Origin of the sequence: Billgrantia montanilacus (genome assembly GCF_003336675.1) — a bacterium.
GTDB lineage: Bacteria > Pseudomonadota > Gammaproteobacteria > Pseudomonadales > Halomonadaceae > Halomonas > Halomonas montanilacus.
Genome location: NZ_QPII01000006.1, coordinates 57,672 through 115,342, shown reverse-complemented (window position 1 = coordinate 115,342; position 57,671 = coordinate 57,672). Strand labels below are relative to the sequence as shown.

Sequence of the window (57,671 nt, the reverse complement as noted above, 5' to 3'; positions counted from 1 at the left end):
ATCCTGCGCCGGCAGGCGAATACCCCGCGACGTACCACGGATGACCCGGATGACACCCTTGCGCTCCAGGGCCCGCAGGTGCTCCTCGGCTGCATTGGGAGAGCGAAAGCCCAGGGCACGTGCGATCTCGGCACGGGTCGGCGGGTAGCCGAACTCATTCATCGTCTTGACGATGAAGTCGAAGACGTTTTGCTGGCGCGAGGTGAGGGGGCGTGTCATGCGACCTCCGGGTAGCGGTGCCTTGAGTATTGTTCAAGTATACAGCATGGAAGTCTATCCAGTAAAAAGGCAATCGATTCCCTGGTACTCACCGCGTTTCAAACAGCCAATAGTCATCCGATTTGAGCGAGGCATTGAAATCACGTAGACTTTTGTAATGTTTTAAACACTCGTTTCCAGCGGGACCAGCAAAATGGCTCAAACCGATACCGTCACACGCATTCTCGATACTGCCGAAGTGTTGTTCGCCGAACGTGGTTTTGCGGAAACCTCCCTGCGGACCATAACCAGCAAGGCGCGGGTCAATCTGGCTGCGGTGAACTATCACTTTGGCTCCAAGAAATCGCTGATCCAGGCGGTATTTGCCCGCTATCTGGATCCGTTCACCGTGCGCTTCCATCATGCCCTCGACGAGTTGGAAGCACAGTATGCCGGTGGCGTCATTCCGCTGGAAGTGCTGCTGGAAACCATGGCCCGCACCGTGCTGGATGTGCCCGCCGAGCGTCACAGCCTCAAGGTGTTCATGAAGCTGCTGGGGCTCGCCTACAGCCAGGCCCAGGGACATCTACGTCGTTACATCCAGGACGAGTACGGCAGCGTATTCTCCCGCTTCACCGATCTGGTTCGACTGGCAACGCCCGATTTGCCCGACTCCGAGCGTTTCTGGCGGCTACACTTTGTGCTGGGCACCGTCATCTTCACCTTGTCCGGGCTGGATGCGTTGCGTGACATCGCCGAAAAGGATTATCAGGAGCATGTCTCCGTGCGTGATCTGATCCGCCGTTTGCGGCCGGTCGTGGTGGCCGCCATGAACGCGCCGCTTCCACCGCCCCCCATGCCGAAGGCCGAGGCGAGCTGATATGCGCACCCCGCGTCTGACCGAACTGCCGCCGCCAACGGGCAACTGGTTGGAAGTCGACGTTGCGCGTCAATGCCTGGTCCAATGGCAGGGCGCAAGGCTCCAGGCCGAATGGTCCGTATCCACCGCCCTGGCAGGCACCGGCCAGCAGGAGGGTAGCGGCTGCACGCCGCTGGGCTGGCACTACGTGAGAGCTGCCATCGGTGACGGGCTGCCGCCGGGTACGGTGTTTCGGGGTCGTCGCCCTACCGGCGAACGGTATTCTCCGGAACTGGCCGAGGCGCATCCCCAGCGCGACTGGATACTCACCCGTATCGTTTGGCTCTGCGGGCTGGAGCGAGGGGTCAACCGCGGCGGAGAGGTCGACAGCCAGCGGCGCTATATCTACCTGCACGGCACGCCCCCCGACCAGCCCATGGGGGAGCCGCGTTCCCACGGCTGCATTCGTCTGAGCGCCGCATCATTGCTCCAGGTGTTCTCCGTGGCCACTCCCGGCACCCCCGTGTGGCTGCACGACTGAGAGGTGGGGCGGCAGGGCCTTGCGGATGGCTGTTCCCTAGGCCAACTTTGATCTAGAATCAGCCTCCTTCTAGCCCCAAGGAATCCGATCATGACGCAGACCCTCGGCCCGGTGATGCTGGATCTGGAAGGCACGCGGCTGACCGACGACGAGCGCAGGCTACTGCTCCGTCCCGAGGTCGGCGGGGTGATTCTCTTCTCCCGCAATATCGAGGATGCACGTCAGGTTCGCTCACTCTGTGATGCCATACGTCGCCTGCGGCCCGAGCTACTCTTGACGGTCGACCAGGAGGGCGGACGGGTGCAGCGACTGCGCCAGGGCGTGACCCGCATACCCTCCATGGGTCGCATCGGCCGCGACTATGCTGTTGCTCCGGAAGTTACCCTGCGGCTCTGCCTGGACGCCGGCTGGTTGATGGGTATGGAAATGGCCGCCTGTGGATTCGATTTCAGCTTCGCGCCGGTGCTCGATGTCGATAGCGGCATTTCTAGCGTGATCGGCGATCGCAGCTTTTCCCGCGACCCCGTCGAAGTTTCCGCCATGGGCGAGGCCTTCGTGGCCGGGTTGCATGAGGCCGGCATGGCCGCAGTGGGCAAGCACTTTCCAGGCCATGGTGGTGTCGCCGCCGATTCGCACCTGGAGCTGCCCGTCGATGATCGGCCCCTCGATGCCCTGCGAGGCCATGATCTGGTACCCTTCGCCGATCTGGCCGGCCGACTCGATGGCGTTATGCCCGCCCATGTCATCTATAGCGCCTTCGATGCCCGGCCCGCCGGCTTCTCCAACAGCTGGCTGGGTCTTCTGCGTGAATCGCTCGGCTTCAAGGGAACGATATTTTCCGACGATCTCGGCATGGCCGGCGCTGGATTCGCCGGCGGCCCGCGTGAGCGTGCTCAGGCTGCGCTGAACGCAGGCTGCGACATGGTGCTGGTGTGCAATGACCGCGCTGCCGCTCTCGAGGTGCTGGATGCCTGCCAGGGCCGTTCGTTCCGCCCGGCGAAGCGGCTACGCTATGGTCGGGCCCGTCCCGAGCCTGAAGCCCTGGAAGCACTGGGCCGCTGGCGCCGCGTTCACGCTCGCCTCGAGGCCATGGCCCAGAACTGAACGATCCCACCTCCCGTCCCGATTACCCTTCAGCGACATGAGCTCTCAATGCCCAAACTAGATCCCGATTTTCACCAGTCCCTGACCACCATGCGCGATGTCATGGAAAGTGCCGACTGCCTGATCACGCAAGAGGAAGTCGAAGTCGCTCTCGATCGCATGGCGGAGCAGATCACCGCTGATCTGGGCGACAAGCTTCCCGTCTTCTACTGCGTGATGAATGGCGGGCTGATCACCACCGGCCATCTTCTGACTCGCCTGGGTTTTCCGCTGGAAGTCGACTACCTGCATGCGACTCGCTATCGCGGCGGTATCCGCGGTGGCGATCTTTTCTGGCGTGTCTCGCCGGAAGTGCCCATGGCCGACCGTCACGTCGTGATCGTCGACGACATCCTCGACGAAGGCACCACGCTTGCGGCTATCCTCGACTACTGCCACAAGGCCGGTGCCAAGAGCATCTCGACGGCGGTTCTGGTCGATAAGCGCCACGACCGCAAGGCTGTTCCCGACCTGCGCGCCGACTACTGCGGCCTGGAAGTCGTCGACCGCTACGTCTTCGGCTTCGGCATGGATTACAAGGGATACTGGCGCAACGCACCGGGAATCTTCGCACCCAAGGGGTTGTAGAGGAGGGCGCCTCGGCGGAGGTTGCCGAGGTTGGCTATTACCGCGACCATCTGCAACACCGCCGGGAGTCCTTCGGCCTCCAGTCGCGATCTGAAGATGCTCCTACAGCTGCTTATCTCTCCTATGGTGGAGAGGATCGCTGTAGGAGCGCCGCTTCGCGTCGCGACTGGCGCCGTCAGGCGCCTCGGCGGAGGCTGCCGACGCTGGCAATAACCGCGACCATGGCAACACCGCCGGGAGTCCTTCGGCCGCCAGTCGCGATCTGAAGATGCTCCTACAGCGGTTATCCGATCACGCCAGGCCCAGCTCGTGGGTGGCTTCCTCGCGCATCTTGAACTTCTGGATCTTGCCGGTGACGGTCATCGGGAATTCATCGACGAATTTCACGTAGCGCGGCACCTTGTAGTGGGCGATCTTGCCCTTGCAGAACTCCTTCAGTTCATCGCCGGTCAACTGCTGGCCTTCGCCAAGCTTGACCCAGGCCATTACCTCTTCGCCGTACTTCTCGTCGGGTACGCCAATCACCTGGACGTCGGAGATGGCCGGGTGGGTATAGAGGAAGTCCTCGATCTCGCGGGGATAGATGTTTTCGCCGCCGCGGATGATCATGTCCTTGATGCGCCCGACGATGGCCACATAGCCCTCTTCGTCCATGGTGGCCAGGTCGCCGGTGTGCATCCAGCCGGCCGCGTCGATGGATTTGTCGGTGGCTTCCTCGTTCTCCCAGTAGCCCAGCATCACGCTGTAGCCGCGGGTGCAGAGCTCGCCGGTCTCGCCACGGGGGACCACCGCGCCAGTCTCGGGGCTGACCAGCTTGACCTCCAGGTGCGGATGGATCGTGCCCACTGTAGTCACGCGCTTATCCAGCGGCGCATCGGTCTGGGTCTGGAAGCTGACCGGGCTGGTCTCGGTCATGCCGTAGCAGATGGTAACGTCTTCCATGTTCATCTTGTCGATGACCTGGCGCATCACTTCGATAGGGCAGATGGAGCCGGCCATGATGCCGGTGCGCAGGGTCGAGAGATCGTACTGTGCGAAGTTCGGGTGCTCCAGTTCGGCGATGAACATGGTGGGCACGCCGTACAGCGCCGTGGCCTTCTCCTCGGAAACTGCCTTCAGCGTCGCCTCGGGCTCGAAGCCGTCCCCCGGGTAGATCATGGTGGCGCCATGGGTCATGCAACCCAGGTTGCCCATTACCATGCCGAAGCAGTGGTAGAGCGGCACCGGGATCACCAGGCGGTCCTTCTCGGTGAAGCCCATGGTGCGGGCGACGAAGAAGCCGTTGTTGAGAATGTTGTGGTGGGAGAGGGTGGCTCCCTTGGGGGCCCCGGTGGTGCCGGAGGTGTACTGGATATTGATCGGGTCGTCGAATTGGAGACTGCCTTGGACGTCTGCCAGGTGCTCGGCTGAAACTTGATCGGCATGGCTCAGCAGGCCCTGCCAGGTAAGCATGCCGGGCAGGGCCAGGTCCGCATCGAGGCAGACGACCCGCTTGAGCTCCGGAAGGCTGGCGCAGCTGAAGGTGTCAGGTGCAGCGTCTCGTATCTCAGGTGCCAGCTCAGCCAGCGTTGCCACGTAGTCGGAAGACTTGAATTTCCCCTGCAGGACCAGCGTCGAGGCGCCCGATTGCTTGAGGGCATATTCCAGCTCGTGGGTACGATAGCTGGGGTTGATGTTGACGAGTACCGCGCCGATCTTGGCGGTAGCAAACTGAGTGATGGTCCACTCGGCGCAGTTGGGTGACCAGATGCCCACACGGTCGCCTTTCTCCACGCCCAGCGCCAGCAGTGCGCGGGCCGCCTCATCCACCGCCCCCTGCAGCTCCGCCCAGGTATAGCGCAGGCCCTGGTGCAGGCTGAGCAGGGCATCGCCGCCGGGAAACCGAGCGACTGTCTCGTCGAAACAGTCGCCGATGGTCTGCCCCTTGAGGGGGGTATCGCTGATGCCGCTGACGTAGCTGTTCTGAACGCGATTCTGTGTGTGCTGGCGTGTCATGGTGTTACCCGTCTTGTTGTTGCAAAAGTTGTTGCAAGAGTTGTGGCAAGAATAGATCTGAAAGCTGGTACACAGGCTGGTGGCGGGATGGCTCTGCCTGGCCACTATCCGCTGGGCGAGAAACCGGCGCGACGAATCACTCCTGGTCCAGGCGTTCGAGTACGTCGCGGGCTCGCATCTCCACGTCGTCGAGCTCTCTCTGCATCAGGCGGATATCCTCGAGTTGGCGTTCCATGTTGGTCCGCTTGTCGGCCAGAATTTCCAGGAGGCGCTTGAGCTGGCGCGCGTTTCCATCCGGCATGGCGTCATACATTTCGATGACCTCGCGAATCTCGGCCAGCGAGAAGCCGAGCCGCTTGCCGCGAAGGGTCAGTTTGAGGCGTACCCGGTCCTTTTCATGATAGATGCGAGTCTGGCCCCGGCGCTCAGGCGCCAACAGGCCTTCCTGCTCATAGAAACGGATGGTGCGCGGAGTCACCTCGAACATCCGGGCCAATTCACCGATGGAGTAGGTGCGGCGCTGCTGTGGCAGACTGCCGTTGACTGCGGTTGTGGCTTCCGGTTCGGTTATGCTCATTGCTACCTTTCCTGTGTTTGGTGGGCCGTCTAGCGGTTTCCCTCCACGTATTCGCAACACTAGACGACGTTGACGTTAACGTAAAGTGCTTGTAGACCAAGGGATGTGTGCGATAAAACCTAGCAAGTGCTAGGTTGGTTGCCATTCGGCTGCTGGATAAGGTCTCGCATGGCCTATGGCAATCCGGCAACCGGTCAGCTACCACTACTGGATCGAACATCTCGGTCGAACCATTCAGTCGATACATGAGGATACCCCGATGGACTTCTCCCTGACCGATGACCAGAAGGCGCTCGTTCAGGCGGCCGCCGACTTCAGCAGAGCCGAGTTGGCCGACCACGCCGCTGAGTGGGACGCCACCTCGCATTTCCCGGTCGAGGTGATTCGCCGCGCCGGCGAGGCTGGGTTCCTCGGCATCTACATCCCCGAAGAGCGAGGTGGGCTGGGTCTGTCTCGCCTGGATGCCTCGCTGATCTTCGAGCAGCTCTCCCAAGGCTGCATCTCGACTACCGCCTATCTTACCATTCACAACATGGTGGCCTGGATGGTGGCCAGTTGGGGCAGCGAGGCATTGCGCAAAACGTGGGTAGAGCGGCTGGTGAGCGGCGAGTGCCTGGGCTGCTACTGCCTCACCGAGCCCGGCTCCGGCTCCGATGCAGCCAGTCTCCGCACCAAGGCCGTACGGGACGGTGATGACTACGTCATCAGCGGTTCCAAGATGTTCATCTCGGGGGCCGGGGCCAACGATGTCCTCATCGTCATGGCGCGCACCGGCGGTCCCGACAGCGGGGCGAGCGGGGTTTCCGCGATCCTGGTGCCGGCCGATGCGGCAGGCATCGAATACGGCAAGAATGAAGAGAAGATGGGGTGGAAAAGCCAGCCGACACGGCTGGTCAGTTTCGATGGCGTTCGTGTGCCGGTCGGCAATCGCCTGGGTGATGAAGGCGAGGGCTTCAAGCTGGCCATGAAGGGGCTTGACGGAGGAAGGCTCAATATTGCCAGCTGTTCGCTGGGTGCCGCACAGCATGCGCTGACCCTGTCGCGCAATTACATGGCCGATCGCAAGCAGTTCGGTCGCGAGCTGTCGAGTTTCCAGGCGCTACAGTTCAAGCTTGCCGACATGGCTACCGAATTGATGGCGGCCAGGCTGATGGTTCGCCAGGCGGCATGGCGGCTCGACAACAACGACCCCGACGCCACCGCCCATTGCGCCATGGCCAAGCGGTTTGCCACCGACATGGGCTTCAATGTCTGCAACGATGCCCTCCAGCTCCACGGCGGTTACGGTTATCTCAGGGAGTTCCCGCTGGAGCGCATGGTACGCGATACCCGTGTGCACCAGATTCTCGAGGGCACCAACGAGATCATGCGTGTCATCGTGGCCCGCCGACTGCTGGCGGATGGTGTGATAGAGGCCTTGCAGTAACACCACCCATTTCAACCAGGAGAACAGTTGCATGACGGAACTTGCGGTCATCTTTGACGAACGTCCCACCCGGGATGGTGGGCGGATCGGCGTGGCCACGCTCAATGCGCCGAAATCGCTCAATGCCCTGACGCTGACAATGGCGCAGCAGCTCATGGCCAAGCTCGACGCCTGGGCGGTGGATCGCAGCATCGTGGCAGTATGGCTCGAAGGGGCGGGGGAGAAAGCCTTCTGTGCCGGCGGCGATGTGGTGGCACTGTATCGCTCCATGACCGAAGAGGGCGAGAACCGTGGGTCAGGCCGCGACAGCGTCTTCGCCGAAACCTACTTCACCACGGAATATCGGCTCGACTACCGGATCCACACCTATCCCAAGCCGATCCTGCTCTGGGGCGACGGCATCATCATGGGCGGCGGCCTGGGCCTGATGGCGGGCGCCTCGCACAGGATCGTGACCGAAACCACGCGCATCGCCATGCCGGAGATCACCATCGGTCTCTATCCCGATATCGGCGCCAGCTGGTTCCTCAATCGAATGCCCCCTGGTGTCGGCGCCTACCTGGGCATCACTGGCGCCCAGTTGAACGCCCGGGACGCGCTGGACCTGGGCATGGCGGACCACATCGTTCCCCGCGAGCGGCGGGAAACCCTGCTCGAAGCCCTGGGCGAAGCCGACTACGGCGAGCGCACTCCGCGGGACCTGCGTTCAGGTGTGCAAGCGGTGGTCGATGAGATGGAGGATCGCTCCCAGGCGCCCCAGCCTCAGGTAGGGCCGCAGCTCGACCACATCCAGAGCGTGGTCGGGCAGGTCGATGCCCCCACTGCGGTGAAGCGAATTCTTCGCGATGGCCGAGACGATGCCTGGCTTGCGGCCAACCGCGCGCGGCTCGAGGCCGGCAGCCCGCTGAGCGCGCATCTGGTCTGGCTGATGCTGGATCGCCATCGTCATACCAGCCTGGCCGACGCCTTCCGCGATGAGCTGAACCTGTCGGTGCAGTGCTGTCGGCGGGGGGATGTCGCCGAGGGCGTGCGCGCGCTGCTGGTCGACAAGGACAAGAACCCCCAGTGGCAGCACGTCGATGTCGACAGCGTGCCGCAGAACGACCTGGATGCCCTGATGGTGCCCCTCTGGAGCAGCGAGGACCATCCGTTGCGTGACCTTGGAACCGGCGAGCGCGTAAATTGAACGCTCGGTCTACCGGCTGGAACCAACAATCAACAATGACTCTCAGGAGCGACTTGCATGAAAATCGCCTTTATCGGACTGGGTAACATGGGTGCGCCGATGGCCGCCAACCTGGTCAAGGCCGGCCACGAGGTCAGCGTCTTCGACCTGGTGGATGCAGCCATGAAGAGCCTGGAAAAGGCCGGTGCCTACGCCTGCGCCAGCGCCCAGAGCGCTACCAGTGGTGCGGAGGTCGTCATTTCGATGCTGCCCGCTGGCCAGCATGTAAGACGACTCTATCTCGGCCGTGACACGGCGCCGGGCTTGTTCGATGCCATGGAAGGTAAGCCGCTGATCATCGACGCCTCGACCATCTCGCCGGAGGACGCCCGCTTCGTCGGCGCCGCTGCTGCCGAGCGTGGCCTGACCTATCTCGATGCCCCCGTCTCGGGCGGTGTGGGCGGTGCCCAGGCCGGTACCCTGACCTTCATCGTCGGCGGCACCGAAGCGGGGTTCGAGCAGGCAAGGCCGGTGCTGGAAGGCATGGGCAAGAACATCTTCCACGCAGGCGAAGTCGGCTCGGGTCAGGTAGCGAAGATCTGCAACAACATGCTGCTGGGAATACTGATGAGCGGCACCGCCGAAGCCCTGGCGCTGGGCGTGAAGAACGGCCTCGACCCGGCTGTGCTCTCGGAGATCATGAAGCAGAGCAGCGGCGGCAACTGGGCGCTGAACGTCTACAACCCCTGGCCCGGTGTGATGCAGGGCTCGGCGGCGTCCCGTGACTACCAGGGCGGCTTCCTGACCGACCTGATGGCCAAGGACCTCGGCCTCGCCTGGGAACTGGCCTTGGAGAGCAAGGCAACGGTGCCGATGGGCTCCCAGGCACGCAATCTCTTTGCCCTTCACGCGTCCCAGGGTAACGGTGGCAAGGACTTCTCCAGCATCCAGAAACTCTTCCGCGCCGGCGAGGAGGAGTGAAAGGGGCAACCCCGCCGGTGATGGCAGCAACGTTGGCAACCTCGCCGGGAGGCTTTCGCCTCCAGTCGCCGATGCGTCGGACCGGATCTAACGATGCTCAAACAGCGGTGCGGGTCGCGTTGGTGGAGAGAATCGCTGTTGGAGCGCTGGTTCCCATCGCGACTGGCGCCGATAGGCGCCTTGGCGGAGGCCGCCACCGTTGGTGGTGGTCGCCAACACCGGCAACCCCGCCGGGAGGCCTTCGGCCTCCAGTCGTGAGTTGAAGCTTCCTCCAACAGGGTGATAACTGCCGACCTTGTTGGAGCGCCGCTTTGCGTCGCGACTGGCGCCGCCAGGCGCCTTGGCGGAGGCTCCCTTTGGCACGTCGTCAGGAAGCGGGCACAATCGTGTGCCTGTTTCATGTATTCGAGGCTTCATGACGCTTTCATCGCCATCCACTGATCGGCCATCCCGCCGTCCCGTTCGCCGCGAACTTCTCGAAGGGCCTATTGCGGCGACCCTGCTGCGCAAGAGCCTGCCAGTTGTCGGCGGCATGATCGCCATGCTCAGCTTCAACCTGGTGGACTCCTGGTTCATCGCCCGGCTGGGCACCGAGCCGCTGGCGGCGGTCTCCTTCACCTTTCCGGTTGTCTTCGCGGTGATCAGCCTGGCGATCGGGCTGGGGATAGGCACCTCGGCTGTCGTTGCCAGAAGGCTGGGGCAGGGGGATCTCGCCACGGTGCGCCGGCGTGCCACCGATGCGGCGCTGCTCGCGCTTATCGTTGGCCTTGTCCTGACCGCGCTGGGCTTGGCGACAATCGACCCGCTGTTCCGGCTGCTGGGTGCCGATGAGGCACTCATGCCCCATGTGCGCGACTACATGGGCATCTGGTACCTGGGAGCCGCGGCAGTGATCGTGCCCCGAGTGCTCAACAGCGTGCTGAGAGCACAGGGCAATACCCTGATCCCCGGGCTGATGATGGGGCTGGCGGCCCTGCTCAATGGGCTGCTCGACTGGCTGTTGATCTTCGGCGTGGGCCCTTTTCCCGAACTGGGCGTACAGGGGGCGGCTCTTGCCACCGTGCTCAGCTGGGGGTTGATGACCGCGGCACTCTTCTTTCAGCGCGAACTGCGAGATTGTCTCGACTTCCGGCAGCTGCCCCTGGCGGACATGCTGGCTTCCTGGCATGAGCTGTCGCGGATAGCCGTTCCTGCTGCCATCACCAGCGTTTTTACGCCACTGGCGCTCGCCCTGGTGACGCGTATCGTCGCCGACCACGGTCACCATGCGGTGGCGGGCTTTGGGGTCGGTACGCGTATCGATGCCTTCGTTCAGATCGCCGTTCTGGCACTCTCCATGACGCTGCCGCCACTGGTCAGCCAGAACATCGGCGCCGCGCAGCACGACCGCGTAAGACGCGCCATCTTCGGTTGCTTCGGTTTCGTGATCGCCTGGCAGTTTGCGATCTGGGTGCTGTTGCAACTGCTGGCGCCCTGGCTGGTAGGCAGCTATGCCGATAGCCAGGCGATGGCCGAGGTCCTCCGGGCCTTCCTGTGGTGGGTGCCGTTGGGGCTGGGAGCCCAGGGTGTGGTCATCCTCGCCGTCTCATCACTCAACGCCCTGCATGAGCCCGGCCGTGCCATGCGGCTGTCGATCATTCGACTCTTCGTGTTGACCGTGCCGCTGGCCTGGCTCGGTGGTGTCTTGGCGGGGCCCACCGGCATCTTCATCGGCATGTTCACTGCCAACGTACTGGTCGGCCTGGTGGCCTGGCGACTCATTCACCGTCGTCTTCAAGAGCGCGCGCCGCAGATGCCGGCTCCAGGCTAGTCGAGGCCGTAGTCACGCAGGGGGCAATACAGAAAAATAGCGACGCAGGGGTTGGCAGGGAGGTCTGCATGGTCTACATTCTATGAAAATGTAGATATTTATCACGGAGAGCCTCCAATGAGCCAGATCACCCCCGTTACCTGGGAAGACCCGTTCCGCCTGATCGATCAGTTGGACGAAGACGAGCGCATGGTGCTGCAAACTGCCCATGACTACTGTCAGGACAAGCTGATGCCGCGGGTGCTGGAGGCTAACCGCCACGAGCACTTCCACCGCGAGATCATGAACGAGATGGGGGAGCTGGGCCTGCTCGGCGCCACCATCGACGGCTATGGCTGCGCTGGCATGAACTACGTCAGCTACGGCCTCATCGCCCGGGAGGTGGAGCGCGTCGATTCCGGCTACCGCAGTGCCATGAGCGTGCAGTCCAGCCTGGTGATGTATCCGATCCACGCCTTCGGCACCGATGCCCAGCGTGACAAGTACCTGCCCAAGCTGGCCACCGGCGAGTGGGTGGGCTGCTTCGGTCTCACCGAACCCGACCACGGCTCTGACCCGGGCAGCATGTCCACCCGCGCCGTGCGCACCGATGGTGGCTGGCGTCTCAACGGTACCAAGACCTGGATCACCAACTCGCCCATCGCCGACGTGTTCGTGGTATGGGCCAGGGACGAGGAGGGCGTGGTCCGCGGCTTCATCCTGGAGAAGGGCATGCCTGGGCTCTCCGCGCCCAAGATCGAGGGCAAGTTCAGCCTGCGCGCCTCCATCACCGGCCAGATCGCCATCCAGGATGTCGAGGTCTCCGACGACCAGCGCCTGCCCGGTGTCACCGGGCTGAAGGGGCCGTTCTCTTGCCTCAACCGAGCCCGCTTCGGCATCGCCTGGGGCAGCATGGGGGCCGCCGAGGCGTGCTGGCATGCCGCCCGAGAATACACCCTGGATCGCAAGCAGTTTGGTCGCCCGCTGGCCGCCAACCAGCTGATCCAGAAGAAGCTGGCCGACATGCAGACCGAGATCGCCCTGGGCCTGCAGGCCGCGCTGCGTGTAGGTCGCATGATCGATGACGGCCAGCTGGTGCCGGAAGCGATCTCGCTGATCAAGCGCAACAACTGCGGCAAGGCGCTGGATATCGCCAGGGTCGCCCGCGACATGCACGGCGGCAACGGCATCTCCGACGAATACCACGTCATTCGCCACATGATGAACCTCGAGGCGGTCAATACCTACGAGGGCACCCATGACGTTCATGCCTTGATCCTGGGGCGGGCTCAGACGGGCCTCCAGGCCTTCGCTAATTAATACGCGAGGAGCAAGCATGAGCGGACCGCTTGACGGTATCGTGGTGCTGGATATGTCGCGCGTGCTGGCTGGCCCCTGGGCCGGCCAGCTGCTCGCCGACCTTGGCGCACGCGTGATCAAGATCGAACATCCCGAGCGCGGCGACGACACTCGCGGCTGGGGCCCGCCCTGGCTCGGTGAAGACCTGGAGGCGGGCGGCGACGAACCCGAGCGGGTGGCCGCCTATTTCCTCTGCGCCAATCGCGGCAAGCAGTCGCTGGCGGTGGATATTGCCACCGAGAATGGCCAGGCGCTGATTCGCCAGCTGGCGACGGGCGCCGATATCGTGCTGGAGAACTTCAAGGTGGGTGGGCTGGCCAAGTATGGTCTCGACTACGCCAGCCTGCATGAGTTGAATCCCAGGCTGATCGGCTGTTCCATCACCGGTTTCGGCCAGGATGGACCCTATGCCCACCGCGCCGGCTACGATTTCATGATCCAGGCCATGGGCGGGCTGATGAGCATCGGCGGCGAGCCGGACGGCATGCCCATGAAGACCGGAGTGGCGATCACCGACGTCACGACCGGGCTCTATGCCACCATCGGCGTGCTGGCAGCGCTGCATGAGCGGGAGCGTACCGGGCTGGGTCGGCATGTGGACGTGGCTCTGCTCGACGTACAGGTGGCTGCACTGGCCAACCAGTCACTCAATGCGCTGGTCAGCGGCCAGTCGCCCCAGCGCCATGGCAATGCCCACCCCAACATCGTTCCCTACCAGGCCTTCGCCTGCGCCGATGGCTACCTGGTGCTCACCGTGGGCAACGACAGCCAGTTTGCCAGGCTGGCGGAACTGTTCGGTCATCCGGAGTGGGCGGTGGATCCCGCCTATGCCACCAACGAGGCCCGGGTGGGGAACCGCGACCAACTGGTGCCATTGATCCAGGCGATCTTCCGCACCCGGACCCGTGACGACTGGCTGGCCGAACTGGAAGCCCGCGGCATTCCCGCCGGGCCCATCAACACCATCAGCGAAGTCTTCGACGACCCGCAGGTTCGTCATCGGGGAATGCAACGCACCCTGAAGCGTGGCGAGCTCGACGTGCCTCAGGTGAGCAACCCGCTGCGCTTCGACGGCCAGCACGCCACCAGCGACGTGGCGCCACCCCGGCTCGGCCAGGACAGCGACACGATACTCACCGAGATGGGACTCTCGCCCGACGATATCGCTAGGCTGAAGCGGGAAGGTGTGGTGCGTTGAGGGATTGGGCAACACCGCCGGGGAGTCCTTCGGCCTCCAGTCGTGAGCTGAAGCTTCCTCCTACAACGGGGTGGTCCCGTTGGTGGAGAGAATCATTGTTGGAGCGCTGGTTTCCATCGCGACTGGCGCCGGCAGGCGCCTCGGCGGAGGCTGCCGTTGTTGTCAGTGTTCGTCAGCATTGGCAACACCGCCGGGAGTCCTTCGGCCTCCAGTCGCCGATGCGTCGGACCGGATCTAAAGATGCTCCTACAGCGGTGTGGCACCGTTGGTGAAGAGGATCGCTGTTGGAGCGCCGCTCCGCGTCGCGACTGGCGCCGGCAGGCGCCTTGGCGGGGGCTGCCGCCGTTGGCAGCGCTCGCCAGCATTGGCAACACCGCCGGGAGTCCTTCGGCCTCCAGTCGTGAGCTAAAGCTTCCTCCTACAAATTCTTATCGCCCCTTGGTGAGGAGAATCGCTGTTGGAGCGCCGCTCCGCGTCGCGACTGGCGCCGGCAGGCGCCTTGGCGGAGGCTGCTGTCGTTGGCAGTGATTGTCAGCATCGGCAACACCGCAGGGAGTCCTTCGGCCTCCAGTCGTGAGCTAAAGCTTCCTCCTACAAATTCTTATCGCCCCTTTGGTGAGGAGAATCGCTGTTGGAGCGCCGCTCCTCGTCGCGACTGGCGCCGGCAGGCGCCTTGGCGGAGGCTGCTGTCGTTGGCAGTGATTGTCAGCATCGGCAACACCGCAGGGAGTCCTTCGGCCTCCAGTCGTGAGCTAAAGCTTCCTCCTACAAATTCTTATCGCCCCTTTGGTGAAGAGGATCGCTGTTGCCGCGCTGACTTATCCTCCCTCCCGCGGGCATTCGACCGGGCCAGTGGTTTCCTGCCTGCCCCACAACCCCAGCGTGCCGACCCCGGGCAGTTTGATGCCCAGGGCGCGGGGGTCGATGCCGACCACCAGCCCGCCCAGATGCACTTCCAAGCCTTCCTCGATACCTATGGTTCCGCCGAGGTACCCGCCCAGTGAAACCTGCATTCCGGTGCCGCTTGGGCTGCGTACCACAATCTGGCGACCCAGGTAATCCTTGCCCACGGCGGTGGAGGGCAGGGCGGCATCCAGCGCCGGTACTTCCCGAATCAGCCAGGCGACGAACGTGTTGCTGTTGGGGCCTGGCCAGGCGCGATAGCGGTCCATATAGGGGTATGTCGGCAGGGCCGCCTCGATCTGTTCGATGGCGAGTTCAGCCGCGGCGCCGCATAACGTGGCATGGACGCTGGGCGCACTGCCGAACCATGCGCGGTCGGGTGTTCCCGAGCGGGATGAGAGGGTGGGGCGCCCCCAACGGGTTACCTGATGAATGGTGTACTGCGAAGCCCCCTGCGGCTTGGTCACGATCCAGGCATGCACGGCGAAGATGCCTCGCCAATTGAAGGCTCGCGCGGAGTAGACCTGCACCACGGCCTCGGGGGTGCGCGCCAGCTCGGGGGCCAGCCCGGCGCTGGCTCGATCAGCGTTACGCCAGTCGCCGCGGGTATCGATATCGCCGAGCCACCACACGTAAAGGGGCCCGCCGCCGAAGAGCGCAACCACCATCACGAATGCGAGCAGCCATTTCATTGGCTAGCGCGGGGAGAACCGCCGACTCAATCCTGTCTCGGCGATCATGCGAGTAGAGATCTCCTCGATCGAGAAGCGCGTGGTATCGATGAACGGAATATGCATCTGGCGATAGAGCCCTTCGGCCTGTTCGACTTCCTGGGCGCACTGGTCCAGCGAGCTGTAGCGACTGTTGGGCCGGCGCTCGTGGCGTATCGCCGTCAGTCGCCGTGGGTCGATGGTCAGCCCGAACAGCTTGTGTCGATGGGCCGCCAGTGCCTTGGGCAGCTTGAGCGTGCCATCTTCATCGAGGTCGTCCTCGGTGAGCGGATAGTTGGCAGCGCGGATGCCGAACTGCAGGGCAAGGTAGAGCGAGGTGGGTGTCTTGCCGCAGCGGGAGACCCCAACCAGGATCACGTCGGCCTGGTCGTACTGGTGGGTGCGGGCGCCGTCGTCGTTGTCCAGGGCGAAATGGACCGAATGGATGCGGTCCATGTACACCTCGTCCTTGCCGATGGAGTGGGTGCGACCGACGCTGTAGCTGGAGTGTGTCCCCAGCTCCTGCTCAAGCGGCTTGAGGAAGGTCGAGAAGATATCGACCTTGAACCCCGTGGCGCCACGTATCACGTCGCGAATGCCCTCGTCGACGATGGTGTCGATGATGATCGGTTGCTCACCGTCGCGTACCGCCGTGGCTTCGATGATCTCGACCAGGGTGCGCGCCTTGTCGACGGTGTCGATATAGGGCTTGGTGAGCATGCGCAGATCGACGTTCTCGAACTGGGCCAGCAGGCTGCGGCCGAGGCTTTCGGCGGTGATGCCGGTGCCGTCGGAAATGAAGAAGGCGGTACGGGACATGGCGAAAGCGGCTTCCGTGTACGGGGACGATACCCATTGTCGGGGCTGGTGGCGTCTCGGGCAAGGCGTGGCTTTTTCGGTGTTCACTACAAAAACGCGGCAAAAGGGACGACTGTTGTAAAAATCCTCCACTGACTTCGATGTTAGACCAATGGCGAATATGGAAACATCCGGTTAAGGTGTCGACCATTGCATCATTTGCCTGTAACCAGGCTTCGAAGATCAAGGGGGTCTCGTGGAAGATTACATCCTGTGGTTCGATCAGCTCGGCATGGACGACGTGGAACGGGTCGGCGGCAAGAACGCCTCCCTCGGTGAGATGATCTCAAACCTGTCGGGAGCCGGTGTCACCGTTCCCGGCGGTTTCGCCACCACAGCCCACGCCTACCGCGAATTCCTGGCCCACGAGGGGCTCAACGAGCGTATCAACCAGGCCCTCAACCGGCTCGACGTCGATGACGTCACCGAGCTGTCGCGGGTGGGTGCCGAGATTCGCCAGTGGGTGATCGACACGCCGCTACCGCCCATCTTCGAGGAACACCTGCGCACTGCCTACGACAAGCTGGCCACCCAGCACCCCAATCTCAAGGCGGCAGTGCGCAGCTCAGCCACCGCCGAAGACCTCCCCGATGCCTCCTTCGCCGGCCAGCAGGAAACCTTCCTCAACATCGAAGGCTTCGACAACATCAAGCGCGCCGTGCATGAGGTCTTCGCCTCACTGTTCAACGACCGCGCCATTTCCTACCGGGTGCACCGTGGCTACGCCCACGAGAACGTCGCACTCTCGGCGGGCATCCAGAAAATGGTGCGTTCCGAAACCGGGTCGAGCGGTGTGATGTTCACCCTGGATACCGAGTCCGGCTACCGCGATGCGGTGTTCGTCACGGCCTCTTGGGGGCTGGGCGAGACCGTGGTGCAGGGCTCGGTCAATCCTGACGAGTTCTACGTGCACAAGCCGACCCTGGCCGCCGGCCGCCCAGCGGTACTGCGCCGCAACCTCGGCTCCAAGCTGATCAAGATGGTCTACGGCGACGATGCCAGCGCCGGCAAGTCGGTCTCCACCGTCGATGTTCCCCTGAAGGATCGCGCTTGCTTCTGCATCAACGATGAGCAGGTCATGGCCCTGGCGCGCCAGGCGATGACCATCGAGGAGCACTACGGCCGACCCATGGACATCGAGTGGGCGCTGGATGGTGACGACGGCGAACTTTACATCGTCCAGGCGCGGCCTGAAACCGTGGTTTCCCAGCTCGAGGGCGGTAAGCTGGAGCGCTTCCACCTCAAGGAGAAGGGACGCACACTGGTCACCGGCCGGGCCATCGGCCAGCGCATCGGGCGTGGTGCGGTGAAGATCGTTTTCTCACCGGACGATATGGACAAGGTCAAGCCCGGCGACGTGCTGGTCACCGACATGACCGATCCCGACTGGGAGCCGATCATGAAGCGCGCCTCGGCTATCGTCACCAACCGCGGCGGCCGCACTTGTCATGCGGCGATCATCGCCCGTGAGCTGGGCATCCCGGCGGTAGTGGGCTGTGGCGATGCCACCGACATCCTCCAGGATGGTCGCGACGTCACTGTCTCCTGTGCCGAAGGCGATGCCGGTCACGTCTACGAGGGCCTGCTCGATTACGACCGCCGTGTCTCTACCGTTGACGCCATGCCCGAGATTCCCTTCAAGATCATGATGAACGTGGGCAACCCGGATCGTGCCTTCGGCTTCGCCGGGCTGCCCCATGCCGGCGTCGGCCTGGCGCGCCTGGAGTTCATCATCAATCGGATGATCGGCGTCCACCCCAAGGCGTTGCTCGAGTACGACACCCTGCCGCTGGAGTTACAGCAGACCATCGACATGCGCACTGCCGGCTACGCCGACCCGGTGACCTTCTACGTCGACAAGCTGGTCGAGGGGATCTCGACCCTGGCGGCCGCCTTCCATCCGCAGCGTGTCATCGTGCGCCTGTCGGACTTCAAGTCCAACGAATACGAGAACCTGATCGGTGGCAAGCTCTACGAGCCCGGCGAAGAGAACCCCATGCTGGGCTTCCGCGGCGCCTCACGCTACATCTCGGACGCCTTCCGGCCCTGTTTTGAACTGGAGTGCAAGGCGCTCAAGCGCGTCCGCGACGAGATGGGCCTCGACAACGTCGAGATCATGGTGCCCTTCGTGCGCACCACCGACGAGGCGCGGGAAGTGGTCGAGCTGCTCGCCGCCAACGGCCTGGCCCGGGGCGACAATGGGCTCAAGGTGATCATGATGTGCGAGCTGCCGGCCAACGCGCTGCTCGCCGACGAGTTCCTCGAATACTTCGACGGCTTCTCCATCGGCTCCAACGACCTGACCCAGTTGACCCTGGGCCTCGACCGCGACTCCGGCATCGTTGCTCACCTCTTCGATGAGCGGAACCCGGCGGTGCTCAAACTACTGAGCATGGCGATCCAGGCCTGCAAGGCCCAGGGCAAGTACGTGGGCATCTGCGGGCAGGGCCCCTCCGACCACCCCGATCTGGCCAAATGGCTGATGGAGCAGGGCATTGACTCGGTATCCTTGAACCCCGATGCGGTACTGGAAACCTGGTTCATGCTGGCGGGTGAAACGATAGAGTAATTGCGATAACATAATCTCACCCCAAGGGCCCGTTTGATTGTCGTCAAACGGGCCTTTTTTCGCCTATGCTGTAAACCTCTTACACGGAGTTACCGAGGGCCCAGCTCATGGATTACCAGACAGTTTCCCCGCGTCGCAAATGGTTAGGCATTGTCGTATCGGCAGCGATGCTGGGCATGCCGGTCGCTGCCCTTGCCGACGCTGCGTTTCAGTACGAGGCCCCCGCCATCGAACCGGAGAGGGCGTCCGGCTACAGCGAAAAGCCTGGCTGGGCGACCGAGCGTTTCGCGGTGGCAGCGGCCAACCCGCTTGCCACGGATGCCGGTTATCAGGTGCTCAAGGCAGGTGGTTCGGCGGTGGACGCCGCCATTGCCGTGCAGATGGTGCTTACTCTTGTCGAGCCCCAGTCCAGCGGCATCGGTGGCGGCGCTTTCCTGATGCATTACGACGGCAGTGACGTGACGGCCTTCGACGGCCGCGAAACCGCCCCGAGAGCTGCCACTGAATCCCTGTTCCTCAATGGGGATGGTGAACCGCTCGAATTCATGGATGCCGCGGCCAGCGGGCTTTCCGTTGGTGTGCCTGGCACCGTGCGCATGCTGGAGAAAGCACACGAGGCGTACGGCAAGCTGCCTTGGGCAGAACTGTTCACCCCGGCCATTACCCTCGCCGAGGAGGGGTTTCCCGTCAGTCATCGGCTGCACACCAGCCTGGCCGGAGAAGAGCGCCTGCGCGACGACGCCCTGGCCGGCACCTTCTACTACACAGAGGACGGAGAGCCGCTCGAGGAGGGGCACCTGCTCAAGAACCCCGCACTGGGCTCGATCCTGCGCGATATTGCCGAGCAAGGCAGCAAGGCGATGCATACCGGCGATATCGCCGAGGACCTGGTACAGCGGGTTCAGGGTCACCCCGGGCGCCCGGGTGCCATCAGCCTGGAAGACATGGCGACCTATGTCACCAAGCAGCGCGATCCCATCTGCACCGACTGGTTGGCGTACCGTGTCTGCGGCTTTCCGCCTCCGTCGTCTGGCCACCTGACCGTCATGCAGATCCTCGGGACCATGGAGCATCTGCCGGACCTGGAGACGCCCCTGGAAGAGGGGCAGCCAAGTGCCGAATGGCTGCATCGCTTCCTCGAAGCGTCGCGTCTCGCCTTTGCCGACCGAGGAAGGTACATCGCCGACCCGGACTTCGTCGATGCCCCGGGTGGGAGCTGGAGCGCCATGCTTGAACCCGACTACCTGGCCTTGCGTGCCCAGCTCATCGAAGAGCAGAGCATGGGCCCGGATGGCGCCTCGCCGGGCAATCCCGGCGATGTCGAAACCACCTGGGCGGTGCAGCCGAATCAGCCGGAATACGGCACCAGTCACATCAGTATCATCGATGAGGAAGGCAATGGCCTGGCCATGACCACCACCATCGAATCGGCATTCGGTTCGCGGATGCTGGCCGATGGCGGAACAGGCCAGCCGGGTGGCTACCTGCTCAACAATGAGCTGACCGACTTCTCCTTCCGCCCCCTGGATGCTGACGGCACGCCGATCGCCAACCGGGTGGAAGCCGGCAAGCGGCCGCGTTCTAGCATGAGTCCGACCCTGGTCTTCGACCGCGAGAGCGACGAGCTGATCGCAAGCCTTGGCTCGCCCGGTGGCGCGGCCATCATCCACTACACCGCCAAGGCGCTGGTGGCGATGCTCGACTGGGGATTGAATGCCCAGGAGGCACTGGACCTGCCCCATGCCATTACGCTCGGCGGCCCGGCTTTTCTTGAAGAGGGGCGCTTCGACCCGGCGATATTGGAAGCGCTGAACGAGCTCGGCCACGAGGCCAGCGAGCGTGAGCTGACCAGTGGCCTGCAGGCGATCATGAGAACCGAAGAGGGCTTCTTCGGCGGTGCCGATCCCCGGCGTGAAGGGGTGGTCATGGGGGACTGAGAACGGGGATTGAGGATTAGTTCCGCAACCAGTTGCGCAGCTTGACCAGCAGCAGGGCACCATCGCTGAGCTCACGCCGGTCCCGCAGCAGTTCGGTGAGGCGGTCCGGGTAGTCCGTGATGATGGCGTCCACGCCCAGGTCGATCAGCTGTGACATGCGGGCCCGGTCGTTCACCGTCCAGGCATGCACCTCGTAGCCCAGCTCGCGGGCCAGGCGTATCTCGTTATCGGTGATACGATTGTGTCGCAGCCCCAGCGCATCGAAGCCGCGGCGCTCCAGGGTGCCCGGCATGACCAGTTGGGCCAGCAGGGTGACGCGCAGCTCGGGTTCGCGCTCCTTCACCATCTGCACTACCCCTGGCGACATCACCGCGACACGGGTTTCGCCGACCACATCGGGATCTCCGCAGCGGGTCGTTGATTGCGCCGGCGAGAGCATGTCGAGGCACTGCGCTCTTGCCGCCGTTTCTCGCTGGATCGCCTCGAGTACCGCCTCAACCAGCGCCGGCTCACCGCCCGGATTGGGTTTCATGTCGATCATCAGGGCGCTCCGGCCTCTCACTGCCTGTAGCGCTTCGTCCAGGCTGGGAATGCGCTCGTCGACGAAGGTGTCGCCGAACCAGCTGCCCACGTCGAATGCCCGCAGCTCCTCCAGTGTCAGGTCGCGGACGTTACGAGGGTCGCCAGCGAGCCTCTGCAGGCTGCGGTCATGGTAGAGCACGACCTCGCCATCAGCCGTTAACCGCACATCGATCTCGATGTAGTCCGCCCGGTCCACGAGAGCCCGTTCGATAGCGGCCAGGGTGTTCTCCGGCGCGGTCATGGAACTGCCGCGGTGGGCAATGTTGGTCACGTCATCACGCAGCTCGAAACTGTTGACGATCCACCAGGCCTGGGCCAGGGCGAAGATCACTACCCCCAGCTCGACGCCCCATGCCAGGCGACCAGGATGCGCGTCCGCCGGCGGTGGAGCGGGCCGAGGCTCCTGGTGGGCAAGCCGCAGGTAGAGACAGGCCGAGAGCAGCGCGTTGGCGGCGATACCGATGAAGGTAATGGCCAATGTCACCAGCACATAGCCGGTCAGGTAGGCCAGCGTGGCCGGGACCAGCACCGCATTGCGTTCCGGCAGCCACCAGAGCATGGGCGTGAAGATGCGATCGAAGATCCAGCTGGAGAAGAAGGGCAGGGCGACGATCACCAGCAGAAGGACCAGCACCACCATTGCCACGTGGCCCTTGCGGCCACGGGTCAGTTCCCGGCTGCGGGCCAGGGCTGCCAGTGGCGATTGCTGTTCCAGGGTGACGATGGGCAGTGCCAGGATCCAGCGGAAGTAGAGTGTCGCGGCAACGAAGGCCCAGGCTACGACCAGCGGTGTGGCGACGGCCAGGTATTGCCAGTAGGCAGGGGGACGCACCCGAAGCACGTAATAGGAGTCCAGGCCGCCGATTATCAGGTCGTAGAACCAGCCCAGCAGGAGTACCACCGGCAGCATCAATAACAGGTGGGCCCCCACCTGGAGTATCACCAAACCGATCAGACCAAGCGCCCGATGCAGGGTCTGCCACAGGGCGATGAAGGCGAGCTGGTAGTGATTGTCGCGCCGGCGCACCGCGACCAGGATCATGCCCGCCTGCTGCAGGTAGAGCACTACGAAGATCGTGGCGATCGCGGCCAGTGCCCAGAGAATCCCGGCCGGCGTCAGAAACAGGTCGAGCAATTCCGCATTGGTGATCACCGGCTGGCTGATACGGCCCAGCAAACCGGTCAAGGTCCACGCAACGGATGGCAGCAACAGGCTCGAAGCGAGCAGGGTGAAGAACAGGTGATACGCGACCAAGGGACGCAGGTGCTCGCGCAGGCTACGCAGCACGTCCATTGCCAGCGATGACGGTGTCAGCACGATTGGGAGTCGTTGGGATTCATGATGTTAGAGTGGCATTGGAAAAGTGGATAAGGCAAGGGCGATGTTGGCGATAATCGCTGACGTTGCAGCCGCCGCCAAGGCGCCTGGCGGCGCCAGTCGCGATGCGGAGCAGCGCTCCAACAGCTGCTTTCCCCTGCCGTGTTAGGCGATTGCTACCCTGTAGGAGCATCTTTAGATCGCGACTGGAGGCCGCAGGCCTCCCGGCGGTGTCGGTAACGTTGCGGTTATCGCCGCGGCGGCGGCCTCCGCCAAGGCGCCTGGCGGCGCCAGTCGCGATGCGGAGCAGCGCTCCAACAGCTGCTTTCTCCTGCCGTGTTAGGCGATTGCTACCCTGTAGGAGCATCTTTAGATCGCGACTGGAGGCCGCAGGCCTCCCGGCGGTGTCGGTAACGTTGCGGTTATCCCTGCGGCGGCGGCCTCCGCCAAGGAGCCTATCGGCGCCAGTCGCGATGGAAACTCGGAGCGCCGAACCGAGCGCTCCAACAGCAGCTTTCTCCTGCCGTGTTAGGCGATTGCTACCCTGTAGGAATCTTTAGATCGCGACTGGAGGCCGCAGGCCTGCCGGTGGTGTTGCCGCTGGTGCCTCACCCCTCCAGATTCAAACGCGCTTCGGCGACCACGATGCCATTGTTGTCGGCGTACAGCCACTGGCCGGGCTTCAGGGTGACGCCGGCGAAGGTGACCGGTACGTCCCGCTGCCCTTCGCCGCGCTTGTCGCTCTTGCGCGGATGAGCGCCGAGAGCCTGAACGCCCAGATCGGTTTCGGCCAGCACGTCGACATCGCGAACACAGCCGTAGAGCACCACACCTGACCAGCCGTTATCGGCCGCCTGTTCGGCCACCATGTCGCCCAACATGGCGCAGCGATGCGAGCCACCGGCATCCACGACCAGCACCGCGCCGTCGCCGGGTTCGGCAGCGGCTTCCTTGACCAGCGAATTGTCCTCGAAGCACTTCACGGTGCGCACCGGCCCGCAGAACGCCTCGCGGCCGCCAAAGTTGACGAAGACGGGGTCGAGTACCTGCACGTCGGGGTTGGCGTCGCAGATATCGGGCGTAATGATGGCGCTCATGCAAGGCTCCTTGCCTGGGGAATTGGGGTTGATAACACGATGATGCCACAGTTCCTGCTGGGTCACCGTCGTCGTTTCGTCGGAGGAAACCGAAGACGCCGGGCCAAGGCCCGGCGTCATGTGTAGCGGCAGAAGATGATCGGGCCAATTCGACAAGCTGCTAGAAGCGGAACCCCACCGAGGCCGTGAAGGTATCGATGGTGTAGTCGCTATCGAAGTCGTAGCGCTCATACTCGGCGCGAACCATGATCGGGTTGAAGTTGAACTGGGCGCCGACCCCGTAGACCGGATCGAAGCCATCGTTGTCCTGCAGGTCCAGTTCGGCATCGCCCAGGTTGCCCTTGACGTCGGTCTCCCAGCTGGCGGCACCGACCTTGGCATAGGGGCTGAACCAGGGGGTTATCGGGAACTGGCCGACAAGGTTGGCACCGTAGGCGGTGGACTCCAGGTCGGTGCTGGCGCCATCCTGGCCGCGCAACCGAACCCTGCCAAGGTCGGCGTAGAAGATCTCAGCTGCCAGGTAGCGGTTGAGCTGATAACCGGCAAAGCCCTTCCAGACGTTGCCGTCATCATCAATGCTGAAGTTGCGACCTCCGCTCTCGATGAAGTTGTCGACTTCGTCGCGCTCGTTTTCCAGGGAACTGAAGCCGGTACCCAGGCCGAGATAGGCGTAGGGCTGATGGGGTGGGTTGGAGAATGCGGCATTGGCGGTCAACAGAGTGGCAGAGGCGAGCGAAACAGTCAGTAGTCGCTTGGTCGACATTTTTATCTCCTTGATGTCCCTTGGCCTTGATATCCTTGGCTTTTTTTTCATCGAGTCATTCGGTCAGAGAGCGGACATGGTGCGTGCAGATCACGCGGCTGGGCTGATCAAGAGGTTGGTATTGCCCTTAAGCAGTGCTATGACCACCTATGACGTTCTAAACGTAGCCTCGGCGCGAGTTCGCCACAAGTTCACTTAGGTAACCAATGGTACGCCGGCGCCGCCATCAGGCGGCATGGATAAGGGAAATCGTCGACGATGGCCCATAAAAAAGCGCCTCCAAACGGGGCGCTTTGGTCATCGGCACCGGCCGTAACCCTTGAGTATCGACCTTCGATGATGTCACTGCCGGCGTGGTGAGAAAGGCGGCTTTGGTGGAGGGCTCAGTCGACACTGTACACACCGTTGCGACCGAGCTGCTTGGCACGATACATCGCCTGGTCGGCGCGCTTGACCAGTGTCTTGACCGTGTCTCCCGGCCGGCAGGCGGCCACCCCGATACTCACCGTGATGGGACCGACCTCTTCGAAGTGGCTCTCGGCCACTCGCTGGCGCAGTCGCTCGGCGAGATCCTGGGCGCCACGTGCTGTGGTGCCGGTCGCCACCACAACGAATTCCTCGCCACCCCAGCGGCCCAGGTGGTCGGCCTCGCGAAGCATGGTGTTCAGCCGGGCAACCAGCGTCATCAGCGCCTTGTCACCGATCTCGTGTCCGTGGTCGTCATTCACAGCCTTGAAGTGATCGACATCCAGCAGCAGCAGTGCGCAATCCCGTCCGTAGCGTGTTGCGGAGGCGATTTCTTTCTCGAGGGTCTGCTCGATATGGTAGCGGTTCCACACCCCGGTGAGGCTGTCCAGCGAGGCGAGTCGTTCCAGGCGCTCGTTGACTTCGTGCAGGCGGGCATTGAGGAGATGGATCTCTTGGCTGGCAATCAGTGCCGCCAGGTTTTCGGCGAGGTCGGAGGCGGCGCGTCGTTCACTGCGACGCCAGACGCGACAGTGATCGCGTACTTTCTCCTGCCATTCGGCGAAGGAGCGGCGTGGTGCCAGCACACTGTATTCACCGCGTGACGCGATGTACTTCTCAGGCAGGCCGGCCCAGCGGCGCGTCTCGATTTCCTCGTCGCGAAACAGCAGTAACCAGCTCGGCTGTGCGGTGTCGATTGGCAGTGGCACGGCGAGCAACCCGCTGCTGGGTCCGTGCCAGGCGGCCAGGGGTGTCTCCTTGAGGCAGTGGCTATACCAGGCGACCGGGGCCTGGGGGCGAGCACTCAACCAAGCGACCATGGCGTTCAGTGATGGCTTATCAGGCACGGATCCACGGATGCCCTGGTGCGCTCGGTGGACGAGGGCCACGCCGTCGGCAGCGAACAGGTCCAGCCACTCCTCGCCACGCTGGGCCACGATCAGGTCAGGATCGATCCAGCGTTCGTGGGACTGGTGTAGCAGTTCGCGGCTGACCTGCACCTTCTGCATGAGCTGGCTTTCGGTTCGGGTGCGCAGCAGCCTCAGCTGGGGAACGGTAATCTGAACCAGCGCCCGCACCGTATCGCGCACCCCCGGTGACAGACGATGTGGCGTGGCCAATGCATGGCAGCTCAGCAGGGCGCCCAGGCGCTCCTCGTCTTCATCGTGCAGTGCCACCGAGAGGGCGCTGGCCACGTCCATGTTGGCGAGATACTCCTGATGGATCGGGGAAACGGCGCGCAGTACCCCTAGCGAGAGATCGAGTGGCGTGGCATCGACAGGGTCGTTGTCGGGTACCAGCGGGACGGCTGCAGCGGCGGCATCGGGGATGCTGCGCAGGCAATTGCGGTCGTACAGCGCGCGCACCTGAGGGGGGATGTCGCTGGCGGGAAAGTGGTGTCCCAGAAAGCTGCCGATGCCCTCGCCGCGACTCTCGGCGGTCACGCTGCCGTTCCAGCGCTCATCAAAGCGGTAGATCAGGACCCGGTCGAAGCCCGTGAGGTCGCGGATTTCTTCCACCAGCCACTCCAGCAGCTGGTCGGGGGTGGCCGCTTCCCGTACCGTAGCAAGCCAGCGGTTGAGTACCGACAGCAACCGAGGCTCATCCTCGGCGGGTAGCGGCTCCAGTTCGACCACCACGCGGGTACCGCTGCGGTAGGGGGTGACATGGAGACCTTGCGCCTCGGCGCCCAGACACGCCGTCAAGGTGCCTGGGACTTTGCTGCGCTCGTCGAGTTCGCGGGTGATACGCTTGAGCAGGTCGCTGCCCAGCAGCGCGACGGGTGAGGAGCGCAGGGCATGCTCGACCGGAATACCCAGCAGGGTTCCCAGGTTGGCGCTGACCTGACGCACCATGGTGAGATCGGCATCGAAGCTGATCAAGCCACCGCTTGGCTGGATGGCGCCGGGGATATGGACGGGCTCCGTTGCACAAGCACTCTGTGCCTCGGCGAGTTCGGCCTCGTGGCTGTCAGGATAATGGTGGCGGTTCACGCTCTTCGAGGCCTCATTTGTCAAGGGTGTGGATGGGGCCGGGGCGCTGGACGTGAATGATCGACTTACTCTACCAGAATCCTGTCTTGAAGGAGTATGAGTTCATGGTGATTGGCGCTGTGTGGAAAGTCTCAGCGTGACCCGGGTCAACAGCCAGTTCCGGGGCGAGAGTGTGCCCGCCGTGGCGCAAGCGTTGCGTCAGGGCACGCGCAGCGCCCATCGTCGGTTGGATCATCATCCCTTACTGCAACAGCTGGTGCGCCCAGGGCTGACGCGGGCGTCGTATACCGCCTCGCTCCTGGCACTGTATCGCCCCCAGGCCCAGCTGGAGGCTGTGGTGGCAGCGTCCGCAGCATGCCTCGGCCTGTCTATCGGCGAGGCGTCACCGGCCCCTCCCCGGCTTCCGCAGCTTGAGGCTGATCTGCATGGACTGGGAGCGGTGTTGCCCTTACCGGGTAGCAGTGAATGCCAGGTGGCCGATTCGCCAGCGGCCCTGGTTGGCCTGCGCTACGTGCTGGATGGCTCGCGACTCGGCGGACAGGTGATAGCCCGGCAGGTGGTCGAGTGGCTCGGGGATGATGTGCCACACCGCTTCTTCGCAGCCGCCGAACCCGACTGGCACTGGCGGCGCTTTCTTGCCTTCGGCCAGCATCACTGCCCACCAGAGGATGTCGATAGGGCGGTAGCAGCGGCGCAGGCTGCCTTTGCGAACTATCTTGTCTCGCTCGACGCGGCGCTCTGAGGGTTTCGAGCATAAAAAAGCGCCCCCAAACGGGGGCGCTTTGGTCATCGGCTCCGGCCGTCACCCTTGAGTGGTGGCCTTCGATGGTGCGAGCATCGGAGTCGAAATAATACTTCCGGTGTCGTAGCCTATCAGGCTTCCTGGGCCACGGGAATGACATTCGAGGCGGCTTTCTGATACTCCTCGATTTCATGGAAGTTCATGTAACGATAGATCTCTCCGGCCATCGCGTCGAACTCTCCCATGTAACGCTGGTACTCCTCGACCGTCGGCAGGCGTCCCTCGACGGCAGCGACCGCGGCCAGCTCGGCAGACGCCAGGTAGACGTTGGCGCCATCGCCCAGGCGGTTGGGGAAGTTGCGGGTCGAGGTGGAGACCACGGTGCTCTTGGCGGCAACGCGGGCCTGGTTGCCCATGCACAGCGAGCAGCCCGGCATTTCCATGCGCGCCCCGGCGCGACCGTAGATGCCGTAATAGCCCTCTTCGGTCAGCTGGTGCTGGTCCATCTTGGTCGGCGGTGCCAGCCACAGGCGGGTCTTCAGGCTGCCGGCCGGCTGCTTCTCTAGCAGCTTGCCCGCGGCGCGGAAGTGGCCGATGTTGGTCATGCAAGAACCGATGAACACCTCATCGATCTTTTCGCCAGCCACCTCGGAGAGCAGGCGGGCGTCGTCAGGATCGTTCGGCGCGCAGAGGATCGGCTCCTTGATTTCGTCGAGATCGATCTCGACGATCTCGGCGTACTCGGCGTCCTTGTCGGCGCGCATCAGGCTGGGGTTGGCCAGCCACTCTTCCATTGCCGCGATGCGGCGGCTGATGGTGCGCTCTTCGCCGTAGCCGTTGCTGAGCATCCACTTGAGCAGGGTGATGTTGGAGTTCAGGTACTGGGCGACGCTCTCTTCGGAGAGAGTAATGGTGCAGCCGGCGGCTGAACGTTCGGCAGAGGCGTCGGAGAGCTCGAAGGCCTGCTCGACGGTGAGGTCGTCAAGGCCTTCGATTTCCAGCACGCGGCCGGAGAACGCGTTCTTCTTGCCCGCCTTGGCCACGGTCAGCAGGCCATTCTTGATCCCGTAATAGGGAATGGCGTGGACCAGATCACGCAGGGTGACGCCGGGCTGACGCTTGCCCTTGAAGCGGACCAGCACCGACTCCGGCATGTCCAGCGGCATGACGCCGGTGGCGGCAGCGAAGGCAACCAGGCCCGAGCCCGCCGGGAAGGAGATGCCCATCGGGAAGCGGGTGTGGGAGTCGCCGCCGGTGCCCACGGTGTCGGGCAACAGCATGCGGTTCAGCCAGCTGTGAATGATGCCGTCACCCGGGCGCAGCGAGACGCCGCCGCGGTTCATGATGAAGTCGGGCAGGGTGTGGTGGGTATCCACGTCGACCGGCTTCGGGTAGGCGGCGGTGTGGCAGAACGACTGCATCACCAGGTCGGCCTGGAAGCCGAGGCAGGCCAGGTCCTTGAGCTCGTCGCGGGTCATCGGGCCGGTGGTGTCCTGGGAACCCACGGTGGTCATCTTCGGCTCGCAGTACATGCCCGGGCGCACGCCATCCAGGCCGCAGGCCTTGCCGACCATCTTCTGGGCCAGAGTGAATCCCTTGCCGGTGTCCTTGGGCTGCTCGGGCAGGCGGAAGACATCCGAGGGCGCGAGGCCCAGCGACTCGCGCGCCTTGCCGGTCAGGCCACGACCGATGATCAGCGGGATGCGGCCACCGGCGCGCACCTCGTCGAGGATCAGCTGGGTCTTGAGTTCGAAGGTGGTGACGACCTCGTCGGTGCCGTGCTTGCACACCTTGCCTTCATAGGGGTAGACGTCGATGACGTCGCCCATTTCCATGTTGGCAACGTCCATCTCGATGGGCAGGGCCCCGGAATCTTCCATGGTGTTGAAGAAGATGGGGGCGATCTTGCCACCGAAGCAGAAGCCGCCGGCGCGCTTGTTGGGCACGTTGGGAATGTCGTCGCCGAAGAACCACAGCACCGAGTTGGTGGCGGACTTGCGCGAGGAGCCGGTGCCGACCACGTCGCCGACGTAGGCGACCGGGAAGCCCTTGGCCTTCACTTCTTCGATCTGCTTGAGCGGGCCGGTGGTGCCGGGCACTTCGGGCACGATGCCCTCGCGCTCGTTCTTGAGCATGGCGTTGGCATGCAGCGGAATGTCGGGGCGCGACCAGGCATCCGGGGCGGGGGAGAGGTCGTCGGTGTTGGTCTCGCCGGGTACCTTGAACACGGTCAGGGTGACCTTCTCGGCCGGTGCAGGCTTCGAGAGGAACCACTCCGCCTCGGCCCAGGACTGGAGGACGTCCTTGGCCACGGCGTTGCCGGCGCGGGCCCGCTCCTCCACGTCGTGGAAGGCGTCGAACATCAGCAGGGTGTGCTTGAGCTGCTCGCCCGTCTCCTTGGCCAGTTCGGCATCGTCGAGCAGTTCGACCAGCGAAACGATGTTATAGCCGCCCTGCATGGTGCCCAGCAGCTTGACGGCGTGCACCTTGTCGATCAGAGGAGAGTTGGCCTCGCCCTTGGCGATGGCGGTCAGGAAGCCGGCCTTGACGTAGGCTGCCTCGTCCACGCCCGGCGGAACGCGGTTGGTCAGCAGGTCGAGAACGAATTCCTCTTCACCGGCGGGCGGATTCTTCAGCAGCTCGACCAGCGCGGCGACCTGCTCGGCATTCAGAGGCTTCGGCGGGACGCCCTCGGCGGCGCGTTCCTCGACATGTTGGCGATAGGCTTCAAGCACGTTGGGGCCCTCTTCTATAGTGGTGGCCAAAGCACGCCCTGACAGCGCCAGAATCGGCGAAATGGTGGCTTCGGCTGGTGAAACAATCGTGTCACTGGGTGCGGCGATTCTACGCCAAACTGTCGACAATGTTAAGGAGACCCCCGTCATGGCCGCCTTGAACTTTGGTCGGCGCGATGTTTGTCCGGTTACAAATTTCGCCGGATCAAGCCTCCTCGACGGGTTCCTGTCGCGTTACCATGGGCGCCGAAACAAAGAGGGTAAGAGAGGGTAACGATCGAGGTCGAAGTCACATGGCTGCCAGTATCACGTCCCCCTGCGTAGGGCTCTGTTCCACCACTCTCGGTGATCCGGTCTGTCGCGGATGCCAGCGTGGCGATAATGAAATACTCGACTGGTTCGGCCTGTCCGGTGACGAACGTGAAGCCCGCATGGCGGAGCTGGACGCACTACGGGACGCCGTGGCCGGTCGCTTCCTGCGCGTGGTGGACCCCGAGCTCCTCGAAGCGCAGCTGCAGCGTCACGGCATCCGCTTTCGCCCAGAGCAGCCGGCGCTATCGCGCGCGGTGGAGCTGCTGCGGGTGGGGCGTACGCGCATCCAGGCTCTGCCGCGGTACGGTCTTGTGCCTGTCGAAGCCGCCCTTGGCCTGGATGTCGCAGAACTACACGCACGGCTCAGCCAGGCGCTGGCCGAGGCCGCCGAATGTCGGCAGGCACAGCAGCAGGCGCACCGTAATCGCGTCTCTTTAGTCGTACCTCCGGAATCGACATAACGATCGCACCACATCCGAGCCAATGCCATGCCCGAGACCATTTCCAAGCCGAGTTCCAAGCCCATTTCAGAGCCCATTTCAGAGCCGATCTCAGAGACGATCTTAGAGATAGGGGAAGCACCAAGCGACGAGGCCCTGCTGCCGCCGGACATGCTCGACTTCCTCGCCTGCGCGACACCCGATGCCTGGGTAGCCTGGGCACTCGAGAACCCCGAGCTGCTGCTGATCGATCATGCGCAGTGTGAAAAGAAGGCGGCCTCTACCGCCATGAGCCTGCTCTATCGCTACGTTCACGAGCCATTGCTGCTGACCAAGATGTCGCAGCTTGCCCGTGAGGAGCTGCTGCACTTCGAGCAGGTAGTGAAACTGATGGAGAGTCGGGGTATCGTCTATCGGCATCTCAGCGCTTCCCGATATGCGGAAGGGCTTCGCCGACATGTGAGCTCTCAAGATCCGGCGCGACTGGTCGATATCCTGATTATCGGCGCTTATATCGAGGCACGCAGCTGTGAACGGTTCGCTCGACTGATTCCGCATCTGGACCCCGAGCTTGCCAAGTTCTACCGCTCTCTGGTTAAGTCGGAAGGTCGTCACTACGAGGATTATCTAATGTTGGCGCGGCATCTCGCTCCAGGGCCCATAGACGACCGGGTTGCCTTTTTCGCCGAACGCGAAGCAGAGCTGATAGCCACGCCGGACAAGGCGTTTCGTTTTCATAGTGGTGTGCCGGGCTGAGCCCACCGCTTTCGCCATGCAGGGTTCCCAACATGCAGGACGCTCCACAAGACGTTCATAATAACGAATGGGATCAGCTAGCGCTGTTTGGACAGTTTTCTCTGACGCTAGGGGATGACGTTCTCACCCAGTTCAGTTACGACAAGGTCAAGGCGCTACTGGTCTATCTGCTGCTGCACCAGCAACCCGTCAACCGGGCCAGCCTGGCCGAGTTGCTGTGGCCCGACCAGGGCCTCTCTTCCGGGCGTACCAACCTGCGCCATGCCCTGCACTGCTTGCGGCAGTCGCTGGGGGAAGAGGCAGAGCGGGTGCTGGTGGTATCCCGCCAGACCATTGCCTTCCGGCTTCCGCAAGCCTGGCACTTCGACCTTAACGAACTCCAGGGTCTCCTCGAGGGACCCAAGGATATCGCGACACTGGAGCGACTGCTTCAACGCTACCGTGGCGACCTGGTCGAGGAGCTGCAGCTGCCGTCCTGCACCGAATTCCAGCGCTGGCTGGTGCAGCTGCGCAACGAGTGGCGGCAGCGGGTCATCCGCTTTGCCGAGGCCATTCTCGAGAGCAACGACGAGGTCCCGGATCACCTGTTGCAGGCCTTGGTCAGTCGTTTCTCGGGCTATGGCCCCTTCCATGAGCGCCTGGTTCGCCAGCTCGCCGAACAAGGCCAGCTGGCCGCCGCCCACGAACAGTACAGCGCCTACCTGCAGCTGCTGGCCCTTTCCGGTCAGCAGCCCGAGCCCGGCTTCCTGCAGTTGGCACGCTACTGGTCCGACGGCAACCCCGACTTGCAGGGGCTCTCCCCGCAGGGCGCCTTCTCGCGCACCCTTGCCGCCGGCAGCTCGCCGCTGCGTGAGGATGAGATCGAGCAACGCCAGCTCTCGGTCATGGCCATACGTCTACGGGTGAAGGGTGAATTCTCGGCCCGAGACGAGACCCGTGCCTGCCTGGCGCTGCAGATCGAGTTGATGCGCTGGCTGGAACAGCAGTGCCATCACCTGGGCGGCTTCTGGCTGCCGGGGGCCACCGGCGGCCTGGGCCTTGCGTGCTTCGGTACCCATGGTCCGGCCCACCAGCTGGCCGAGCTGGTCGCCTTGTACGAGCACTGCCGCCGAGTGCTCCCCGACGAGATTACGCGTCACTGGAGCGGCGAAGACGAGCCGCCGCGTATCGAACTGGCCGCCGGTCTCAACAGCGGCCGCGTGGTCTACCTGCCCGAGCGTCAGTTGGTCGACCCGCTGGGGCAGGTGTCCCAGAACGCCCTCGAACTGATGACGGCGGCGGAAGGCAGCGAACTGGTGATCTCACAGGAGGCCAGCCAGCACATGCCGCCAGCGCTGGACCTGCAGCCGCGTCTCTCCTCGCGGCTGGTGGCGAGCGATGGCCGAGTGCGCCTGAGAGCCCTGGTACTGGGGAACAACGAGGGCGGACGAGACGCCATGGCGCCCAGCCTGGTCGGGCGCGAAGCGCCGCTGCGCACCCTGCGCGACGCCCTGGCTCGTGCCGGCATCGGCCTACGTCAGAGCGTGCTGGTGCGTGGTGCCTCGGGCATGGGCAAGTCGGCGTTGATGGTGGGGTTTCGCCAGTTGGAACTGAGCCGCGACGCAGCGATCTGCTGGCAGCCCACGACGCGCCTTTCGGTGCTGGAACCCTACGGCGTGGCGCGTACCCTGCTGCGCTGGCGCCTGGACGGCGAACTCAATGTCGAAAGCCTGACCGCACTGCTCGAGGATCACCCCGAGCTGGTCCTGAGCAGCAACCAGCTGGGACTGCTGGAAGAGGCGCTGGGGGTTCGTGAATCCCCCGAGGTGGCTCAACTGGCCAAGAGCGGGGAGGCGGCCGACCTGGTCGTTGCCGTGCTCTGCCGCGTCATCGAGCGCCATGCCGCCGAGCGTACCCAGGTGCTGATGATCGATGACCTGCAGTGGCTCGACGAACCCTCTTTCCGCGTGCTGGCCGGCCTTCAGGCACGGCTGCCGATCAACTGCGCCTTCCTGCTGGTGGCCAGCCATCATGGCCGTGAGGCGTTGCCTACGCGTCTGCACTGGGACCAGCAGGTCACGCTTGGCCACCTCGATGCCATGCAGTCGTCGCGGCTGCTCTCCCAACTGGCACGGCGTTACCGGCTACACCTCAGCCCGCGTCTGCGTGGTCAGATCATCGAACGCTGCGATGGCGTGCCGCTCTATATGCAGGAGATCTGCCGCCGTCTGGAGATCGATCGCCGGGAAGGGCGCAGCGTCCACCTCGATGAGCTGCCGCGCGGCCTGCTGGGTTTGCTGGCAGGGCGTATCGACCAGCTCGACGGTGACCGGGAAGTGGCCCACGTGGCTGCCGTGCTCGGCCGGCGCTTCCGCCTGGACTTCCTGGCTGAATGCAGCGGCTGGGAAATGGCGCAGCTCAACCGTGCCCTGGAGCAGATGCGCCGCCTGGAGATCATCGAACCCGCCGGTGGCGAGGGTGGCTGCCGTGAATTCCAGTTCAGCCATCAGCTGCTTCAGGAAGCCGCCTATCTCTCTTGCCCGCGGGACGTTCGCGTACGCATTCACCGTCAGGTGGTTAGCCTGATCGAAGAGCGGTTCCCGATGTGGATCGGCCGGCACCCGGGTGACTTCGCCACCCACCTGCGCCGCAGCGGCCACTATGCTCGCGGCGCACGCTACTTCGAACTGGCGGCCCGAGAAGCGCTCAAGGTCAGTGCCAACCGCACGGCCCTGAAAATGGCTGATTTCGGCCTCGCCAGCCTGCGCCACGTCGAAGAGCAGGGCGAGCGTGAGATCAGCCTGCTCACCGTGCGCGGCCAGGCCGCCTTCGCCCTGGAAGGACACGGTTCACCCACGGCCCACGAAAGTTTCGTCCGGGCCCGTGAGCTGCTGGTCCAGTGCGAAGGGTGCAACGCCGACGACACCGAAGACCTGGAGCAGGCCTTCCTGGTGAAATGGGGGCTCTGGGTCGGCTGTAGCCAGCGCCACGCCCATGCCGATGCCTTCTCGCTGGCCGCCAGCCTGGCGTCCATCGCCAATCAGCTGGAAGACCCGCGCTATCGTCGCCTGGCCGACTATTCTCGTGCCAATTGTGAATACTGGGCCGGACGCGTCAGCCAGGCCTACGATCACCTCGACGAGATATCTCCCCTCGAGCAGCCGATGATGATCGAGTGGCTGCCGTTCTCCGAACACCCACAGGTGGCTGCGGCCTGCTTCCAGGGCTGGGCGATCTGCCTGCGCGGCGACTATCGTCGCGCCGAGCAGCAGGTCGAGTCCGCCATTCGCCTCGCCGAGCGGATCGGTCACCCCGGCTCGCTGGCAATGGCGCTGCTGTTCGCCGCGGCGCTCTATCGTCAGCTCGGTCACGTCCACCTGGCGGCGCAGCGCGCCGAGCAAGCGGTCACCCTGACCGAAACCCCGGATCTCCATCTGTGGCAGGTGTCGGCGCAGGGCGTGCTGGGCTGGCGCCGAGCACTCTCCGGCGACCGTGATGGCCTGCGTATCATGGATGGCGCCCAGGAAGAGTTCGGCGAGATCACCGGACGTGACCGCTACCACCGGCCCAACCTCTGGTACAGCGACGCCTGTGTAGCCCTCGACGAGCTGACCAGAGCCGAGGATTACCTCGACCAGTGTCTGCTGATCGCCCGCGAGCGCAGCACCCTGTTCGTGCCCGAGCTGGCCGTACAACTGGCCAGCGTTCGCCACCGCCTGGCACGTCCTCAGTCCGAGGTGCGCCTACTGGTGGAGCAGGCGCTGGAGTTTGCCCGCCTGCACGAGAATCGGCATCAGGAACTCTGTGCCCTGGAAGTCTGGTTGACCCTGGTCGACACCCGGGACGAAACCGCCCGCGAGCTTTTCCGTGAACTGCTGAACAACGTCACCCACAGCGACGCGCCGGTACTCGTCCGCTGGCGCACCCTGCTGGACCGCCGCCTGCCGCATGCAGTGAACGCGGAATCATAGCTGTAGGAGCGCTCGGTTCGGCGCTCCGACTCCGCATCGCGACTGGCGCCGATAGGCGCCCCGGCCGTCACCACCGTGGCATGAAAGAACAGCTGTAGGCGCGCTGGTTTCCATCGCGACTGGCGCCGGCAGGCGCCCCAGCGGCCACCACCGTGGCATGAAACAACAGCTGTTGGAGCGCTGCTCTGCATCGCGACTGGCGCCGCCAGGCGCCCCAGCGGAGGCTGCCGCGTTATCCGTTATCTCCAACATCGGCAACACTGCAGGGAGTCCTTCGGCCTCCAGTCGCCGATGCGTCGGACCGGAGCTGAAGCTTCCTCCAACAATGTGTGGCACCGTCGTGGAGAAGGCAGCTGTTGGAGCGCTGGTTTCATCGCGACTGGCGCCGTCAGGCGCCTCGGCGGAGGTGGCCGAGGTCGGCAGTGGTCATCACATCGGTAACACCGCCGGGAGGCCTGCGGCCTCCAGTCGTGAGCTGAAGCTTCTCATACAGCGGCGTGGTTCGCGTTGGTGGAGAGAATCATTGTTGGAGCGCTGGTTTCCATCGCGACTGGCGCCGTTAGGCGCCTCGGCGGAGGCGGCCGAGGTCGGCAGTGGTCGTCACATCGGTAACACCGCCGGGAGTCCTTCGGCCTCCAGTCGCGATCTAAAGATGCTCCTACAACTTTTTCTCATATGAAGGGTTTCTGTTGGAGCGCTCGGTTCGGCGCCCCGACTCCGCATCTCGACTGGCGCCGGTAGGCGCCTTGGCGGAGGCCGCAGCTCAGGTCGCCTGCTCCAGGGCGGTGATCCGCTCCAGTGCCTGATCGCGATCGTCGCCGCACAGGGAGTGGTCGTAGTCGAAGCGTTCACACACGGCCGGGCGCCGCGGGTCGCCGAACAGCCGGCACAGGTTGTTCTCGTCGAGCTGCACGCAGCGTACCCCGGCCGGCTTGCCCTCGGGCATGCCAGGGATCGCCGAGCTGATCGACGGCGCAATGCAGCAGGCGCCGCAGCCGGGGCGGCAGGCGCTCAAGGCTGTTTCCTCGCTCAAGGCTGTGCCTCCGCAATCGCTCCCTTGTCGACTCCCTCGAAGGCCTGGACCCGCGTGGCGCGGCCGGTTTCCTCGGTGATCTGCCGTGCCAGCCAGCCGGCGATATGTTCCACCGTGGTGGGGGTGGGTAAGGTGAGGCAACGCTCTGCCGGTAGCCGAATCATGAAGCGACCCTGCTCGGCACGATAGCGGCTGGTCATCATGCCGCGCACTACTGAATCGGGTCCGGTGGCGATATCCGCCGCGTCGACCAGGTAGCGATCTCCCAGACGCTCGGCCCATTCCGCTTCCAGCCCCGGCATACGCACGCCGCGCTGCCAGATATGCAGGCGGGAGCGGTGCCCGTGAGCGATACGCTGGCAGTTGCCCACATGCCGCTTGAGCCCGTGGCTATAGGTATAGGCGGCGCCGTCGATCACTTCGTCGCGAAGACGCAGGCGAATGTCGCTGACCCTGGGCGGCGGGCGCTTCATCATCTCCCTGGCCAACAGCTCGGCCAGTCGTTCGGTGGTGATCGTCGGCCACGGCAGCAGGGTAAAGGCCTGCCGCGGTGCGCGAACCTCCATGGGATAGGGCTGCGTGGTGCGCACGCAGAGCCCTTCGCTGCATTCGAAGATTTCCAGACCGGGCGCCTTCGTCGGAATCAGCAGCGTATGGTCGACGCCGCCATCCAGGCGTGACTTGAGCCACGGCTTGACCTCGCCGAAGTCGAACAGCATGCCATCCTCGCCAAGGTCTCCATCGAGCTCGGCATCCACGTGCCAGCTGGCGCCGATCAGGCCCCGCTGCGGGCACCATAGGGAGACGTCGAGATGGCTCAGGCGGTTGACGAACAGCGTCATCAGTCGAACCCCGCAATCTTGTGTGTCTGCAGCGACAGCCGCCACTGCGGATTGGCCAGGCAGTAGGCCACGGTGGCGCCAATGTGGCTCTCCCGCCTACCCAGCGGGCCGCTGTCCATCGGCTGCAGAAAGAAATGGTTGAAGCCGAATTTCTGGAAGCGCTCCGGCGGCGCCTGCTGCTGGGGGTAGACCAGCTTGAGCTCGTCACCGCCGGTCACTGCCAGCTCCGTCGCCCCCTTGGGGCTGACGCAGAGCCAGTCGATGCCGGGCGGCGGCATGATGGTGCCGTTGGTTTCCACCGCCACCTCGAAGCCGTGCCGGTGCATGGCGGCGATCAGCGCCTCGTCAAGCTGCAGCAGCGGCTCGCCGCCGGTGAACACCACATAGGGCGTGGCTACTTTCTCCCCGGCGCCATCCTGCTCGGGCCACAGCGCGGTCAGGTGGTCGGCCAGGGCTTCGGCATCGCTGAAGCGACCGCCGTTCTGGCCGTCGGTGCCGAGGAAATCGGTATCGCAGAAGGTACAGGCCGCGGTGGCTCGATCTCGTTCGCGGCCCGACCACAAATTACAGCCGGTGAAACGACAGAATACGCTGGCACGCCCGGCCTGGCCGCCTTCCCCCTGCAGCGTATAGAAGGCCTCCTTGACGCTATACATCGGGCGCCTCCCTGGAAGCCGGCGCATTGGTTTCGGACCGCTGCGCAGCGGCGGCGGCTTCGGGCCGGGTAGAAGTGGCGGCGGCTTCGGGCCGTGTAGAAGTGGCGGTAGCTTCGGGCCGCTTTAGATAGCCGGCTTCGGGCCGCTGTAAATAACCGAGCGGGTCGGTGGCGCCATTGGCGGCAAAGGCCGCGAGGCGCTCACGGCAGCTGCCACAGCGACCACAGGCGAGTTCCTGGCCCAGGTAGCAGGTCCAGGTATCGGCGTAGTCGAGTCCCATGGCCAGGCCATCGGCGAGAATGTCCGCCTTGGTCGAACCCAGGTAGGGCGCATGGATCCGCACCGGTTCGAAGTTGGCGATGCCCGCCACCGCATTCATGCGCTCGACGAACTCGGGCCGGCAGTCGGGGTAGAGCACATGGTCGCCGCCGTGGGCGCCGTAGTCGACGCGCCCGGCGCCGATGTTCACCGCCTTGGCGATGGCCAGCGACAGCAGAATCATGTTGCGGTTGGGCACCACCGTGGCGGTCAGGTTGTCGCTGGCGTAGTCGCCGTCAGGCATGGCGCGGTCGGCATCGGTCAGGGCCGAATTGTCGATCAGGCCATGGATGGCGCGAATGTCGACCACCTGATGCGGCACGTCGAGCTCGCGGCAGACGTGGGCGGCCACCTCGAGCTCGCGGGCGTGGCGCTGGCCATAGTCGAAGGAGAGGGCATGTACCGCCAGCCCCTCGCGCAGGGCGCGGTGAAGGACGGTAAAGGAATCCATGCCACCGGAGTAGATCACCACGGTAGCGGGCACGGAGGAAATCGCGGACTGGGTCATGGGAGACTCGTTGTCGGAGAATTTATCGGGCGGCTCTCGGTGAAAGCCGCTGGCCGGGGTCCGGTCCGGCGCGGGCCAAGTGTACGCAACTGGACGAAATCTGGCCAGAACCGGCGCCAGTTGCTAAGATTCCCGCCCCTCTCCCAAGCATCCAGGGGGCTATCTGAAACCGATCGAGCGCTGAAACCGACAAGCGCACAGAAGCTCAGCTAGCGCCCGGTGCCATCGTCCTGAAAACGGTGACCTTATGAAAGCCCCTGAACTGCTGTCCCCCGCGGGGACGTTCAAGAATATGCGCTACGCCTTCGCCTACGGCGCCGATGCCGTCTACGCTGGCCAGCCGCGCTACTCGCTGCGCGCGCGCAACAACGACTTCAAGGTCGACAACCTGCACAAGGGCATTGCCTACGCCCACGAGCGGGGCAAGCAGTTCTACGTCGCCTCCAACATCGCGCCGCACAACAGCAAGCTCAAGACCTACCTGCGCGACATGGAGTCGGTCATCGAAGCCGGCCCCGATGCGCTGATCATGTCCGACCCGGGGCTGATCATGATGGTGCGCGAGCGCTGGCCCGACCAGGAGATCCACCTCTCGGTGCAGTCCAACGTGGTCAACTACGCCGCGGCCCGGTTCTGGCAGAAGCAGGGCATCAGCCGCATCATCCTCTCCCGGGAACTGTCGCTGGCCGAGATCGGCGAGATCCGCGCCGAGTGCCCCGACCTGGAGATCGAAACCTTCGTCCACGGCGCCCTGTGCATCGCCTATTCCGGCCGTTGCCTGCTGTCCGGCTACTTCAACCACCGCGACCCCAACCAGGGCACCTGCACCAACGCCTGTCGCTGGAAGTACAACACCGTGGCCGCTTCCCACGATGAGACAGGCGACCTGGTGCCGGCCAACTCTGCCCGTGCCCATGCCGGTAGCGGGGTGTGGACCCCGGACCAGGGTGGACTGATCGCCTCTGGCGGTGGCAGCGCCGAAGTGGCCGAAAGCACCGCCACCGCCGGCGGCGTCGAAGGGCAGGACGAACTCTCTGCGTTGATCGAGGATCGCACCCGCCCGGGCGAGCTGATGCCGGTCTTCGAAGACGAGCACGGCACCTACATCATGAACTCCAAGGACCTGCGCGCTGTCCAGCACGTGCCGCAGCTCACTCAGATGGGCGTCACCTCGTTGAAGATCGAAGGGCGCACCAAGTCCCACTACTACGTGGCCCGCACCGCCCAGGTCTATCGCCGCGCTATCGACGACGCCGTCGCCGGTCGCCCCTTCGACATGCGCCTGATGGACGAACTCGATAACCTCGCCAACCGTGGCTACACCGAAGGCTTCTACCGCCGTCACGTCCACGACGAGTACCAGAACTACCAGCAAGGCAACTCCGTCGGCGTGCACCAGCAGTTTGTCGGCGAAGTGATGGGCTACGATCCGGGCCGCGGTGTCATGGAAATCGACGTCAAGAACCGCTTCGAAGTCGGCGACGGCATGGAACTGATGCTGCCTGGCGGCAACCGCCGCTTTACCCTCGAACATATCGAGAACAAGCACGGCCAAGCCGTCGGTGCCGCCCCCGGCTCCGGTCACATCGTCCGCATTCCGATACCCGGCGACCCCATCGAACCGGAACGCATCGAATACGCGCTCCTGATGCGGGATCTGGGCTAGGCCGAAGGTGCATGAAAGAACAGCTGTTGGAGCGCTGGTTCCCATCGCGACTGGCGCCGTCAGGCGCCTTGGCGGTAGTTGCGGTCGGTGAGAAAACAGCTGTTGGAGCGCTGCTCCGCATCGCGACTGGCGCCGCTAGGCGCCTTGGCGGAGGCTGCCGCCGTTTGCGGTGTTTGCTAGCCACGGCAACACCGCCGGGAGTCCTTGGGCCTCCAGTCGCGAGCTAAAGCTGCTCCAACAGCGGCGTGGCGCCGTCTGTGGAGAGATTCGCTGTTGGAGCGCCGCCGCTCCGCGTCGCGACAGGCGCCTCGGCGGAGGCCGCAGCATCAGTTGCAGGAGCGGAAGGCCCGACAGGATGCTAGAATCGAGCCTCGTGTCGAGTCGTCATGTCGGCCGTGCAAACGACAAGGGATTGGGGGCTACTCAATATAATGGTGGCCAAAAAGGTTGCCTGACCTTCTGCTGAACGAGGTTAGGGCAAGGCTCCCGGGCACTTTTGCTCCCCGTTCAGAGGTCGCCATGTCAGCCGATATCCATCGAATCACCACCAAGGGCGACTTTGATCGTTCGTTAATCGAGGCCATTCATGAGGCCTCACCCGATGGCATCCTCGTGGTGGATGATCAGGGGATGATCATGTCCCACAATCGGCGGCTATTTGAGGTGTTCGATATTCCCCTTGAGAAGTTGCCGGGTGACCATGGGGGTAACCTGGCGGGGTATTCCGAGCAGGCACCGTTGGCGCTTGCGATGGACCGGCTCGAAGCGCCCGAGGCATTTCTAAAGCGCACGCAGGAACTTTACGACGATCCTACACTGGAGGACCATTGCGAGCTTTCATTGAAAGATGGCCGCACGCTGGAACGCTTTTCCAAGGCGCTCTGGGGCAATGACAATCGATATCTGGGACGAGTCTGGTTCTTTCGTGACATCACGCCGCGCAAGGAAGTTGAGCGTAAGCTGGAGGTCCTGGCGCGGCGTGATCCTCTAACGGGCGTCGCAAACCGTCGTCATTTCTTCGAGTTATCCGGGACAGAGGTTGCTCGAGCCCGGAGGTACGGGACGCCGCTTTCCCTGGCCATGCTCGACCTCGACCACTTCAAGCAAATCAATGACCAGTTCGGGCACTCCGCCGGTGATCGGGTACTGATCAATTTCTGCAATGGTGTCGCGACATTGCTGCGCGGATCAGACGTGTTGGCTCGTCTGGGTGGTGAGGAGTTCGTCGTGCTGCTCCCTGGATCAGACCCGGATGGTGCCTTCCAACTGGCCGAACGCCTGCGCCGTCATGCCGAGAAAGCGATTGTAGAAGAGGGAGAGAGTCGCATCCGGTACACGGTGAGTGCTGGCGTGGCGAGCCTTACGCCCGACGATGCCTCGATCGAAACCGTCATGGGGCGGGCCGACGATGCCCTCTATGCTGCCAAGGCGGCCGGGCGCAACTGCACGAGGCATGAAGTCCCACGTTGACGAACAGGCTGTGCGCAGCCAGTTTTCGGATAGCGCCTAGCCATCAATCCAGCCATATCGCATCCCAATAGGGATACTCTCCGATATTCTCCACCAACCCTGCGCGTAACGGATTGGCGACGATATACCGGGCCACGGTACGAATATCCTCATCGGATCGCAGGGCGCGTTCGTAATAACCGGCATCCCACACCCGCAGACCGACCGCCATGGAGACATGGGATTTATATATCCTGACGGAATGTGCGAGATCACCTTTCAACTGCAGCAGCCAATGGACATGGTCGGGCATGACGACAAACGATTGCGTCTCGCACTGCGCATCCAGGGTGGAAATCGAAAACGCACGGCAGGCCTTGCAGGCAGTACGAAAGTCTTCAAAGAACGGGTAGCGACGGCGCGTCACCAGAGTAATGTGGTAATAGTGGCCGGGAATGGATCGACGGCCTGCTCTGAGAGCGCGTATACCGGGCGTTGTCATTATGAAAGCTCATGTTGGGCTGGCTCAGTTCAGAGTATTTGATTGGGCTAATATGTCGGTAAGCCATTTGCGGACCTTGTTGTAGGCCTTGACCAACAGAGCGTGTAATCATTATTGCAATTTGGCGGAGAGTATCGCTGTTGGAGCGCTGGTTCCCATCGCGACTGGCGCCGCCAGGCTCCCTGGCGGCAACATCATGACTCTACGCCACCACCACAATCGGCAGGGGGACATTGGCGAGTAGTTCGGGGTCTTCGTCGAGGAGCTGTTCCAGTTCGGTTCGATGCAGCAGCAGGCCGCCGGCATCGGCGTGGGAGAGATGGTTTTCCAGGTCCCGGGCGTGGCGGATCGGCAGGGGGGAGAGGCCGTCGAAGAGTGCTGACAGCCAGTTGGGCACGGCTTCTGCCCCGCCTTGGTTCAGCAGCCGCAGCGGGCCTCGCTTGAAGGGGTGCCGCTCGTCCCAGAGCAGCACTGTGCAGGGGGCTTCCAGTATGAGCCGGCGGCTGGTGGAGCCGAGCCGCGTGCCCCAGCGCTCGGTCATGCCAGCCTTGCCCAGTACCAGCACATCGTCCGGGCCAGCCTTGGCCAGGGCTTCGCCAGCGACGGGGCCGCGACTGACCTCAAGACGATGTTGCAGATCGCGCCCGGCCACGGCGAGAGCAAGCGCCTGGTTTACGCGCTGAAGCTGGCGGGCGATGCTCGCCTCCAGCGTATCCACAGTCAGCGGCCGTGTGATACCCGATTGCGCACCGATCTCGCAGGTGAACGGAAAGGCTGCACAGCTCAGCAGGTCCAGGTCTTCCACATAAACCGCGACCAGCTCGGCCTGTCGGTTGCTGGCCAGGTCCACCGCGGCGGACAGGGCTGCCAGGCTATGGCGCGAGGCGTCGAGCAACGCCAGAACGCGCGCGATTTCGAGGATGGGGCCGTCATTGCCTGGGGGCGGCGTGTCAGGCTTCGTCATCGTCACGCACCTCCTGGTCCCTGTCGTTCTCCTCGTCGCTCGTCTTGCCATTGTGCCCGCGGTTATGACGAGCCACCTTGTGGAAGGCCTCGAGACGCTCGGCAACCAGGGCGTTGACGCTGCCCTCGGGATACTGGCCATCAGCGTCGCGCTCGCCCGGCGTCATGCCGGTCAATAGCGCCAGCGCTTCGTCCAGCTCGTGGATGGCATAGACCTTGAAGTCACCGGCGGCAATGGCGTCGCGCACGTCCGACTTGAGCATCAGGTGCGCCACGTTGGTCGCCGGCAGCAAGACCCCATGGTCCTTGACCTCCCCCCGCGCCCGGCAGATGTCGAAAAAGCCCTCGATCTTCTCGTTCACGCCGCCCACCGCCTGCACCATGCCGTACTGGTCGATGGAGCCGGTGACCGCCAGACGCTGGTCGATGCCGACACGGGCGATGGCCGAGATCAACGCGCAGGCCTCGGCCACGGACGCGCTGTCGCCCTCCACGCCACCGTAGGATTGTTCGAAGGCGAGGCTGGCGGAGAGCGACAGCGGCGAATCGGGGGCAAAGCGGCTGGCCAGGTAGCGCGACAGGATCATCACCGCCTTGGAGTGGATGCGCCCGCCCATCCGCGCTTCGCGCTCGATATCCACCACTTGGCCGGCGCCGGGGCGGGCGGTGGCGGTAATGCGGCTCGGCTGGCCGAAGGCGTAGTGGCCCAGGCTTAGCACAGAAAGCCCGTTCACCTGGCCCACCTGGAAACCCTCGGTGCGAATCGCCACCGTACCGCGGGTGATCATCTCGTGGCTGCGCTCGCGCAGGCGGCTGGCGCGCCAAAGCTGCTGCTCCACCGCTTTCTCCACGTGGGCGCGCCCGATCACCGTGGCCGCGGCCTGGTCGGCCCAGTGGTCGGCCTCTTCCAGCAGGTCGCTGAGTTCGCGGTGACGGGCGGTGAGCTTGCTCTGGTCGTCGGCCAGCCGGCTGGCCCGTTCGATTACCGCCGCCACGCCGCTGCGATCAAGCGGGCGCAGGGCGGAATCCCTGACCAGGGTGGCGATCATGCGGGCGAACAGGGGTTGGTTGGCGTCGTTGCGTTCCAGCTCATCCTCCAGGTCCGCCTGCACCTTGAACAGCTCCAGGAAGTCGGGATCGTGTTCGCACAGCAGGTAATAGAATAGTCGCTCGCCGAGCAGCACCACCTTGAGGTCCAGCGGTATCGGCTCCGGCTCCAGGGTGGTGGTGCTGATCAGCCCATAGGCCTGCTCCAGCGACTCGGTGCGGATCTCGCCGGCACGCAGCTCGCGCTTCAGGGTCTCCCAGGCGCCGGGCTGCATCAGCAGGGCGCGAACATCCAGCACCAGATAGCCGCCGTTGGCGCGGTGCAGGCCCCCGGCGCGGATCAGCGAGAAGTCGGTCAGCAGGGTGCCGTTGTGAACGTGGTGTTCGATTCGGCCGACCAGGTGCTGATGGGTCGGTAGGTCCAGATAGACCACCGGCGCGCCTTCACAGCTCCGGTTATCGACGATCAGATTGATCTGGAAGCGGCTGAACAACGCTTCCGGCGGAATGTCCGGTTCATCCGCGATAAAGGAATCCGCGTGGGCGATGATCGCTTCGCGAATGGATGTCAGGTGGGCCCGTACGCCTTCATGGTCGGTATATCGTTGCTCCAGCTCCTCCAGCGGTGCCCCGATCGCGGTCTGTAGCATCTCCTCGTTCAGTGCCACCATCTGCTCGTGCAGCTGCTTGGCAAGCTTCGGCATCTGACGAATGGCACGGGAGAGCTTCTTCTGCAGCACCTTGACCGTGCCTTCGATGCGCTCGCGGTCATCCTGGGGCAGCGCCTCGAACTCCTCCGGTGACATCATCTTGTCATCGCTGGCCGGCGCGAAGGTGAACCCGTTGGGGGTGGAGAGCAACAGGATATCGTGCTCGCGGGCCTCTCGACGCACTGCCTCGATGGCATCGCGCTGGCGCTCGTTCATGGCCTGTTTCAGCTCATGCAGGCGATTCTGGTACTCGTCACCCTCGAAGACCGCGGGAATCGACCTGCTGAGCTCCTGCGTCAGCTGCTCGATGTCGGCACGCAGCACCCGGCCCATGCCGGTGGGCAGCAGCAGGTGGAGAGGCAGCGATGGGTCATCGAAGTTGTAGCGATAGGCCACGTCCGGTGGGGTGGGTTCGTCACGGGAACGCTCGGTGAGGAAGCGCCCCACCAGCTGATGCTTGCCATGCCCGGGGTTGCCCAACACATAAAGATTGAAACCATCGCTGCGCATCGCCGTGCCGAAATCCAGCGCCTCCCGCGCCCGGTCATGGCCGCTGAGCAAATCCAGCGAGGCAAGCTCGCTGCTTATCTCGAACTCGAACGCCTCCTCGGGGCAGTGGCGATACACCTGCGTCACATCCAATGGTTTCAAGATGGGTGCCTCCTTGGTCCTGGTAACACAATGCCCGACTCTTCATCCCAGTATGGAGGAGTACATGTAGAAGTGCCTGATATAAGTCAAGGTGAGAAGAAGCGGGTTGAGGCGTGGTATCCGTTGGTGGATAGGCTCGCTGTTGGAGCGCTCGGTTCGGCGCTCCGTGTCCCCATCGCGACTGGCGCCGCCAGGCGCCTTGGCGGAGGCGGCCGAGGTCGGCAGTGGTCGTCACATCGGCAACACCGCCGGGAGGCCTGCGGCCTCCAGTCGTGATCTGAAGATACTCCGACAGGGTGGCAATCGCCTGCCATGGCAGGAAAAGGCCGCTGTTGGAGCGCTGGTTCCCAACGCGACTGGCGCCGATAGGCGTCTTGGCGGAGGCGGCCGAGGTCGGCAGTGGTCGTCACATCGGCAACACCGCCGGGAGCCCTGCGGCCTCCAGTCGCCGATGCGTCGGACCGGAGCTGAAGCTTCCTCCTACAACTTTTTCTCATATGAAGGGTTTCTGTTGGAGCGCTGGTTTCCATCGCGACTGGCGCCGCCAGGCGCCTTGGCGGAGGCGGCCGAGGTTGGCAGTGGTCGCCAGCACCGGCAACGCCGCCGGGAGGCCTGCGGCCTCCAGTCGTGATCTGAAGATACTCCGACAGGGTGGCAATCGCCTGCCATGGCAGGAAAAGGCCGCTGTTGGAGCGCTGGTTCCCAACGCGACTGGCGCCGCCAGGCGCCTTGGCGGAGGCTGCCGAGGTCGGCAGTGGTCGCCACATCGGCAACACCGCAGTCGCGAGCTAAAGCTGCTCCTACAATGAAAAATTTTATACGGCAGCGCGTCTTCACGCACTCCGGTAGCGAAAGACTCTCAGGCTGGGGAGGAAGGGGGTGTCTTCCAGGCGTTCGTCGCTGCGCCGGGCGCGGGTGCGGGTTTCGGGCGGGTTGGCGGGGGGCAGGTTGTGATCGGGCAGGCGGCCGCGGGGTGAGGGCAGGAAGAGCGGCAGGGCGACGTTCATGGCGCGGCGGGTGCGGCCGTCGTCGAGGGGTTCGCAGTAGAAGAGGTTGGCGCGCATCAGCGGTGCCTGGCTCTGCACCTGGGCGAGGGGTTCGTCCGAGGGCAGGCCGGCGAGCTTGCGCAGCTGGATGCGCACGTGGGGCGCGTCAGTATCCAGCGTCATCAGCTTCTTCTCGACATCGCCCACGCTGAGCCGCTTGATCGAGCGGCCGCTGGAATACCAGGCCAGGCGTACCCGTGCCACCGGCGCTTCGGCCACGGGAATGGCTCGCCAGCACTGCTTGAGGTGCAGCCGGGCAAGGCCGCTGCCGCGCAGGTGGTCGTGCAGCTCGGGGTGGCGAAACGGCAGGACCGCCTTGGCTTCGAGCAGCAGAGGCGGGTGGTTGTCGCGTATATGGGCCAGCTGTCTGGCGAATTCGGCCTTGGCGCCATTCACCGCGGCGACCTTCTCCAGCAGGATGTCATCGGCGGCGACCAGCCCCACATGGCTGCGGGTGGCGCGGCCGTCCTGGCCGTCCTGATACCAGAAGTCGAGCAGGGCACGGCGTAGCCATGCCTCGCTGGCATCGGCCTGGAAGGCCCAGGCTTCGGCGGGCGAGCGGCTATAGGCCGACAGCAGCGCCTCGCTGCACTCGATCAGCGCATCGAAGGCCGCTTCCAGCTCGGCCAGCAGGCGATAGGAGGGCGCCGGGGCCGCGCTCACCGATCGTCGCCTCGCTCGGCACGGGCCAGCCACTCTTCGATATTGTGCTCGTCCATCGCTGGCTCACCGGCAATACGGTGCGATTCATCGGCCCAGGCACCCAGGTCGAGCATCTTGCACCGCTCGCTACAGAAGGGCCGGTAGGGGTTCTGTTCGCTCCATTCCACCTTGGTCTTGCACTGGGGACAGGCGACTTTCAGGGGGCGTTGGTTCGATTGGCTCATGAATCCGTTAGGCGTTGGTGGGTATAGGGACATTCTAGCGTCAATGACGGTGGCTGTGTGCCCAGGCGTTACCTGAAAAGCCAGGTCAAGTGCGCCTGCTGGCTTTGACGTACACGGCATTGCGATCCCGCTTACCCACCGCAATGACAAGTACCACGAGTTCTTGTTCGCGGACTTCGTACACCAGGCGAAAGCCAGCACTCCGCAGCTTGATCTTGTAGCGGTTCCTGCTGCCCGCAAGGCGCGAGGCAGGGATGACCGGGCTATCCAGGATGGCGATGAGCTTCTTCTTGAATTGGACCCGGACACTATCATCCAGCTTGCGCCATTCCTTCAGCGCTTCTTCACGAAAGCGCAGCTCATAGCTCATCCAGGGTCACCGTGACCTCCGCTTGGGAGCTGCGTTCGTCGGCAATGCGGTTCAACTCGGCATCCTCCAGTTTTTCCAGCAACTCTTCGTATGCGGCAGCCGGGATGCAGTAGAAGGCCGGTTGATTATGATTCAAGACAGCCACAGGAAACCCCTCGCCCGCAGCGACCGTGGCCATGGGATTCTTCTTCAACTCTGAAATGCTGGCCGTGGTATCGGCAAGTATCATGTGGGGCATGGTGTTCTCCAGACTCATTCATAGATCGAATTATAGTCTTTTATTGGGTCTCGTAAAGATCTCGCACGGGATGCTTTTCAGCCTGCTAGCGCCCGATACTTCCGATCCAGCTCGGCAACCTGGGCCTTCAGCCGGGCTTCACCGCCGCTGTTGTCGATCACGTCGTCGGCCCGGGCCAGGCGTTCGGCGCGGGGCATCTGTGCGGCCACGATGGCACGGGCCTGGTCCTCATCGACATCGTCACGGGCGGCGGTGCGGGCGATCTGCAGGCTTTCCGGCACGTCGATCACCAGGCAGCGGTCGGCCATCTCGCTCTGGCCCGACTCGAATAGCAGCGGCGAGACCAGCAGCACATAGGGTGCGCCTTCGGCCTGTCGCCGTTCCAGCTGGGCGACGAGGCGCTGCCGAATGCGGGGGTGCGTCACCGACTCCAGCCACTTCCGCTCCGCCGGGTAGCTGAAGACGATCTCGCGCAGCGCCCGGCGGTCAAGGCTGCCATCTTCCTGAAGCACCTGCGCGCCCACCTCTCGGGAATAGCGCTCGGCGATCTCGGCAAGGGCCGGCTCGCCGGGCTCGACCACTTCGCGGGCCACATCGTCGGCATCCACCCAGGGCACGCCGAGCGCCGCGAAGGCCCGTGCCACGGTGGACTTGCCCGAAGCGATGCCGCCGGTCACGCCAATGATCACATTCACACTCCGCGGTGCTTGGAACGGGTTAGAGCATTATATCGAGATAGAGCGCCATCAGCGGTTCGCCTACCAGCAGCGCGATCCAGCCGGCCATGGCCAGGAAGGGGCCGAAGGGCATCGGCGCGCCGCGCAGGCGGGGAATGGCCAACTGAGCGAGCACCCCAACCACGGCACCGACGCCGGCGGAAAGGATCAGCACCATCGGCAGGTACTGCCAACCGAGCCAGGCACCCAGCGCCGCCAGCAGCTTGAAGTCGCCGAAGCCCATGCCCTCCTTGCCGGTAACCAGCTTGAACAGCCAGTAGAAGCTCCACAGCGACAGATACCCCGCCATGGCGCCGATCACCGCATCGGAAAGCAGCAGCGGCTGGAACAGCAGTTGGTAGAGCAGCCCCGCCCACAGCAGCGGCAGGGTGACGATGTCCGGCAGCAGCTGAGTGCGCAGGTCGATCACCGCCAGTGCCAGCAGGGCAAGGCAGGCGCTGAAGATGAAAAGCCCCTGCCAGGTGGGGCCGTGCAGCGCCAGCACGGCCAGCGCCAGGGCGCCGCCGGCCAGCTCGACCAATGGGTACTGCGGGCTGATGCGTCCTTCGCAGTTGGCGCAGCGGCCGCGGCGCTTCAGCCAGCCGATCACCGGCAGGTTGTCGTGCCAGGCGATGGGCGTTTCGCAGCTGGGGCAGATCGAGCGCGGCACCATCAGGTTGAAGCGCGGCTGGGACTCGTCCGGCAGCTCCAGCGCCTCGCGGGCCTCGGCCCGCCAGCCCAGCATCAGCATCACCGGCAGGCGCACGATCACCACGTTGAGGAAACTGCCCAGGCACAGGCCCAGGAAAACGACTAAAGGCCAGAGTATGGCGGGGGGAAGGTCTGTCAAAATAATTCCTTATCAAGCGGCCTCACTTTTCAGCAAGGGCCAGGCGCCTTGCTTGGAGGCATCGAGAATTACCACTTCCACTATACTGCCATCATCGGCATAGCTAACGTGCGTATGCCAGTCCTGTGACACTTCCTTTACGATGGGCTTCTCTGATAGATGCAGTACAAGGATGTCATCAGCTTCGTCGTAAGTGGTTCTCACTGTTACTCCTCCCAGCTGAAGTGGTGCATGATCGTCTTTACGACGAGTCTATCTTCGAGCACCACAGCCGCACAAATCATGTTGTCTTGCCTATCGGCGACGCTCATGGCAATCCAGAGCCGCATGGAATCCTTATATCGAGTATCTCCGATATCCAGCAACTCGAGTAGTAAGGCTTCAGTATGTTGCGCTCAGCCATACGCTCGCGAGCATGGCGCGTAACATGCACATAGCGTGCAAACCGTTGGCAATACAGTGCTTCGCTCACAACACCGTGCCGAGCTCAAATATGGGCAGATACATGGAAATGACCAGGCCGCCGACCAGTACCCCGAGCACCACGATGATCAGCGGCTCCAGCAGCGAGGTAAGGGCGTCGACCTTGTTGTCGACCTCTTCCTCGTAGTAGTCGGCCACGCGGTTGAGCATGGCGTCCAGCGAGCCGGACTCCTCGCCGATGCCCACCATCTGCACCGCCAGGGGAGGGAACTGTTCGGTCAGGCGCATGGCGAAGTGTAGCTGCTGGCCGGTGGCGACATCCTCGCGGATCTGCCGGGTGGCGCGTTCATAGACCAGGTTGCCCGCCGCACCGGCGGCGATGTCCAGTGCCTCGACCATGGGCACGCCGGCCCCGTAGGTGGTGGCCAGGGTGCGTGAATAGCGTGCCACCGAGGACTTGTCGAGAATGTCCCCGATCACCGGGATCTTCAGCGAGAACTTGTGCATGCGATAGGCGAAGGCCTCGGAGCGCTTCATGCCCTGTCGCATCAGGTAGACGAAGGCCACCACGATGCCGATGCCCCACAGCCAGTATTGCTGAGCGAATTCCGACAGCGAGATGGTCATACGGGTCATGGCCGGCAGCTCGGCGCCGAAGCCGTGGAACAGGCTCTCGAACTGGGGCACCACCTTGATCAGCAGCAGCGCCGTAACGCCGATGCCCACGGCGATGACCGCAATGGGATACCACAGCGCCTTCTTGACGCGGCCCTTGAGCGACTCGATCTTCTCCTTGTAGGCGGCGATCCGTTCGAGCATGCGGTCCAGCGAACCGGAGCTCTCGCCGGCCTCCACCAGGTTGCAGAAGAGGCTATCGAACTGGTCGGGGTGCTGGCGCAGCGCCTGGGAGAAGCTAGACCCGGCTGCCACCTCGTTCATCATCTGCTGAACCACCGCGCTCATGGCCGGCTTGCGGATACTCTCGGCCACCACCTGGAACGCCTGTAACACTGGCACCCCGGCGCGAATCATGGTCGCCATCTGGCGGGCGAAGAGCATGATGTCCCGCGGCTTGATGGTGCCCATGCCGCCGCCAAGCCCGCCCTTGCGGCGCACATTCTTGACGATGATGTTCTGGTTGGCCAGCTCCCGCTGCACATCGCCCTTGTGCGCAGCTACCACCTCGCCGCGCACCAGGCGCCCGCCCGGGCCCTTGCCCGACCAGTTCCAGCGGTAGAGCTTCAGCTTCCGGGGGGCTTTCGCCGTTCTGGTTGCCATGTCGTTCCCTGCTGCGTATAGAAAAACGTGGTTATAGGTTCTTATTGTATTCCGCCATCAACCGTCATATCGGCCAGTTTGTCAGTTGTTTTAGTGTGAACCCTGATTAATCTTTCGTTACTCGATTGACCTCGGTCAAGCTTGTGATTCCTTGCATCACCTTCAGCAAGCCGCTTCGACGCAGGTCCGGATGGCCTTCCTGGCGGGCCAGTTGATCGAAGTCCATGGCGTTGCCCTGGCGCATGATCAGCTGGCTCATCTCAGTGCTCACCGGCACCACTTCGTAGATGCCCACTCGCCCCTTGTAGCCGTGGGTGCAGTGCATACAGCCCACTGCCTCGTAGACGGTAGCGGTGCCCACCTCCAGCTCGGTGAAGCCCTCGCGCAGCAGCGCCTCGCGGGGGATCTCCGCTGTCTGCTTGCACTGCTTGCACAACCGGCGCGCCAGGCGCTGGGCGATGATCAGGCTGACGGAGCTGGCGATATTGAAGGGCGGCACGCCCATGTTGGCCAGGCGGGTCAGCGTTTCCGCCGCCGAATTGGTGTGCACCGTGGAGAGCACCAGGTGCCCGGTCTGGGACGCCTTTACCGCGATCTCGGCGGTCTCTAGGTCGCGGATCTCACCAACCATCACCACATCCGGGTCCTGGCGCAGGAAGGCGCGCAGGGCACTGGCGAAGTCCAGCCCGATCTTGGGCAGCACGTTGACCTGATTGACCCCCGGCACCTTGATCTCTACCGGGTCCTCCGCGGTACAGATATTGCGCTGCACCTCGTTGAGGATGTTCAGGCCGGTATAGAGGGTCACCGTCTTGCCGCTGCCGGTGGGGCCGGTGACCAGGATCATGCCCTGGGGATGGTCGAGTACCGTTTCGTAGAGCCCGCGCTGTTCCGGCGTAAACCCCAGCGCGTCGATGCCGATCTGCGCCGAGGCGGGGTCGAGGATACGCAGCACAATCTTCTCGCCGTAGACGGTGGGCAGCGAGTTGACGCGAAAGTCGATGGAGCGGGTCTTGGAGACCTTGAGCTTGATGGCGCCATCCTGGGGCAGGCGGCGCTCGGAGATATCCAGCCTCGCCATTACCTTCAGGCGCGCGGCAATGCGCGCCCGCATGGAGAAGGGTGGCCGTGCCGCTTCCAGCAGCATGCCGTCGATGCGCATGCGCACCCGGTAGCTTGTTTCGTAGGGCTCGAAGTGAATGTCCGAGGCGCCGCGGCGGATGGCGTCGAGCAGGATCTTGTTGACGAACTTGACGATGGGTGCGTCGTCGGCGCCGCTATGGGCGGCGTCCTGGTTAGACTCTTCGCTGAGGTCCACGCCCTGATCGAACTCCAGCTCGCTGACCGCGTCGTCGACCCCGGCCAGGTCGTCCATCATGCTCGACTCGTTCTGGGCCAGGTAGGCCTCCAGCACCGGCAGCAGCTGGTCGACCGGGCAGAGCACCGCCTCGATGCTAAGCCCCGTGGCGAACTGCAGTTCATCGAGCTTGGCCAGGGTCGAGGGGAAGGGCACCGCCACCGTGAGGCGGTGGGAGCGGAGCATCAGCGGCACCACGCAAAGCTTGCGCAGTAGCTTCTCGGGATACTCGTTGGCCGGCGGCAGGCTGGAAAGGCGCAGGGCGTCCAGGTCGACGATGGGCAGACCATACTCCCAGGCGGCGCACAGGGTGCCATCGCGGGCGGTGACCATGCCGGCATCGATCACATGCTGAAGCAGCGTGACCTCGGTATCGCGCGCCTCCTGCTCCGCGCGTTCTGCCGCCGGGCGCGACAGCAGGCCGTACTCCACCAGGCGCCGGGACAGCCCACGCAGGCCCTCGGCGGCCTGCGTCATGGTGACGGTGTCGTCGGCGGTAACGGCTTCCGAAAAGGGGCGGTTACTGTTCATGGCGCCTCTGTCGTTGGCCCGCATGGCGGGTAGCGTATGGGAAATGGAATACCAACATACTAGACCTTTGCCTGGGGCCGGCACAGCGATGTTCTCACGCGCACTCAACCCTGGCATTAATCTTCTGATACATTATCATGAGCGCGGTTTCTAAGGCAGGAGTACGTAGAGCTTGCACGATGCCGAAGTGTAATTTAGTGTAAGTGGTAGGAAGGTGGATTAAGGGACAGGCCATCGTTGCATGACCAGCAGCATGAGACGGGCGTTGGCCCCGGCTGCAGCACGGGCGTCGCCGCATCTGGACGGCACCGTCGCAGAATGGCAGAAAGGATGGCGCAGCAAGAACGTAAGCGGAAGCCACAGGCTTCCATCGGCAGCTCCCAAGGGCCGAACCAGTGAACCAAGGCCACGACCGGGCAACAGAGCAGGGGATTAGGGCGATGAACATGATGAAAGAAATGCAGAACCAGCGGGCAGCCAGGAAGGGCCAGGGCGGCTTCACCCTGATCGAGCTGCTGATCGTGGTAGCGATCATCGGTATTCTGGCGGCGATTGCGATACCGCAGTATCAAGATTATACACAAAGAGCCGCTGAACGAGCCTGTACATCTGACTTGAGAGCATATGCTACAGCAGTCGGTGCAAATCGAAGTGACCGAACAATTTATGCAGATGAGGGAGACCCCGCACCAGGTGACATTGGAATTACCGTCGGAAATGCCGATTCAGCTTGCGCTACAATGCCCGTACCTGCAGCTGATGCTGAAGTTGTCTCTGCGACACCCACCCCTCCCGGTGATACCGTCGATGACATAAGCGTGCCAGCTGCGCCTGTTATTCCTGATTAAATTTTCCTGAAGTGTGACGCCCTGTTATATGTATTCGCTAGCGGCCGACATTTGTCGGCCGCTTTGCTTTATTCATTAGTAGGAAGCACAGCGGCTGACTGGCGGCATGGTTTGGCTGATATTGTTCTCTCAGCTTCTAGGATGCTTGATGGTTTACTAACTACAAATTTTCTTGCTAAAGCCTACGCATGGACCTTTCAAGACGTCTGGTGTAATGTTTTGTGTGTTAACGTAACCATTGCGTCGCGGCGGAGGTAGAGATGACGGGCACGAAACAGCAGGGCGCGGCCTTGATCATGGTGCTGGTCCTCATGACCTCCTCGCTTATGCTGGGCCTATCGGCCATGCAGGGAAGCTTGATCAATGAAAGACTGGCGGGTAACTACCGCGCTACCGCCCAGGCGCAGATGGCTGCCGAGTCGGCCGCGGTGGAGCTGAGCAACTATTTGCTTCAGCTGCAAACGACCCCCAGCAACGTGACATCCGTTCTAGCCACTCTTCCTTTCCATGATGGTTTGCTCGCCTCGCAGAGTGACTGGGCGCCGTGTCGTGGAGAATTGCGTTGGGAGGCCGATGCCGTGAGCCCACTGAACCTGACCTCTGGACGGGCCAGGTTATTGCCATGTCGCGATGAGGATAATGGCGATGCGCCTCGCGTTCTTATCGAAGGGCAGGCAGGTCATGTGGACACACCGGCTGTTTACACCGCCTTGATGGCGCTCGATCCTCTCTTTTCACCCAGCGGACTGGCTGCAACAAATTTTATTGGTGGCATTGCCGCTGATGCGGATATTCAGTGGCCCTCTTCTCGGCAGTCCCGGATCGGTGCGACGGATGAGCATGGCAACAGTGATCCGAATTGGCCTGCTGTATACTTCGATCACTTGCAGGGGGAAGACTTCGCAGGCATTGAGACGCTCTCCAAGGCCGAGTTGATCGCTTCCATGAGTGATATCGAGAAAGTTCTCGACGGCGACCCGCAGGATGTCATCGTTCAGGCATCACCGAGTCCGGGCGATCTGGATACGATGATTGATTTCCTGAAAAATGTATACGAAACCTGTTCCGCTCCAGTCGACGAAAACGACAACAAGAAAAAGAACAAGAAGGGTGGCGAGGCAATATGTGAACATATCATGGTGGTAGCGCCGGGCGAAAGCGACAAGCTGAAGGGGAACACGACGTTCGAAGGTCTTTACATCACGCTGGGTGGCGAGCTGGATGTGCGCGGCAACGCCGATATACGTGGTAGTGCGATCGTTGCCAATATCACCATTGAGGACGATGGCAGTTGGACCAGCAACCCAAACGAAACAATCAAGCTAGCGGGTGGCGGCAACAAAGGCACGGTATGGTTTGACGCCTGGCATGTAAACAAGGCCATTGAAGAGTTGCAGCAGAAAGCGCCCGAGCTGTTCGCGGAATTGGACATGGAGACGTTCTGGGGCGCCGGTGGTTCTACTACCAGTGGGTTCCTGCGTGATGGCTGGATGCAAGAGTTCTGGTGAACCCTTGAACGGCAACTTCCATCTTCCCTGCGCATTCACCGCCTAGACTGTCGATAGGTACCCTCTTGGAGGTCGACAGTATGAATCACAGGAACCGATCCACCCTGCTTGTTGCAGCTGCATTGGGTCTATCGCTGGCTTCTGCCCAGGTGCAGGCTCAGCCGGTGGAGCCCGGTGGGCAAGGACAGGGCCAGGGACAGGGGCAGAGTAAAGGTCAGGGACAAGGCAACAGCCAGCGCGGTCAGGGCCAGGAGCGTCGCCCGGAATTTCGCGAGAGCCGAGCCCAGGCCGGTGAGCGCCGTCAGCAAGCCGCCGAGGAGGGCGAACGGCGCGAATGGCGCCAAGATGGCGATTCGCGTCGTGAAGGCCGCGGCGACTGGGAGCGCGAGCGCCGCTCCGGCAGCGATGGTTATCGTGATCGGCGTTCAGGTAGCGATGGTTATCGTGAAGGACCAAGAATCGATGAGCGGGAGTTGCGGCGTTTCTTTGGCGAGAGGCGAGAGTGGATTGACGTCGATCGCTCACGCGATAGCCTGCCGCCGGGCATTCGCATGAACCTGGAGCGCGGCAAGCCGTTGCCGCCGGGGATTGCCAAACAGTTCGATGGTCGGCTGGCCCAAGATCTTCCCCGTTACGAAGGTTATGAGTGGCGTCGCGTCGGGCCTGACGTGGTACTGGTGGATATGGTCAACGATGTCGTTTACGAGGTGCTGCGAGATATTCTTTACTGATCGCCAGGCGATGGACTCATGGCGAAGACGTCGTGACACCGTAGATCAGAGCGCCGCCGTAGGGCGGCGTTCTCGTTTCCGCACTAAGCGCACCCGAACGATGGCGCTCGAATATTTGCCTATTGCCACCTATTTGGCCAAACTGATATAACCTATAAAAACAGGCTTGCATATTGTCATGGGGCGCTGCTTGATGTATTTATAGTCGCCGCATCCTGTAAATTTTCCCAACCTAAGGAATACACCTATGTCTCTTCTCAGTGAGTTCATGCAGAAAGAGCAACAGCTCAAGCAGCTCCAGGCTGAAATGGATCGGCTGCAGAACGATGACCGCCTGAAGGCCGAGCTCGCTTTCAAGGACAAGCTTGAAGCCCTGATGCGCGAATTCAACAAGAGTTCTGCCGATGTCATCAGCCTGTTGGACCCGCAGGGTAACAAGCCCGCTACCGCCAAGGCATCCTCGGCAGCCAGTGGTGGTCGTCGCAAGCGCAAGCTGAAGATCTACAAGAACCCGAATACCGGTGAGGTCGTGGAAACCCGCGGCGGTAACCAGAAGACGCTGAAGGCGTGGAAGGACGAGCACGGTTCCGACA

Annotated in this window: 47 protein-coding genes and 1 pseudogene (2 of these 48 cut by a window edge); 22 read left to right on the top strand and 26 right to left on the bottom strand. The window is 63.4% G+C overall.

Annotated features, from left to right (window positions below):
* A protein-coding gene (gene lexA, locus DU505_RS10355) for a transcriptional repressor LexA (RefSeq protein ID WP_114478915.1) crosses the window boundary here: on the bottom strand, nt 1–219 show its beginning. It extends 426 nt beyond the left edge of the window; only the first 219 of its 645 coding nucleotides appear in the window; it begins with the start codon at nt 217–219; its stop codon lies beyond the left edge, outside the window.
* Between the two features lie 193 nt (nt 220–412).
* Between lexA and DU505_RS10350 the strand changes: the two genes are divergently transcribed.
* From DU505_RS10350 to DU505_RS10335, 4 genes are all read left to right on the top strand, one after another.
* Nucleotides 413–1,078 carry a TetR/AcrR family transcriptional regulator gene (locus DU505_RS10350; protein ID WP_114478914.1) on the top strand — a complete coding sequence of 222 codons (666 nt, stop codon included), beginning with the start codon at nt 413–415 and terminating at the stop codon, nt 1,076–1,078.
* Between the two features lies 1 nt (nt 1,079).
* On the top strand, nt 1,080–1,598 hold the full coding sequence (locus DU505_RS10345) for a L,D-transpeptidase (protein WP_114478913.1): 519 nt from the start codon (nt 1,080–1,082) through the stop codon (nt 1,596–1,598).
* Nucleotides 1,599–1,688: 90 nt separating this feature from the next.
* Nucleotides 1,689–2,702, top strand: a complete 1,014-nt coding sequence (nagZ, locus tag DU505_RS10340) for a beta-N-acetylhexosaminidase (RefSeq protein ID WP_114478912.1) — start codon at nt 1,689–1,691, stop codon at nt 2,700–2,702.
* A gap of 48 nt (nt 2,703–2,750) precedes the next feature.
* Nucleotides 2,751–3,329: a hypoxanthine-guanine phosphoribosyltransferase gene (locus DU505_RS10335; protein ID WP_114478911.1), complete on the top strand. Its 579-nt coding sequence runs from the start codon at nt 2,751–2,753 to the stop codon at nt 3,327–3,329.
* Nucleotides 3,330–3,620: 291 nt separating this feature from the next.
* Here DU505_RS10335 and DU505_RS10330 read toward each other — a convergent pair whose 3' ends face one another.
* Together DU505_RS10330 and DU505_RS10325 are read right to left on the bottom strand one after the other, a co-directional pair.
* Nucleotides 3,621–5,324, bottom strand: coding sequence for an AMP-binding protein (locus tag DU505_RS10330; protein ID WP_114479019.1), 1,704 nt, complete (start codon nt 5,322–5,324; stop codon nt 3,621–3,623).
* Between the two features lie 136 nt (nt 5,325–5,460).
* On the bottom strand, nt 5,461–5,901 hold the full coding sequence (locus DU505_RS10325; protein WP_114478910.1) for a MerR family transcriptional regulator: 441 nt from the start codon (nt 5,899–5,901) through the stop codon (nt 5,461–5,463).
* A 259-nt stretch (nt 5,902–6,160) separates the two neighbouring features.
* Between DU505_RS10325 and DU505_RS10320 the strand changes: the two genes are divergently transcribed.
* From DU505_RS10320 to DU505_RS10295, 6 genes are all read left to right on the top strand, one after another.
* A complete protein-coding gene (locus DU505_RS10320) occupies nt 6,161–7,327 on the top strand; it encodes an acyl-CoA dehydrogenase family protein (RefSeq protein WP_114479018.1) in 1,167 nt (388 codons plus the stop codon).
* 31 nt (nt 7,328–7,358) lie between these two features.
* Nucleotides 7,359–8,513, top strand: coding sequence for an enoyl-CoA hydratase/isomerase family protein (locus tag DU505_RS10315; RefSeq protein ID WP_114478909.1), 1,155 nt, complete (start codon nt 7,359–7,361; stop codon nt 8,511–8,513).
* Between the two features lie 57 nt (nt 8,514–8,570).
* Nucleotides 8,571–9,473 carry a 3-hydroxyisobutyrate dehydrogenase gene (gene mmsB / locus DU505_RS10310; protein WP_114478908.1) on the top strand — a complete coding sequence of 301 codons (903 nt, stop codon included), beginning with the start codon at nt 8,571–8,573 and terminating at the stop codon, nt 9,471–9,473.
* Between the two features lie 415 nt (nt 9,474–9,888).
* Nucleotides 9,889–11,283, top strand: a complete 1,395-nt coding sequence (locus DU505_RS10305; RefSeq protein ID WP_114478907.1) for an MATE family efflux transporter — start codon at nt 9,889–9,891, stop codon at nt 11,281–11,283.
* Nucleotides 11,284–11,400: 117 nt separating this feature from the next.
* Entirely contained in the window at nt 11,401–12,582 is a 1,182-nt protein-coding gene (locus DU505_RS10300) for an acyl-CoA dehydrogenase (protein WP_114478906.1), read from the top strand.
* A gap of 16 nt (nt 12,583–12,598) precedes the next feature.
* Nucleotides 12,599–13,819, top strand: a complete 1,221-nt coding sequence (locus tag DU505_RS10295; RefSeq protein ID WP_114478905.1) for a CaiB/BaiF CoA transferase family protein — start codon at nt 12,599–12,601, stop codon at nt 13,817–13,819.
* Nucleotides 13,820–14,637: 818 nt separating this feature from the next.
* On the opposite strand, the gene DU505_RS10290 is transcribed toward DU505_RS10295, so the two are convergent.
* Both DU505_RS10290 and ppsR read right to left on the bottom strand, forming a co-directional pair.
* Complete coding sequence (locus tag DU505_RS10290; RefSeq protein ID WP_114478904.1) at nt 14,638–15,414, bottom strand: DUF3750 domain-containing protein; 777 nt, start codon at nt 15,412–15,414, stop codon at nt 14,638–14,640.
* Nucleotides 15,415–15,417: 3 nt separating this feature from the next.
* Entirely contained in the window at nt 15,418–16,251 is an 834-nt protein-coding gene (gene ppsR, locus DU505_RS10285; RefSeq protein ID WP_114478903.1) for a posphoenolpyruvate synthetase regulatory kinase/phosphorylase PpsR, read from the bottom strand.
* 235 nt (nt 16,252–16,486) lie between these two features.
* Between ppsR and ppsA the strand changes: the two genes are divergently transcribed.
* Both ppsA and ggt read left to right on the top strand, forming a co-directional pair.
* Nucleotides 16,487–18,859: a phosphoenolpyruvate synthase gene (gene ppsA, locus DU505_RS10280; protein WP_114478902.1), complete on the top strand. Its 2,373-nt coding sequence runs from the start codon at nt 16,487–16,489 to the stop codon at nt 18,857–18,859.
* Nucleotides 18,860–18,966: 107 nt separating this feature from the next.
* Nucleotides 18,967–20,796, top strand: a complete 1,830-nt coding sequence (gene ggt / locus DU505_RS10275) for a gamma-glutamyltransferase (protein ID WP_114478901.1) — start codon at nt 18,967–18,969, stop codon at nt 20,794–20,796.
* A gap of 16 nt (nt 20,797–20,812) precedes the next feature.
* Here the strand turns inward: ggt and DU505_RS10270 are convergent, their stop codons facing one another.
* The 4 genes from DU505_RS10270 to DU505_RS10250 all read right to left on the bottom strand — a co-directional run bounded on the left by DU505_RS10270 (nt 20,813) and on the right by DU505_RS10250 (nt 27,015).
* Nucleotides 20,813–22,672: a glycerophosphodiester phosphodiesterase family protein gene (locus DU505_RS10270; RefSeq protein ID WP_114478900.1), complete on the bottom strand. Its 1,860-nt coding sequence runs from the start codon at nt 22,670–22,672 to the stop codon at nt 20,813–20,815.
* 632 nt (nt 22,673–23,304) lie between these two features.
* Nucleotides 23,305–23,793, bottom strand: a complete 489-nt coding sequence (gene rraA, locus DU505_RS10265; protein ID WP_114478899.1) for a ribonuclease E activity regulator RraA — start codon at nt 23,791–23,793, stop codon at nt 23,305–23,307.
* Between the two features lie 160 nt (nt 23,794–23,953).
* Nucleotides 23,954–24,556 (bottom strand): porin family protein, encoded by a 603-nt coding sequence (locus DU505_RS10260; RefSeq protein ID WP_114478898.1) that lies wholly within the window; start codon nt 24,554–24,556, stop codon nt 23,954–23,956.
* Nucleotides 24,557–24,939: 383 nt separating this feature from the next.
* Nucleotides 24,940–27,015, bottom strand: a complete 2,076-nt coding sequence (locus DU505_RS10250) for a sensor domain-containing diguanylate cyclase (RefSeq protein ID WP_181872794.1) — start codon at nt 27,013–27,015, stop codon at nt 24,940–24,942.
* A 136-nt stretch (nt 27,016–27,151) separates the two neighbouring features.
* Between DU505_RS10250 and DU505_RS10245 the strand changes: the two genes are divergently transcribed.
* Entirely contained in the window at nt 27,152–27,757 is a 606-nt protein-coding gene (locus DU505_RS10245) for a biliverdin-producing heme oxygenase (RefSeq protein WP_114478895.1), read from the top strand.
* A gap of 131 nt (nt 27,758–27,888) precedes the next feature.
* Here the strand turns inward: DU505_RS10245 and acnB are convergent, their stop codons facing one another.
* Nucleotides 27,889–30,492: a bifunctional aconitate hydratase 2/2-methylisocitrate dehydratase gene (gene acnB / locus DU505_RS10240; RefSeq protein ID WP_114478894.1), complete on the bottom strand. Its 2,604-nt coding sequence runs from the start codon at nt 30,490–30,492 to the stop codon at nt 27,889–27,891.
* Nucleotides 30,493–30,785: 293 nt separating this feature from the next.
* On the opposite strand from acnB, the gene DU505_RS10235 reads away from it, so the two are divergent.
* From DU505_RS10235 to DU505_RS10225, 3 genes are all read left to right on the top strand, one after another.
* Nucleotides 30,786–31,265, top strand: coding sequence for a DUF1289 domain-containing protein (locus tag DU505_RS10235; protein ID WP_114478893.1), 480 nt, complete (start codon nt 30,786–30,788; stop codon nt 31,263–31,265).
* 150 nt (nt 31,266–31,415) lie between these two features.
* Nucleotides 31,416–32,000, top strand: a complete 585-nt coding sequence (locus DU505_RS10230) for a MiaE family protein (protein WP_245947893.1) — start codon at nt 31,416–31,418, stop codon at nt 31,998–32,000.
* A 32-nt stretch (nt 32,001–32,032) separates the two neighbouring features.
* Nucleotides 32,033–35,950 (top strand): ATP-binding protein, encoded by a 3,918-nt coding sequence (locus DU505_RS10225; RefSeq protein ID WP_114478891.1) that lies wholly within the window; start codon nt 32,033–32,035, stop codon nt 35,948–35,950.
* Between the two features lie 763 nt (nt 35,951–36,713).
* Here DU505_RS10225 and DU505_RS10220 read toward each other — a convergent pair.
* The 4 genes and pseudogenes from DU505_RS10220 to queC all read right to left on the bottom strand — a co-directional run.
* Complete coding sequence (locus tag DU505_RS10220; RefSeq protein ID WP_114478890.1) at nt 36,714–36,983, bottom strand: YkgJ family cysteine cluster protein; 270 nt, start codon at nt 36,981–36,983, stop codon at nt 36,714–36,716.
* Nucleotides 36,980–37,825, bottom strand: coding sequence for a 6-pyruvoyl trahydropterin synthase family protein (locus DU505_RS10215; protein WP_114478889.1), 846 nt, complete (start codon nt 37,823–37,825; stop codon nt 36,980–36,982). Before DU505_RS10215 ends, DU505_RS10220 begins: the two co-directional genes overlap by 4 nt.
* Complete coding sequence (gene queE / locus DU505_RS10210) at nt 37,825–38,481, bottom strand: 7-carboxy-7-deazaguanine synthase (protein ID WP_114478888.1); 657 nt, start codon at nt 38,479–38,481, stop codon at nt 37,825–37,827. The genes DU505_RS10215 and queE overlap by 1 nt, the downstream gene beginning before the upstream one ends.
* A 151-nt stretch (nt 38,482–38,632) precedes the next feature.
* Nucleotides 38,633–39,307 (bottom strand): annotated as a pseudogene (gene queC / locus DU505_RS10205) (7-cyano-7-deazaguanine synthase QueC); the annotation flags it as partial.
* A 247-nt stretch (nt 39,308–39,554) separates the two neighbouring features.
* Here queC and trhP point away from each other — a divergent pair.
* Both trhP and DU505_RS10195 read left to right on the top strand, forming a co-directional pair.
* Nucleotides 39,555–40,973 (top strand): prephenate-dependent tRNA uridine(34) hydroxylase TrhP, encoded by a 1,419-nt coding sequence (gene trhP, locus DU505_RS10200; RefSeq protein ID WP_114478886.1) that lies wholly within the window; start codon nt 39,555–39,557, stop codon nt 40,971–40,973.
* A 519-nt stretch (nt 40,974–41,492) separates the two neighbouring features.
* Entirely contained in the window at nt 41,493–42,443 is a 951-nt protein-coding gene (locus tag DU505_RS10195; protein ID WP_114478885.1) for a sensor domain-containing diguanylate cyclase, read from the top strand.
* A gap of 43 nt (nt 42,444–42,486) precedes the next feature.
* Here the strand turns inward: DU505_RS10195 and DU505_RS10190 are convergent, their stop codons facing one another.
* The 12 genes from DU505_RS10190 to pilB form a co-directional block, all read right to left on the bottom strand.
* On the bottom strand, nt 42,487–42,924 hold the full coding sequence (locus DU505_RS10190; RefSeq protein ID WP_114478884.1) for an REP-associated tyrosine transposase: 438 nt from the start codon (nt 42,922–42,924) through the stop codon (nt 42,487–42,489).
* 202 nt (nt 42,925–43,126) lie between these two features.
* Nucleotides 43,127–43,888, bottom strand: a complete 762-nt coding sequence (locus DU505_RS10185; protein ID WP_181872793.1) for a universal stress protein — start codon at nt 43,886–43,888, stop codon at nt 43,127–43,129.
* Nucleotides 43,875–46,295, bottom strand: a complete 2,421-nt coding sequence (locus DU505_RS10180; RefSeq protein ID WP_245947878.1) for a Lon protease family protein — start codon at nt 46,293–46,295, stop codon at nt 43,875–43,877. The genes DU505_RS10185 and DU505_RS10180 overlap by 14 nt, the downstream gene beginning before the upstream one ends.
* Nucleotides 46,296–47,128: 833 nt before the next feature.
* Nucleotides 47,129–48,004, bottom strand: a complete 876-nt coding sequence (locus DU505_RS10175; RefSeq protein WP_181872792.1) for a DNA replication terminus site-binding protein — start codon at nt 48,002–48,004, stop codon at nt 47,129–47,131.
* On the bottom strand, nt 48,001–48,228 hold the full coding sequence (gene yacG, locus DU505_RS10170) for a DNA gyrase inhibitor YacG (RefSeq protein WP_066447298.1): 228 nt from the start codon (nt 48,226–48,228) through the stop codon (nt 48,001–48,003). The genes DU505_RS10175 and yacG overlap by 4 nt, the downstream gene beginning before the upstream one ends.
* An 85-nt stretch (nt 48,229–48,313) precedes the next feature.
* Nucleotides 48,314–48,598: a type II toxin-antitoxin system RelE family toxin gene (locus tag DU505_RS10165; protein ID WP_114478880.1), complete on the bottom strand. Its 285-nt coding sequence runs from the start codon at nt 48,596–48,598 to the stop codon at nt 48,314–48,316.
* Nucleotides 48,588–48,836: a type II toxin-antitoxin system Phd/YefM family antitoxin gene (locus tag DU505_RS10160; RefSeq protein WP_114478879.1), complete on the bottom strand. Its 249-nt coding sequence runs from the start codon at nt 48,834–48,836 to the stop codon at nt 48,588–48,590. The genes DU505_RS10165 and DU505_RS10160 overlap by 11 nt, the downstream gene beginning before the upstream one ends.
* A 77-nt stretch (nt 48,837–48,913) precedes the next feature.
* Complete coding sequence (coaE, locus tag DU505_RS10155) at nt 48,914–49,525, bottom strand: dephospho-CoA kinase (RefSeq protein ID WP_114478878.1); 612 nt, start codon at nt 49,523–49,525, stop codon at nt 48,914–48,916.
* 28 nt (nt 49,526–49,553) lie between these two features.
* Nucleotides 49,554–50,405 (bottom strand): prepilin peptidase, encoded by an 852-nt coding sequence (locus tag DU505_RS10150; RefSeq protein ID WP_114478877.1) that lies wholly within the window; start codon nt 50,403–50,405, stop codon nt 49,554–49,556.
* 9 nt (nt 50,406–50,414) lie between these two features.
* Nucleotides 50,415–50,606 (bottom strand): DUF2283 domain-containing protein, encoded by a 192-nt coding sequence (locus DU505_RS10145; RefSeq protein WP_083517494.1) that lies wholly within the window; start codon nt 50,604–50,606, stop codon nt 50,415–50,417.
* Nucleotides 50,607–50,870: 264 nt separating this feature from the next.
* Complete coding sequence (locus DU505_RS10135; RefSeq protein WP_114478875.1) at nt 50,871–52,103, bottom strand: type II secretion system F family protein; 1,233 nt, start codon at nt 52,101–52,103, stop codon at nt 50,871–50,873.
* Between the two features lie 106 nt (nt 52,104–52,209).
* Complete coding sequence (pilB, locus tag DU505_RS10130; RefSeq protein ID WP_114478874.1) at nt 52,210–53,991, bottom strand: type IV-A pilus assembly ATPase PilB; 1,782 nt, start codon at nt 53,989–53,991, stop codon at nt 52,210–52,212.
* A 440-nt stretch (nt 53,992–54,431) separates the two neighbouring features.
* Here pilB and DU505_RS22970 point away from each other — a divergent pair, with 440 nt between their 5' ends.
* The 4 genes from DU505_RS22970 to DU505_RS10110 form a co-directional block, all read left to right on the top strand.
* Nucleotides 54,432–54,839, top strand: coding sequence for a pilin (locus DU505_RS22970; protein WP_340148267.1), 408 nt, complete (start codon nt 54,432–54,434; stop codon nt 54,837–54,839).
* A 260-nt stretch (nt 54,840–55,099) separates the two neighbouring features.
* Nucleotides 55,100–56,347, top strand: a complete 1,248-nt coding sequence (locus tag DU505_RS10120; RefSeq protein ID WP_114478873.1) for a pilus assembly PilX family protein — start codon at nt 55,100–55,102, stop codon at nt 56,345–56,347.
* Nucleotides 56,348–56,427: 80 nt separating this feature from the next.
* Nucleotides 56,428–57,078 (top strand): anti-virulence regulator CigR family protein, encoded by a 651-nt coding sequence (locus tag DU505_RS10115; protein ID WP_114478872.1) that lies wholly within the window; start codon nt 56,428–56,430, stop codon nt 57,076–57,078.
* Between the two features lie 247 nt (nt 57,079–57,325).
* Nucleotides 57,326–57,671, top strand: partial view of a histone-like nucleoid-structuring protein, MvaT/MvaU family gene (locus tag DU505_RS10110; RefSeq protein WP_114478871.1) — the 5' portion only. 35 nt of this gene lie beyond the right edge of the window; 346 of the gene's 381 nt are visible here — the first part of the coding sequence; the start codon lies at nt 57,326–57,328; its stop codon lies off the right edge, out of view.

Bases quoted from the DNA above. Each gene is read 5' to 3' on its own strand.
- DU505_RS10190 (WP_114478884.1), bottom strand. From the start codon at position 42,924: ATGACAACGCCCGGTATACGCGCTCTCAGAGCAGGCCGTCGATCCATT.
- DU505_RS10115 (WP_114478872.1), top strand. From the start codon at position 56,428: ATGAATCACAGGAACCGATCCACCCTGCTTGTTGCAGCTGCATTGGGT.
- DU505_RS10185 (WP_181872793.1), bottom strand. From the start codon at position 43,888: ATGACGAAGCCTGACACGCCGCCCCCAGGCAATGACGGCCCCATCCTC.
- DU505_RS10135 (WP_114478875.1), bottom strand. From the start codon at position 52,103: ATGGCAACCAGAACGGCGAAAGCCCCCCGGAAGCTGAAGCTCTACCGC.
- DU505_RS10195 (WP_114478885.1), top strand. From the start codon at position 41,493: ATGTCAGCCGATATCCATCGAATCACCACCAAGGGCGACTTTGATCGT.
- DU505_RS10345 (WP_114478913.1), top strand. From the start codon at position 1,080: ATGCGCACCCCGCGTCTGACCGAACTGCCGCCGCCAACGGGCAACTGG.
- DU505_RS10160 (WP_114478879.1), bottom strand. From the start codon at position 48,836: ATGCCCCACATGATACTTGCCGATACCACGGCCAGCATTTCAGAGTTG.
- DU505_RS10300 (WP_114478906.1), top strand. From the start codon at position 11,401: ATGAGCCAGATCACCCCCGTTACCTGGGAAGACCCGTTCCGCCTGATC.
- DU505_RS10235 (WP_114478893.1), top strand. From the start codon at position 30,786: ATGGCTGCCAGTATCACGTCCCCCTGCGTAGGGCTCTGTTCCACCACT.
- DU505_RS10330 (WP_114479019.1), bottom strand. From the start codon at position 5,324: ATGACACGCCAGCACACACAGAATCGCGTTCAGAACAGCTACGTCAGC.
- queE (WP_114478888.1), bottom strand. From the start codon at position 38,481: ATGTATAGCGTCAAGGAGGCCTTCTATACGCTGCAGGGGGAAGGCGGC.
- DU505_RS10305 (WP_114478907.1), top strand. From the start codon at position 9,889: ATGACGCTTTCATCGCCATCCACTGATCGGCCATCCCGCCGTCCCGTT.
- yacG (WP_066447298.1), bottom strand. From the start codon at position 48,228: ATGAGCCAATCGAACCAACGCCCCCTGAAAGTCGCCTGTCCCCAGTGC.
- DU505_RS10350 (WP_114478914.1), top strand. From the start codon at position 413: ATGGCTCAAACCGATACCGTCACACGCATTCTCGATACTGCCGAAGTG.
- DU505_RS10270 (WP_114478900.1), bottom strand. From the start codon at position 22,672: ATGGACGTGCTGCGTAGCCTGCGCGAGCACCTGCGTCCCTTGGTCGCG.
- ggt (WP_114478901.1), top strand. From the start codon at position 18,967: ATGGATTACCAGACAGTTTCCCCGCGTCGCAAATGGTTAGGCATTGTC.
- DU505_RS10290 (WP_114478904.1), bottom strand. From the start codon at position 15,414: ATGAAATGGCTGCTCGCATTCGTGATGGTGGTTGCGCTCTTCGGCGGC.
- DU505_RS10230 (WP_245947893.1), top strand. From the start codon at position 31,416: ATGCTCGACTTCCTCGCCTGCGCGACACCCGATGCCTGGGTAGCCTGG.
- DU505_RS10315 (WP_114478909.1), top strand. From the start codon at position 7,359: ATGACGGAACTTGCGGTCATCTTTGACGAACGTCCCACCCGGGATGGT.
- ppsR (WP_114478903.1), bottom strand. From the start codon at position 16,251: ATGTCCCGTACCGCCTTCTTCATTTCCGACGGCACCGGCATCACCGCC.
- DU505_RS10165 (WP_114478880.1), bottom strand. From the start codon at position 48,598: ATGAGCTATGAGCTGCGCTTTCGTGAAGAAGCGCTGAAGGAATGGCGC.
- rraA (WP_114478899.1), bottom strand. From the start codon at position 23,793: ATGAGCGCCATCATTACGCCCGATATCTGCGACGCCAACCCCGACGTG.
- mmsB (WP_114478908.1), top strand. From the start codon at position 8,571: ATGAAAATCGCCTTTATCGGACTGGGTAACATGGGTGCGCCGATGGCC.
- DU505_RS10120 (WP_114478873.1), top strand. From the start codon at position 55,100: ATGACGGGCACGAAACAGCAGGGCGCGGCCTTGATCATGGTGCTGGTC.
- DU505_RS10325 (WP_114478910.1), bottom strand. From the start codon at position 5,901: ATGAGCATAACCGAACCGGAAGCCACAACCGCAGTCAACGGCAGTCTG.
- DU505_RS10320 (WP_114479018.1), top strand. From the start codon at position 6,161: ATGGACTTCTCCCTGACCGATGACCAGAAGGCGCTCGTTCAGGCGGCC.
- DU505_RS10225 (WP_114478891.1), top strand. From the start codon at position 32,033: ATGCAGGACGCTCCACAAGACGTTCATAATAACGAATGGGATCAGCTA.
- DU505_RS22970 (WP_340148267.1), top strand. From the start codon at position 54,432: ATGAACATGATGAAAGAAATGCAGAACCAGCGGGCAGCCAGGAAGGGC.
- DU505_RS10295 (WP_114478905.1), top strand. From the start codon at position 12,599: ATGAGCGGACCGCTTGACGGTATCGTGGTGCTGGATATGTCGCGCGTG.
- pilB (WP_114478874.1), bottom strand. From the start codon at position 53,991: ATGAACAGTAACCGCCCCTTTTCGGAAGCCGTTACCGCCGACGACACC.
- trhP (WP_114478886.1), top strand. From the start codon at position 39,555: ATGAAAGCCCCTGAACTGCTGTCCCCCGCGGGGACGTTCAAGAATATG.
- DU505_RS10215 (WP_114478889.1), bottom strand. From the start codon at position 37,825: ATGACGCTGTTCGTCAACCGCCTGAGCCATCTCGACGTCTCCCTATGG.
- DU505_RS10335 (WP_114478911.1), top strand. From the start codon at position 2,751: ATGCCCAAACTAGATCCCGATTTTCACCAGTCCCTGACCACCATGCGC.
- nagZ (WP_114478912.1), top strand. From the start codon at position 1,689: ATGACGCAGACCCTCGGCCCGGTGATGCTGGATCTGGAAGGCACGCGG.
- DU505_RS10260 (WP_114478898.1), bottom strand. From the start codon at position 24,556: ATGTCGACCAAGCGACTACTGACTGTTTCGCTCGCCTCTGCCACTCTG.